This window comes from Streptomyces ureilyticus (assembly GCF_011045025.1).
In the GTDB taxonomy this organism is placed as follows: Bacteria; Actinomycetota; Actinomycetes; order Streptomycetales; family Streptomycetaceae; genus Streptomyces; species Streptomyces ureilyticus.
Window position 1 is genome coordinate 1 of record NZ_JAAKZX010000037.1, and the last position, 55159, is coordinate 55159.

58 protein-coding genes and 1 pseudogene (1 of these 59 cut by a window edge) are annotated in these 55159 nt (G+C 69.1%); 25 read left to right on the top strand and 34 right to left on the bottom strand.

The features are described 5' to 3' along the window. The first annotated feature begins 265 nt into the window (after positions 1–265). From G6048_RS49505 to G6048_RS14435, 4 genes are all read left to right on the top strand, one after another. A complete protein-coding gene (locus G6048_RS49505; protein ID WP_235989800.1) occupies positions 266–535 on the top strand; it encodes a helix-turn-helix domain-containing protein in 270 nt (89 codons plus the stop codon). A 72-nt stretch (positions 536–607) separates the two neighbouring features. Beyond that, on the top strand, positions 608–1480 hold the full coding sequence (locus G6048_RS14425; RefSeq protein ID WP_235989801.1) for an XRE family transcriptional regulator: 873 nt from the start codon (positions 608–610) through the stop codon (positions 1478–1480). 158 nt (positions 1481–1638) lie between these two features. Then, on the top strand, positions 1639–1977 hold the full coding sequence (locus G6048_RS14430; RefSeq protein WP_165339922.1) for a hypothetical protein: 339 nt from the start codon (positions 1639–1641) through the stop codon (positions 1975–1977). Beyond that, positions 1977–2405 carry a hypothetical protein gene (locus G6048_RS14435; RefSeq protein WP_408056136.1) on the top strand — a complete coding sequence of 143 codons (429 nt, stop codon included), beginning with the start codon at positions 1977–1979 and terminating at the stop codon, positions 2403–2405. The genes G6048_RS14430 and G6048_RS14435 overlap by 1 nt, the downstream gene beginning before the upstream one ends. On the opposite strand, the gene G6048_RS14440 is transcribed toward G6048_RS14435, so the two are convergent. Further along, positions 2402–3205, bottom strand: a complete 804-nt coding sequence (locus tag G6048_RS14440) for a class I SAM-dependent methyltransferase (RefSeq protein WP_165339923.1) — start codon at positions 3203–3205, stop codon at positions 2402–2404. The genes G6048_RS14435 and G6048_RS14440 overlap by 4 nt on opposite strands. 523 nt (positions 3206–3728) lie before the next feature. Here G6048_RS14440 and G6048_RS14445 point away from each other — a divergent pair. Continuing rightward, positions 3729–4124, top strand: coding sequence for a hypothetical protein (locus G6048_RS14445; RefSeq protein ID WP_165339924.1), 396 nt, complete (start codon positions 3729–3731; stop codon positions 4122–4124). Between the two features lie 53 nt (positions 4125–4177). Here the strand turns inward: G6048_RS14445 and G6048_RS14450 are convergent, their stop codons facing one another. Continuing rightward, positions 4178–4639, bottom strand: coding sequence for a DUF2000 domain-containing protein (locus G6048_RS14450; protein WP_165339925.1), 462 nt, complete (start codon positions 4637–4639; stop codon positions 4178–4180). Between the two features lie 49 nt (positions 4640–4688). On the opposite strand from G6048_RS14450, the gene G6048_RS14455 reads away from it, so the two are divergent. Then, complete coding sequence (locus tag G6048_RS14455; RefSeq protein ID WP_165339926.1) at positions 4689–5528, top strand: helix-turn-helix transcriptional regulator; 840 nt, start codon at positions 4689–4691, stop codon at positions 5526–5528. Here the strand turns inward: G6048_RS14455 and G6048_RS14460 are convergent. After that, positions 5506–6006 (bottom strand): type III secretion system chaperone family protein, encoded by a 501-nt coding sequence (locus tag G6048_RS14460; RefSeq protein ID WP_165339927.1) that lies wholly within the window; start codon positions 6004–6006, stop codon positions 5506–5508. The two genes, G6048_RS14455 and G6048_RS14460, sit on opposite strands and share 23 nt — an antisense overlap. Then, positions 5999–7336, bottom strand: coding sequence for a D-inositol-3-phosphate glycosyltransferase (mshA, locus tag G6048_RS14465; RefSeq protein WP_165339928.1), 1338 nt, complete (start codon positions 7334–7336; stop codon positions 5999–6001). Before mshA ends, G6048_RS14460 begins: the two co-directional genes overlap by 8 nt. Positions 7337–7601: 265 nt before the next feature. On the opposite strand from mshA, the gene G6048_RS14470 reads away from it, so the two are divergent. The 3 genes from G6048_RS14470 to G6048_RS14480 all read left to right on the top strand — a co-directional run bounded on the left by G6048_RS14470 (position 7602) and on the right by G6048_RS14480 (position 11562). After that, the gene (locus G6048_RS14470) at positions 7602–8414 is read left to right on the top strand and encodes a class I SAM-dependent methyltransferase (RefSeq protein ID WP_165339929.1); all 813 of its coding nucleotides are present in this window, start codon (positions 7602–7604) and stop codon (positions 8412–8414) included. Between the two features lie 359 nt (positions 8415–8773). Further along, positions 8774–9853 carry a C40 family peptidase gene (locus G6048_RS14475; RefSeq protein ID WP_165339930.1) on the top strand — a complete coding sequence of 360 codons (1080 nt, stop codon included), beginning with the start codon at positions 8774–8776 and terminating at the stop codon, positions 9851–9853. 368 nt (positions 9854–10221) lie between these two features. Further along, complete coding sequence (locus G6048_RS14480) at positions 10222–11562, top strand: PP2C family protein-serine/threonine phosphatase (RefSeq protein WP_165339931.1); 1341 nt, start codon at positions 10222–10224, stop codon at positions 11560–11562. Positions 11563–11686: 124 nt separating this feature from the next. Here G6048_RS14480 and G6048_RS14485 read toward each other — a convergent pair whose 3' ends face one another. The 3 genes from G6048_RS14485 to G6048_RS49510 all read right to left on the bottom strand — a co-directional run bounded on the left by G6048_RS14485 (position 11687) and on the right by G6048_RS49510 (position 13482). Next, on the bottom strand, positions 11687–12019 hold the full coding sequence (locus G6048_RS14485; RefSeq protein WP_206341594.1) for a DUF2516 family protein: 333 nt from the start codon (positions 12017–12019) through the stop codon (positions 11687–11689). Positions 12020–12159: 140 nt separating this feature from the next. Beyond that, positions 12160–12768 (bottom strand): hypothetical protein, encoded by a 609-nt coding sequence (locus G6048_RS14490; protein WP_165339932.1) that lies wholly within the window; start codon positions 12766–12768, stop codon positions 12160–12162. A gap of 99 nt (positions 12769–12867) precedes the next feature. After that, a complete protein-coding gene (locus G6048_RS49510; RefSeq protein WP_235989803.1) occupies positions 12868–13482 on the bottom strand; it encodes a helix-turn-helix domain-containing protein in 615 nt (204 codons plus the stop codon). Between the two features lie 208 nt (positions 13483–13690). On the opposite strand from G6048_RS49510, the gene G6048_RS14500 reads away from it, so the two are divergent. Continuing rightward, positions 13691–14272, top strand: coding sequence for a dihydrofolate reductase family protein (locus tag G6048_RS14500; protein ID WP_165339933.1), 582 nt, complete (start codon positions 13691–13693; stop codon positions 14270–14272). A gap of 216 nt (positions 14273–14488) precedes the next feature. Here the strand turns inward: G6048_RS14500 and G6048_RS14505 are convergent, their stop codons facing one another. Next, positions 14489–15364 carry a GNAT family N-acetyltransferase gene (locus G6048_RS14505; protein ID WP_165339934.1) on the bottom strand — a complete coding sequence of 292 codons (876 nt, stop codon included), beginning with the start codon at positions 15362–15364 and terminating at the stop codon, positions 14489–14491. Between the two features lie 188 nt (positions 15365–15552). Here G6048_RS14505 and G6048_RS14510 point away from each other — a divergent pair, with 188 nt between their 5' ends. From G6048_RS14510 to G6048_RS14525, 4 genes and pseudogenes are all read left to right on the top strand, one after another. Beyond that, positions 15553–16707, top strand: a complete 1155-nt coding sequence (locus tag G6048_RS14510) for a serine hydrolase domain-containing protein (protein WP_165339935.1) — start codon at positions 15553–15555, stop codon at positions 16705–16707. Positions 16708–16826: 119 nt separating this feature from the next. Then, the gene (locus tag G6048_RS14515; protein ID WP_165339936.1) at positions 16827–17735 is read left to right on the top strand and encodes a class I SAM-dependent methyltransferase; all 909 of its coding nucleotides are present in this window, start codon (positions 16827–16829) and stop codon (positions 17733–17735) included. 276 nt (positions 17736–18011) lie between these two features. Beyond that, positions 18012–18215 (top strand): annotated as a pseudogene (locus tag G6048_RS14520) (acyltransferase family protein); the annotation flags it as partial. A gap of 103 nt (positions 18216–18318) precedes the next feature. Beyond that, on the top strand, positions 18319–19221 hold the full coding sequence (locus G6048_RS14525) for a LysR family transcriptional regulator (RefSeq protein ID WP_165339937.1): 903 nt from the start codon (positions 18319–18321) through the stop codon (positions 19219–19221). Between the two features lie 86 nt (positions 19222–19307). On the opposite strand, the gene G6048_RS14530 is transcribed toward G6048_RS14525, so the two are convergent. Next, complete coding sequence (locus G6048_RS14530) at positions 19308–20087, bottom strand: SDR family oxidoreductase (protein ID WP_165339938.1); 780 nt, start codon at positions 20085–20087, stop codon at positions 19308–19310. A gap of 324 nt (positions 20088–20411) precedes the next feature. Between G6048_RS14530 and G6048_RS14535 the strand changes: the two genes are divergently transcribed. Further along, a complete protein-coding gene (locus G6048_RS14535) occupies positions 20412–21149 on the top strand; it encodes a hypothetical protein (RefSeq protein WP_165339939.1) in 738 nt (245 codons plus the stop codon). A gap of 437 nt (positions 21150–21586) precedes the next feature. Then, a complete protein-coding gene (locus G6048_RS14540; protein ID WP_165339940.1) occupies positions 21587–22507 on the top strand; it encodes a nitroreductase/quinone reductase family protein in 921 nt (306 codons plus the stop codon). Between the two features lie 36 nt (positions 22508–22543). Here the strand turns inward: G6048_RS14540 and G6048_RS14545 are convergent, their stop codons facing one another. The 8 genes from G6048_RS14545 to G6048_RS14580 all read right to left on the bottom strand — a co-directional run bounded on the left by G6048_RS14545 (position 22544) and on the right by G6048_RS14580 (position 31117). Then, positions 22544–22792 carry a hypothetical protein gene (locus tag G6048_RS14545; protein ID WP_165339941.1) on the bottom strand — a complete coding sequence of 83 codons (249 nt, stop codon included), beginning with the start codon at positions 22790–22792 and terminating at the stop codon, positions 22544–22546. Then, positions 22789–24123, bottom strand: coding sequence for a S8 family peptidase (locus G6048_RS14550; protein WP_165339942.1), 1335 nt, complete (start codon positions 24121–24123; stop codon positions 22789–22791). The genes G6048_RS14545 and G6048_RS14550 overlap by 4 nt, the downstream gene beginning before the upstream one ends. Positions 24124–24403: 280 nt before the next feature. Then, positions 24404–26506: a HelD family protein gene (locus tag G6048_RS14555; RefSeq protein ID WP_165339943.1), complete on the bottom strand. Its 2103-nt coding sequence runs from the start codon at positions 26504–26506 to the stop codon at positions 24404–24406. Positions 26507–26602: 96 nt separating this feature from the next. Continuing rightward, positions 26603–27223: a TetR family transcriptional regulator gene (locus G6048_RS14560; protein ID WP_165339944.1), complete on the bottom strand. Its 621-nt coding sequence runs from the start codon at positions 27221–27223 to the stop codon at positions 26603–26605. Further along, positions 27220–28275, bottom strand: coding sequence for a phosphotransferase (locus G6048_RS14565; RefSeq protein ID WP_328825958.1), 1056 nt, complete (start codon positions 28273–28275; stop codon positions 27220–27222). Before G6048_RS14565 ends, G6048_RS14560 begins: the two co-directional genes overlap by 4 nt. 4 nt (positions 28276–28279) lie before the next feature. Beyond that, on the bottom strand, positions 28280–28993 hold the full coding sequence (locus G6048_RS14570; protein WP_165339945.1) for an HAD family hydrolase: 714 nt from the start codon (positions 28991–28993) through the stop codon (positions 28280–28282). Next, the gene (locus G6048_RS14575) at positions 28983–30110 is read right to left on the bottom strand and encodes a phosphotransferase family protein (RefSeq protein ID WP_235989804.1); all 1128 of its coding nucleotides are present in this window, start codon (positions 30108–30110) and stop codon (positions 28983–28985) included. The genes G6048_RS14570 and G6048_RS14575 overlap by 11 nt, the downstream gene beginning before the upstream one ends. 74 nt (positions 30111–30184) lie before the next feature. Next, entirely contained in the window at positions 30185–31117 is a 933-nt protein-coding gene (locus G6048_RS14580; protein ID WP_165339946.1) for a GntR family transcriptional regulator, read from the bottom strand. Between the two features lie 179 nt (positions 31118–31296). Here G6048_RS14580 and G6048_RS14585 point away from each other — a divergent pair, with 179 nt between their 5' ends. Then, a complete protein-coding gene (locus tag G6048_RS14585) occupies positions 31297–31470 on the top strand; it encodes a hypothetical protein (RefSeq protein WP_235989806.1) in 174 nt (57 codons plus the stop codon). Between the two features lie 9 nt (positions 31471–31479). On the opposite strand, the gene G6048_RS14590 is transcribed toward G6048_RS14585, so the two are convergent. The 5 genes from G6048_RS14590 to G6048_RS14610 all read right to left on the bottom strand — a co-directional run bounded on the left by G6048_RS14590 (position 31480) and on the right by G6048_RS14610 (position 35817). Next, on the bottom strand, positions 31480–32223 hold the full coding sequence (locus G6048_RS14590) for an HAD family hydrolase (protein WP_328825961.1): 744 nt from the start codon (positions 32221–32223) through the stop codon (positions 31480–31482). Further along, positions 32223–33107 (bottom strand): FadR/GntR family transcriptional regulator, encoded by an 885-nt coding sequence (locus G6048_RS49515; protein ID WP_328825963.1) that lies wholly within the window; start codon positions 33105–33107, stop codon positions 32223–32225. Before G6048_RS49515 ends, G6048_RS14590 begins: the two co-directional genes overlap by 1 nt. Positions 33108–33260: 153 nt before the next feature. Then, positions 33261–34202: a winged helix-turn-helix domain-containing protein gene (locus G6048_RS14600; protein WP_328825965.1), complete on the bottom strand. Its 942-nt coding sequence runs from the start codon at positions 34200–34202 to the stop codon at positions 33261–33263. Further along, on the bottom strand, positions 34199–34909 hold the full coding sequence (locus G6048_RS14605) for an HAD family hydrolase (protein WP_165339948.1): 711 nt from the start codon (positions 34907–34909) through the stop codon (positions 34199–34201). The genes G6048_RS14600 and G6048_RS14605 overlap by 4 nt, the downstream gene beginning before the upstream one ends. A gap of 29 nt (positions 34910–34938) precedes the next feature. After that, positions 34939–35817: a GntR family transcriptional regulator gene (locus tag G6048_RS14610; RefSeq protein WP_165339949.1), complete on the bottom strand. Its 879-nt coding sequence runs from the start codon at positions 35815–35817 to the stop codon at positions 34939–34941. A gap of 232 nt (positions 35818–36049) precedes the next feature. On the opposite strand from G6048_RS14610, the gene G6048_RS14615 reads away from it, so the two are divergent. Next, positions 36050–36238 (top strand): hypothetical protein, encoded by a 189-nt coding sequence (locus G6048_RS14615; protein WP_165339950.1) that lies wholly within the window; start codon positions 36050–36052, stop codon positions 36236–36238. Between the two features lie 81 nt (positions 36239–36319). Here G6048_RS14615 and G6048_RS14620 read toward each other — a convergent pair whose 3' ends face one another. Further along, a complete protein-coding gene (locus G6048_RS14620) occupies positions 36320–37237 on the bottom strand; it encodes a winged helix-turn-helix domain-containing protein (RefSeq protein ID WP_165339951.1) in 918 nt (305 codons plus the stop codon). A 202-nt stretch (positions 37238–37439) separates the two neighbouring features. Here G6048_RS14620 and G6048_RS14625 point away from each other — a divergent pair, with 202 nt between their 5' ends. Next, complete coding sequence (locus G6048_RS14625) at positions 37440–37628, top strand: hypothetical protein (protein ID WP_165339952.1); 189 nt, start codon at positions 37440–37442, stop codon at positions 37626–37628. 111 nt (positions 37629–37739) lie between these two features. Here the strand turns inward: G6048_RS14625 and G6048_RS14630 are convergent, their stop codons facing one another. After that, positions 37740–39020 carry a GNAT family N-acetyltransferase gene (locus G6048_RS14630; RefSeq protein WP_165339953.1) on the bottom strand — a complete coding sequence of 427 codons (1281 nt, stop codon included), beginning with the start codon at positions 39018–39020 and terminating at the stop codon, positions 37740–37742. A gap of 285 nt (positions 39021–39305) precedes the next feature. Here G6048_RS14630 and G6048_RS14635 point away from each other — a divergent pair, with 285 nt between their 5' ends. Next, a complete protein-coding gene (locus tag G6048_RS14635; protein ID WP_165339954.1) occupies positions 39306–41285 on the top strand; it encodes an NAD-binding protein in 1980 nt (659 codons plus the stop codon). A gap of 16 nt (positions 41286–41301) precedes the next feature. Here the strand turns inward: G6048_RS14635 and G6048_RS14640 are convergent, their stop codons facing one another. Then, the gene (locus G6048_RS14640; protein ID WP_165339955.1) at positions 41302–41712 is read right to left on the bottom strand and encodes a nuclear transport factor 2 family protein; all 411 of its coding nucleotides are present in this window, start codon (positions 41710–41712) and stop codon (positions 41302–41304) included. A 125-nt stretch (positions 41713–41837) separates the two neighbouring features. Here G6048_RS14640 and G6048_RS14645 point away from each other — a divergent pair, with 125 nt between their 5' ends. Further along, positions 41838–43709 carry a S9 family peptidase gene (locus G6048_RS14645; RefSeq protein WP_165339956.1) on the top strand — a complete coding sequence of 624 codons (1872 nt, stop codon included), beginning with the start codon at positions 41838–41840 and terminating at the stop codon, positions 43707–43709. A gap of 84 nt (positions 43710–43793) precedes the next feature. Then, positions 43794–44648, top strand: a complete 855-nt coding sequence (locus G6048_RS14650) for an SURF1 family protein (protein ID WP_328825971.1) — start codon at positions 43794–43796, stop codon at positions 44646–44648. 289 nt (positions 44649–44937) lie between these two features. Here G6048_RS14650 and G6048_RS14655 read toward each other — a convergent pair whose 3' ends face one another. The 4 genes from G6048_RS14655 to G6048_RS14670 form a co-directional block, all read right to left on the bottom strand. Next, on the bottom strand, positions 44938–46020 hold the full coding sequence (locus tag G6048_RS14655; protein WP_328825972.1) for a hypothetical protein: 1083 nt from the start codon (positions 46018–46020) through the stop codon (positions 44938–44940). A 254-nt stretch (positions 46021–46274) separates the two neighbouring features. Continuing rightward, a complete protein-coding gene (locus G6048_RS14660) occupies positions 46275–46850 on the bottom strand; it encodes a SigE family RNA polymerase sigma factor (protein WP_165339958.1) in 576 nt (191 codons plus the stop codon). Positions 46851–47302: 452 nt separating this feature from the next. Beyond that, the gene (locus G6048_RS14665; RefSeq protein WP_165339959.1) at positions 47303–48397 is read right to left on the bottom strand and encodes an aspartate-semialdehyde dehydrogenase; all 1095 of its coding nucleotides are present in this window, start codon (positions 48395–48397) and stop codon (positions 47303–47305) included. Between the two features lie 46 nt (positions 48398–48443). Further along, entirely contained in the window at positions 48444–49721 is a 1278-nt protein-coding gene (locus G6048_RS14670) for an aspartate kinase (RefSeq protein ID WP_165339960.1), read from the bottom strand. Positions 49722–49999: 278 nt separating this feature from the next. Here G6048_RS14670 and G6048_RS14675 point away from each other — a divergent pair, with 278 nt between their 5' ends. Then, a complete protein-coding gene (locus tag G6048_RS14675; RefSeq protein WP_328825975.1) occupies positions 50000–50779 on the top strand; it encodes a response regulator transcription factor in 780 nt (259 codons plus the stop codon). Further along, positions 50776–52164: a HAMP domain-containing sensor histidine kinase gene (locus G6048_RS14680; protein WP_165339962.1), complete on the top strand. Its 1389-nt coding sequence runs from the start codon at positions 50776–50778 to the stop codon at positions 52162–52164. The genes G6048_RS14675 and G6048_RS14680 overlap by 4 nt, the downstream gene beginning before the upstream one ends. Here the strand turns inward: G6048_RS14680 and G6048_RS14685 are convergent. Next, complete coding sequence (locus G6048_RS14685) at positions 52130–52627, bottom strand: SgcJ/EcaC family oxidoreductase (RefSeq protein WP_165339963.1); 498 nt, start codon at positions 52625–52627, stop codon at positions 52130–52132. The two genes, G6048_RS14680 and G6048_RS14685, sit on opposite strands and share 35 nt — an antisense overlap. A 147-nt stretch (positions 52628–52774) precedes the next feature. On the opposite strand from G6048_RS14685, the gene G6048_RS14690 reads away from it, so the two are divergent. Continuing rightward, complete coding sequence (locus G6048_RS14690) at positions 52775–53509, top strand: sulfite exporter TauE/SafE family protein (RefSeq protein WP_206341597.1); 735 nt, start codon at positions 52775–52777, stop codon at positions 53507–53509. A 25-nt stretch (positions 53510–53534) separates the two neighbouring features. On the opposite strand, the gene G6048_RS14695 is transcribed toward G6048_RS14690, so the two are convergent. The 4 genes from G6048_RS14695 to G6048_RS14710 all read right to left on the bottom strand — a co-directional run. Continuing rightward, complete coding sequence (locus G6048_RS14695; protein ID WP_165339964.1) at positions 53535–53924, bottom strand: twitching motility protein PilT; 390 nt, start codon at positions 53922–53924, stop codon at positions 53535–53537. Further along, positions 53921–54325, bottom strand: a complete 405-nt coding sequence (locus tag G6048_RS14700; RefSeq protein ID WP_165339921.1) for a hypothetical protein — start codon at positions 54323–54325, stop codon at positions 53921–53923. Before G6048_RS14700 ends, G6048_RS14695 begins: the two co-directional genes overlap by 4 nt. Before the next feature lie 318 nt (positions 54326–54643). Further along, positions 54644–54940: a helix-turn-helix domain-containing protein gene (locus G6048_RS14705; RefSeq protein WP_165339965.1), complete on the bottom strand. Its 297-nt coding sequence runs from the start codon at positions 54938–54940 to the stop codon at positions 54644–54646. 188 nt (positions 54941–55128) lie between these two features. Beyond that, positions 55129–55159, bottom strand: partial view of a DUF5063 domain-containing protein gene (locus G6048_RS14710; protein WP_165339966.1) — the 3' end only. 629 nt of this gene lie beyond the right edge of the window; 31 of the gene's 660 nt are visible here — the last part of the coding sequence; the start codon falls outside the window, past its right edge; it ends in the stop codon at positions 55129–55131.

Genomic DNA, 55159 nt, shown 5'->3' on the forward strand with positions numbered 1-55159 from the left:
GTGCGGTGGTGGGGACGGTGGCGGGGGTCGGGTACGGGGTGCTGATGCGCCGGTTGCCGGAGGAGGAGCCCTCCGCTCGGCGGTCGGAGGGCGGGGCGTCGAAGCCCCTGCCCGAGCAGGCGGCATGACCTCATCGGTCCGGTAGGCGCGTACGTGATCACGATCAGCGGGGAAGTTCCCGGATGAGGTGAACGATCCGCTGCTCTCGGACCTTCGCGGCGCATCCCGCGTAGCGTGGTTACAGGACTTTCTCGCGGGGGTGACCATGCAGTCCCACGAAGAACCCGGCATCGGAGACCGGATCGCCCGGCTGCGCATGCGACGGAAACTGACGCAGGAAGGGCTCGCCGAACGTGCGGGACTCTCCGTCGATGTCGTCCGCAAGCTGGAACAGGGAGTTCGGCAGACCGCCCGCCTCACCACACTCAACGCGCTGGCGCGCGCTCTGGACGTGGAACCGTCCACGCTCGTCGGGCAGCCCGCCACCTTCGAGGTGCGCGATGAAGAAGATCAGCCCTCTGTCCTCGCTCTGTGACAGGCCGTCTCTCCCGTATCCGATCTGCTCGGCGAAGAGGCAGACCCCGAGGATCCTCCCTCGATCGAAGGGTTGCAGGCCTCGCTGCAGTCCACCGAGCGCATTCGGCGCGAGGGACGCATGGGGGAAATCGGTTCTCTGCTGCCGCAGTTGATCCGAGATGCGAAAGCCGCAGCTCGAACTCACGGCGGCAGTCAGGCTGCTGCGGCTCAATCCGTCCTTGCTGAGGCCTATCAGGTCGCCGCCACCACTCTGACAGCGCTCGGCAAGGAAGACGCCGCCTTCACTGCCCTCGAGCGTTCAATGGAGGCCGCTCGGCATGGAGATGACCCACATCTCGAAACGGTGGGATTCTCCAGCCTCGCCTGGGTCCTCACCAAGCAAGGCCGTCTGGCGGACGCCGAGCGCGTCGCGACTACAGCGGCCGAGCGCATCGAACCCAAATTCCGGTCTCAGCCCATCGAACTCGCGCTCTGGGGAATCCTCTTGCTCCGCGCCGCGACCGCAGCCGTACGGCTGGAACGGCGGGACACGGTCCGAGATCTTCTGAACATGGCCAGTGCGGCGGCTGCCCGGATCGGCACAGACCGGATCGACTACGCCACACCGTTCGGCCCGACCAACGCCGGTGTGGCCAAGGTCAACTTCCTTGTGGAGATGGGAGAGGGCTCGGACGCGCTACGCGTAGCCCGAGCCGTACCTGATCTGGCGTCACTGCCGCCGACATGGCGCGCGCGGTTCCATGTCGACCGGGCGCTTGCATACGCCGACCTGAACAAGGACGACGGTGCGTGCCAGGCATTGCTCACTGCCGAGCACACCGCTCCCGAGTGGATGCGCTACCACTCCACGAGTCGTCGCTTGGTTGCCGAACTACGCAACCGGGAGCGTCACCGTACCTCCCCCATCACGGAACTTGCGGACCGCTTGGACCTCGACCAGTAGGACGCCCTGTCCTAGCGGCCCCTCACAGTGACACGACTCGTCACTGTCCGTACCAGCTCGCTCTCTCCAGCGTTACAGCGCCGTCAGACATGGCGGACCCCCGCAACCGCGCTGCATGCGGTCCGGGGGCAAGGCCCACCTGAAGAAAGCAGGCAGACATGCCGCACTTTATCGCCGTCCTCTGCACGCAGTTGCTGAGACTGCTGTTGCCCGCGCACGGCCGACACCGCGCGGTCCCACGCCCTGTCGACGACCCGCCCGAGGTGTCCCATGCGCCCCGGAGCGGATGCGCACCCGTACGCCACTGGCCTCATCGCCCCCGCTGCACCCTCCTCCGGGGCGAGGGCTCCCCCCTCGTACGCCCCTACGTCCTCTCCCTCGACGAGTGGCGGCACGAAAGGCGGCAGCAACGCCAGCGCCGTCGCACCCTCTGGCTCGCCGTGCACGGCATCGACATCGGCCCACGCCGGATCCACGGAGTGAAGGTGGCCGCGTAATGGACAACCTCGCGCGCACCACCACCCGCCTCCTCCCCTGGTCCGGCGCAGACGGGAAACCCTGCTATCTCCTCTCCGACGGCAGCGGCAGCGGCTACCTCTCCCGGATCGCCGACGACATCGAGTCCGTTCAGCTCGGCATGGGTAATGAACTGCTCGGCCACGCCCAGGAGTTGATCAAAGACCCGAAGGTAGGGCCCGCAGAACTCCGGTACCTCTCCGCCCGGCTGACCGAGTCCCTGCACGACGTCCTCCGCGTCGCCGAGAGCCGTGGCGCCCGACTGCCGGCACCCGACAACTGCGACGCCGGGCGGCTCCTGCCAGCCCGGCCGACCGCCTCACCTTCGACGCGGCCATCATCGAAACCGGACGTGGTCTCCTACCGCCTCGCCCAGACCCGGGCACGAGCCGGTGCGACAGCTGCCTAAGAGTCCAAGTCCCCAACCTGTCCCACGAGCATGGAAACCCTCACATGCTCAGTGAACCGCTCGTCCGCGGGAAGTGCTTGCCGGATACGTTCGGCGAAGACGACGCGGTCGTCCGGTCCGGGCAACTGATCCTCGGGGATTGCCGAACACACTCCGCCGAACAGCTGATCGAAGCTCAGCTCACCGCTGTATTCGACCGCCAGTTCCCGCACATCGACGAAACCCGCGCACTTCAGAGCCTGGGCGTATCTCAGCCTGTCGTGGCTGCTGGTGCCGCAGGACGCTTCCAGCGTGGTGCCGAACCACCCTTCCAGACACCCGCGCAGGGCACGGGACCATGCGGTGTCCTGGAGCCACAGCGGCGTTCCGTTCGAAATCACCGCGATGCCTCCACCTCTGCGGAGCATCGGGGTCACAGCGCGGAAGAGTTCGTCGTGCTGCATCCAGTGAAGCGCCTGTCCGATGACCGTCAGCGCCAGCGACCGCTCTCCCATCAGCGCCCTCAGTGCCGGAACGTCGGTGTCGGCACCGAGCATCCAGGTCGCGTTCCGGATCCCCTGGTCATCGGCTGCGTCCCGGGCCAGCCGCAGCATGTCCGGCTCGGGGTCCATTCCCACCACGGAACGAACCCGGGAAGCGAAGGGAAGGGCGAGCTGGCCAGTGCCACACCCCACGTCGAGCACGACATCGGCTTCCGACAACTCGAAGGCTTCTTGCAAGGCATCGAAAACCTGGGAGGGGTACCCACGCCGGAACTCTGCGTAGTACTCGGCCACAGCGCCACTGAATCCCACCGTCATGCCCCCCCACCCTGCGGGGCTTCCGCCACACCGGAAAGCTCTCGCACCGGATGATCGCTATCCGCTGAACCTGAGACCGAGCCCCCGACGACCTGGTGCCCGCATGCCTTCCCCGCCCAGCCCGCAGACCGAGTGACATCGAAACTCGCCGATATTCAGAGGTTTACAGGCTCTCGGGATGACATCCGAACTCATCGGCAAGCGACATTCGTTGTCCCGACGGACCTGGGCTTTCGGCCCGTTGCCCCTGTTCGCCACGCACGGCTCGGGTATGCGCATTTGGCGCACCCCGCAGCACACCCGGTTCGACTCCCTCAGATGTACGGCGCCACGCCCCGCGAATGGCGGCAGCTCGCTCACCATCGGGCCGCTCCCCCGGCCCCCGACGAGCCCTAGGCGCGGCCCCGGACGCCCGGCGCCCGGGACCCCTCCCCGCCTCAACGCCCCATAGTTCAGGCGCTGCTGGATGGCGGCTTGCGCCGGGGTGTCGGCGCTTACGGGAAAACGGGAAGGGTGAGGGCCCATGGTCACTGGAGCGCCGGCGCGTATGCCGGTCAATGTCAAGTTCGCCGTGGCGGGGGTGTGGATTCAGGCCTTCTTCAATGGCTTCGCCGGGTACTTCATCCTGTCCGAGGTGAACGACCGGCTCGACCACGGCCAGGACGTCGACGGTCTGATGCGGCCGCTGGCATACATCTCCATCGCCGTGGCGCTCGTACTGGCCACCTGTGCCGCCCTGGCGCCGAAGCGGTACGGCTGGGTGCGTAACACCGTGCTCGTCATCGAGGTGTTCGCGGTGCTCAGCGGCCTGATCGGGCTGGCCGCCACCGCCACCCCCTCCTACGCCGTCGGCATGGCCCTCGCCCTCGGGATCGCGGCCGGGTTCAGCGGCGAGGGAGGGAAGTGGTTCGAGCGCTGAGGGCCGGGGCCAGGGCCAGGGTTAGAGCCGGCAACGGGACCAGGTCCAGGACTTCAGGGGTGCATTCGCGCTCCCTTCACCACCTTGTCCACGCCGTTGCGCGGCCCGTACACCGCGAGGCCCACCAGGTCCAACTCCCCTGTGGGGACGGCCCGTACGGCCGCGCGGTTGTCCCGGTCGTTGCCCGTGGTGAACAGGTCCGACGTGAAGAGCGAGCGGGGCAGTGCGCGGGTGAGGGCGCGGCTGTGGGCCGCGGTCAGGGTCTCCTTGGAGCCCTCGAAGACCATCACGGGCTGGCGGAACATCCGGAGGTACGGGGTTCCGTCGGCGTCCTCGTACGGCTCACCGACCACCTCGGGCAGCTCGGTGCCCAGGCCGCTGACCAGGAAGGCGGTCACATTCAGGCGCTGCCAGGACTCCAGGTCGTCCCGCAGGAGCACGGCGATCTTGGTCTCGGTGGGGGTCCCCCCGCTCGAGCGAAGCCGAGAGTGGGGGAGGATTGGTTCGTTGTTCATGGGACGAGACTGACGGCCGCCGTACGCCACGGTCTTGTACGTTTCTTGCATGGTGTCCCGGCAGGAAGTGTCCGCCTGGCGCCCGCGTGTCCCGGGTGTCGTGGAGGTGTTCCACGCCCACTTCACGGAGTACGCGTATCCCATGCACGTACACGACGCGTGGACCCTCCTGATCGTCGACGACGGCGCCGTACGCTACGACCTCGACCGGCACGAGCACGGCACCCCGCACGACACGGTCACCCTGCTCCCGCCGCACGTGCCGCACAACGGCTCCCCCGCGACGCCGCACGGCTTCCGCAAGCGCGTCCTCTACCTGGACGCGACCCAGCTCGACGAGAGCTTCATCGGCCCGGCGGTGGACGGCCCCGACCTTGCGGATCCCGTACTGCGCACGCGAGTCGGGCAACTGCACTCGGCCCTGCGGCATCCCGGTGACGAGCTGGAGGCCGCGAGCCGGCTCGCGCTCATCGGCGAGCGGCTGCGCGGGCATCTGCGGCCCCGGCTGACCGGTCCGACCGGGGAACGGCCGTCGCCTGACCACGGCGTCGCGCACACGCTGCGCGAGCTCCTCGACGCCCGCCTCGTCCCGGGTATCGCCCTGGACGAGGCCGCGCGGCTGGTGCATGCCCATCCGGCCCATCTGGTACGGGCGTTCAGCGCGGCCTTCGGTATCGCCCCGCACCAGTACCTGATGTCACGCCGGGTCGACCGCGCCCGCCGACTGCTCCTCGGTGGTCACCCGCCGAGCGAGGTGGCCACGGCGACCGGCTTCTACGACCAGTCCCATCTGACGCGTCATTTCAAGCGGCTGGTGGGTGTGACTCCGGGCCGGTACGCCCGCGTCGACCGACGTGGACCAGGAGTCAGTCGCCGCGCGGCTTCGTGAGGTGCGCGAACGCGTCCAGGTTGCGCGTCGATTCGCCGCGCGACACCCGCCAGGCGTACTCCTTGCGGATCGCGGACGCGAAACCGAGCTCAAGGAGGGTGTTGAAACCGCCGTCGGCTGCTTCCAGGACCGAGCCGAGCAGCCGGTCGATCTCCTCGGATGTGACGGCGGCCAGGGGGAGTTTGCCGGTCACGTAGACGTCGCCGAGCGGGTCGACGGCGTAACTGACGCCATAGAGCTTGAGGTTGCGCTCCAGGAGCCAGCGGTGGACGCCGGACTCGTTCTCGTCGGGGTGCCGGATCACGAAGGCGTTGAGGGACAGGGAGTGCCTGCCGACGATCAGTGAGACGGTCGTGGACAGTTTGCGGGTGCCGGGGAGCTTCACTACGTAGGTGCCGGGTTCGGGGCTCTCCCACTCGAGTTCGGCGTCCTTGAGGAAGCCCTCGACGACCTGTGCGGCCTGCCGTTCGTCAGCCATGGTGGGAGCGTACGCGACGGCGGTGCTCGTGGACCGCGGCCGTGTAGACGTCCGCGGTGGCCGAGGCCGCGGTGTTCCAGCCGAAGGACTTGGCGTGCCAGGCGGCGGCCTCGCCCATCCGCTCCGGGAGCGCGGGGTTGTCGGCGAAATCACGCAGCACGCGCGCGTAGTCGACGGGATCGTGCCCGGGGACCAAAAAGCCGGTCTCCTTGTCGCGTACGGCGACGGGGAGCCCACCCACCGCGGCCGCGAGTACGGGGGTCCCGGTCGCCTGCGCCTCTACGGCGACGAGCCCGAACGACTCGTTGTAGGAGGGCATGACGAGGACGGAGGCGGCCCGGAACCAGTCCGCGAGCTTGTCCTGGCCGACGGGCGGGCGGAACCAGACGACGTCGGCGATGCCCAGGCGGGCGGCGAGTTTCTGCAGGCCTTCAGGCTTGGCGAGTCCGCTGCCGCTCGGACCGCCCACTACAGGGACGACGATTTTCGAGCGGAGCTCAGGGCGCTCCTGAAGGAGGACGGCTACGGCGCGCAGCAGTACGTCGGGGGCCTTCAGGGGCTGGATACGGCCCGCGAAGAGGGGGATCAGGGCGTCCTGCGGGAGCCCGAGGCGGGCACGGGCGGCGGCGCGGCCGTCGGCGGGGCGGAAGCGGTCGAGGTTCACGCCGGGGTGGACGACCGCGACCTTGCCGGGTTCGGCGTCGTAGTGGCGTACGAGTTCGTCGGCCTCTTCGGAGGTGTTGGCGATGAGGCGGTCGGCGGCGCGGACGATCTGGGTCTCGCCGATGACGCGGGCTGCGGGTTCGGGGGTGTCGCCCTCGGCCAGGGCGGCGTTCTTGACCTTCGCCATGGTGTGCATGGCGTGCACCAGGGGGGCGCCCCAGCGTTCGGCGGCCAGCCAGCCGACGTGGCCGGAGAGCCAGTAGTGCGAGTGCACCAGGTCGTAGTAGCCGGGGCGGTGACCGGCCCAGGCCTGCATCACGCCGTGCGTGAAGGCGCACAGCTGGGCGGGCAGGTCCTCCTTGGCGAGGCCTTCGAACGGGCCGGCGTCGACGTGGCGTACGAGGACGCCGGGCGCAAGTTCCACCTTGGGCGGCAGGCCGCCTGTGGTCGCGCGGGTGAAGATCTCGACCTCGATGTTGATCGCGGCGAGGCGCTGGGCCAGCTCCACGATGTAGACGTTCATGCCGCCGGCGTCGCCCGTGCCGGGCTGGTGCAGTGGCGAGGTGTGCACGGAGAGCATCGCGACGCGGCGTGGCCTGCGGTGCAGCCTGAGCCTCGGGGGCGTCGCCGCGGAGCGGCGCCCGAGCCTGCTCACGTACTGGCTCACGTGGCGTTCCTCCTTGCTGCGGGCATGCCGGACTGGAAGACCTGGAGTGCCCTCCAAAGCCGGAACGCCGGAGCACCCCGTTCCATTTCCTCTTTACCGAATCATTGCCGAATCTCGCTCAACCGTTCGAGGTTGCCGTGCGTACAGGTGTTGGGTAGAGGCGGTAGCCGCCCCCCGGTGCACCGACCCCACTGCACCCAGGCCCGCCGTGTCTGGCCGCTACGCCCAGACCCCGTTGTCAGAGCCGCGCCCTACCCTCGTACGCATGACATCCCGCGCAGCGCCCGCCCCCGTGGGAACGGTGACGCGCGGGACCACCAACCCCAACCGGCTGCGGCGCATGGACCGCTGGATCGCCGCCGCCCACGGCGCCGAGCTGCGCCGGGCCGGCGACGCGGTGGCGGTCGACCTCGGTTACGGAGCCGCGCACTGGACCCCGGCGGAACTCCTCCAGCGGCTGCGCACCGTCGCTCCACGCACGCGCGTGGTCGGTGTCGAGATCGATCCGGCCCGGGTCGCGGCGGCGCGGCCGTACGAACGCGAGGGGCTCGCCTTCCGGCACGGCGGCTTCGAGATCCCGCTTCCGGAGCGGCCCTCACTGATCCGCGCGGCGAACGTACTGCGCCAGTACGAGGAGGCGGAGGTCGCCGACGTCTGGGCGCGACTGTGCGCCCGCCTCGCGCCGGCGTCCGCCAACTCGCGCGGGGGGCTCCTCGTCGAGGGCACCTGCGACGAGATCGGCCGACGGCACGTCTGGGTCGCCCTCGGCGCCGAGGGCCCGCGCACCGTCACGTTCGCCACCCGCCTCGGCTCCCTGGACCACCCCTCCGACCTGGCCGAACGCCTCCCCAAGGCACTCATCCACCGCAACGTCCCCGGCGAACCGGTGCACGCCTTCCTGCGCGACTTCGACCACGCCTGGGCGGCAGCGGCGCCCTACGCCTCGTACGGCGTCCGCCAGCGCTGGATACGGGCCGTACGCGATCTGTCGGCCGACTGGCCGGTGACGGATGGCGTGACGCGCTGGCGGCAGGGCGAAGTGACCGTGCGGTGGGGGGCGTTGGCGCCTCGCGGGTAGTCCCGGCCGCCACCCTCCGCGCCTTTCTCGTGAGCCCGCGCCCCTGAACCGGCGTGCGGTGTTGCGTCGTTGCGTCGTTGCGTCGTTGCGTCGTTGCGTCGTTGCGTCGGGAAGGATCTCCGAGAGTGACGGGAACGATCTCCGTGAGTCGTTCGTCACATGAGCGGGGAGATCATCGTCGAGTGGGCAGGCCCCGGGGGGAGTTGCCGAGTGGGCGGCGACCCGAGGGGAGTCGAGAGAGGCGACCTGAGGGGAGTTGGGGGAGTTCGCGTCTGCCTCTGTCGGATTGCGGGGCGCCATGCCACCATCCCCCGAGGCACCCGTAAGTTACTGACGGTAAATCAGCTTGGGAGCGGAGTATGGGAGCGGGCAAGCGGAGCCTGACCACGGTGACCATGGCCCTGGCCTGCGCGGCGGCCATCTTGGCCGCGCCCGGGGTGGCGTACGCGGAGCCGACACCGGGCCCGACACCACCACGGACACCGTCCTCAACACCCGCGAGCACCAAGGACCTTGAGGCGATCCGCAAGAAGCTGGACAAGCTCTACCACGACGCGGCGGTCGCCACGGACGCGTACAACGCGGCGGAGGAGAAGACCGACAAGCAGTCCGCCCAGATCGTCGAGCTGGCCCGCGCGATCGTCCAGGGCCAGGCAAAGCTGGACAAGTTGAAGGACCGGGCGGGTGCGGCGGCCCGCGCCCAGTACCGCAGCGGCGGACTGCCGCCCGAGGCGCAGCTGATGCTCAGCGGCGACCCTCAGGAGTACCTGGACGGAGCGGGCCGGGTGCGCCAGGGCGAGCGGGCGACCAAGGGCATGCTCGCCGAACTGGCCCGTACGCAGAAGGACTTGAAGCAGTACGCGAAGGACGCCTCCGCCCAGTGGCAGAAGCTGGAGGCCAACCGCAAGGCCAAGGCCGAGGCCAAGAAGAAGGTCACGAAGCAGATCGCCGCCGCCGAGAAGCTCGAGTCAGAGCTGGAGAAGGACGAGAAGGATCGGCTCGCCGAACTGGAGCGGGAGGCCGCGGCCAAGGCTCAGACGGCCTGGCTGGATTCCGGCGTACTCGAGGACATCAAGGGCGAGGCGACGGCGGCGGGCAAGAAGGCCGTGGAGTACGCGACGGAGCAGATGGGCAAACCGTACGAATGGGGCGCCGAGGGCCCGAAGACGTACGACTGCTCCGGTCTGACCTCGCAGGCGTGGGCGGCGGCCGGCCAGGCGATCCCGCGTACATCGCAGGAGCAGTGGAAGCAGCTCGACCGCGTCGACATCAAGGACATGCGCCCGGGCGACCTCATCATCTACAACTCCGACGCCAGCCATGTGGCGATGTACATAGGCGACGGCGCGATGATCCACGCCCCCCGGCCGGGGCGGACTGTGACGATGGCGGGGGCTGGGTCCATGCCGATCCTGGGGGTTGTGCGTCCGGCTGCGTGAGGGACGTGTCTGCATGAGTGACGTGGCTGCGTGAGGGACGTGAGGGAGTCCGGACGATGACCTGCCCTGACCACCATCCCCCTGCCGCAGTTTCCAACCCCTCACGCAACCCCTGACAAGTGACGCGCCCCACGTGACGTGCAGCACGTTCCGGGACCCCGATCAACCCCGGCGACGTGACGTTCGTCATCATCTGGAGAGCCGCCCGATGTCCAAATCCGTTAGGGGATGCGGCATATGACGGGGGCCGTTTTACGTACCGATCGCTTTACGCCATTCCTTTGTGGCCACAGCTGACGCTATGGTCCCCGTCGGTGGGCTAGACCTTGTCCCACCGTGCCCTCGGGGGGAGGGAAGGAACGAAGACGATGCCCGTACCCGTACCGCGGCAGAGAGCGATCCCGGCCGTGGAAGGTGGTCAGGCTCGCGCCGCCTCCAGAATCGGCGCCACGGCCGGCACCGCGTCCGCACCGGGCGCCTCGGCCGCTCAGGCGCCGTCCTCGGCCACGCGTAACGCCGGCGATCCGGTCGGCAGCACCTCGCTGACGCTGCTCGTGATCGAGGACGACCCGGCCGGTTCGCTGAGCGTGCCCGAGCTGCTCGACTCGGCCGGCAAGCCGATCCGGGTCCGTACCGCCCGCAACCTCACCGAGGCCGAGCGGCTGCTCACCGACGACGTCCACTGCATCCTGCTCGACCTCGCGCTGCCGGCGCCCGGCCGGGCCGTCGACGGCGACGACGAGCTGGCCCCGCTCCAGCACGTACTGCGGCTCGCGCCCCGGCACGCCGTCCTCGCGCTCACCGCGTCCGGGGACGCCGAACGCGGCGCTGAGGCGGTGCGCGTCGGCGCCCAGGACTACCTCTTCCGCGATGAGCTGGACGGCCGGCTGCTCAGCCGCGCGATCCGGTACGCGGTGGAACGCAAGCGGTCGGACACCGCCGAGCGGAAGCTCGCCGAGGGCCGGGTGCGCGCCCAGGAGAACCGCCGGCTGCATCGCGGCCTGCTACCCACGCCGCTCCTGGAGGGCTCCTCACTGCGGTTCGCCGCGCGCTACCGGCCCGGCCGCTCGCGCGCACTGCTCGGCGGCGACTTCTACGACACCGTGCGCACCCCGGACGGCACCGTGCACGCCATGATCGGCGACGTCTGCGGGCACGGCCCCGACGAGGCGGCGCTCGGCGTGGAGCTGCGCATCGCCTGGCGCGCGCTCACGCTGGCCGGCCTGTGCGGCGACGAACTGCTCGGCACGCTCCAGCAGGTCCTGGAGCACGAGCGCGACAGCGACGAGATCTTCGCGACGCTCTGCACGGTGGACATCGCACCGGACGGCCGCCGCGCCGGCCTGTGCCTGGCCGGACACCCCACCCCGCTGATCGCCCGCTCCGGCCACGTCGCCGAACTGCTCCCGTACGAGAGCGGCGGCCCGGCCCTCGGCCTGCTGCCGAACGCCCGCTGGCCGCGCCGGCAGGTGGAGTTGGGCGGCGCATGGAGCCTGATGCTCTATACGGACGGCCTGATAGAGGGCCGGATCGGCGCGGGCAAGGAACGACTCGGCCAAGAGGGAATGGTCGACATGGTCCGCCGCCAACTGGCCAAGAACCTGAGCGGCGAGGAACTCCTGACAGCGGCCGTGAACGAGGTCCGCGACCTCAACGGCGGGGAGCTGACGGACGACGTGGCGGTGCTGCTGCTGGAACGCCGACCGTAAGTCGCGTACAGCCTGGGTCGGCGCCAGCTGTGAGCCGCGTACGCGTGTCTCTGCGTCCGCCGTTATATAGCTCGTCGCGCGCACGCCTCAACGGCCGCCGCTATAGGGCCCGTGTACGCGCGCCTCAGCGTCCGCCGTTATAAGGCCCGTACGGACCATCGCTGCTGCTGCCCCCGCGACGGCCGCCGCCACCGCCCAAGACCTGCTTGAGCGCGGGGCGTACGTCCACGAAGAAGACGATCGTGGCGATGAGCCCGGCGATCTGCAGGAACAGGATCGGGACCAGCAGGTTCACGGCCACCGTGACGCCGAGGATGATCATCCAGAACATCTTGTTCTGCTTGTCCGCGGCGCGGTACGCGTCATCGCGGGCCATCGCCGCCAGCACAAGCGCCGCAACGGCGAGCACCAGCATGGCGAGGAAGAGCAGCGACATGAAGCCGCCGAATGCCGTCATCAGCACTGTGCCCACCACCCGATCGAGTCGTCTCTACGCCGTCACCGTACCCGGAGAACGCGTCGGGGACTCCGATAGTGCCCGGAGTCCCCGACGGTTCTTGCTCTGGTGAATCTCTGTTTACGCCCTACACGCCGCGCTTACTTGCTGGGCGGCGTCGTCTTCTTGGCCGTGGTCTTGCGGGCGGCCGGGGCCTTCTTGGCCGGGGCCGTCTTCTGCGCCGCGGCGGGCTCGGTCTTGGCCTCGGCGGGCTTCTCGTCCTTGACCTCCGCAGCCGCGGGCGCAGCCGGCTCGGGCTTCGGCTCGACCGCGACCGCGATCTCCTCGATCCCCTCGGCGGTCTCGCCGCGCCAGGTCTTCACGGTCTGCTCACCGTGCTCGGCGACCTTCTCGTAGGTCTCGCGCGCCTTCACGGCGTACTCGGCGGCCACGCCGACGCTGCGGAGGGCGAAGTCCTGAGCGGTCTCACCGATCTTCTTCAGGTCGGTGTCGAGCGTGCCGATGAACTCCGTGACCTTGCCCTGAAGGGTCTCCTGCGCCTCCTTGGCGCGGGTGGTGGCCTTCTCCTGGACGGAGTTCGGGTCGATGTGCCGGACGGCCTCGATCTTGGACGGGGCCTCGGTACGGATCTGCTCAACGATGCTGGGCACCTTCTTGGCCTGCTGGAAGGCCAGGTCGGCGGTGCCGGCGGCGAAGTAGAGCGGGGTCGGGTCGCTGAAGGTCTTGCGCAGGTCGTCGGTGATGGCCATGGCGATGGTCCTCCGGAAAGCTGTGAGTGAGGGTTTTATGTGGCGGTTTGTACGACGGCGTACGACCGCTACCGCGCGGTGGGGCTGCGTCGCCCCCGGTCAGCTCGCGGACTGCCGACCGTGCGGTGCACCGCGATCGTTCTTGCCGTGCTTGTCGTTCTTGCCGTTCTTGTTGTTCTTGTCGCTCTGGTGATCGTTGTTCTTCGTGTTCTCGTGCAGGCTGTCCTCGTCGTACGGGTCGTTCTGCTCGGCCTCGCTGCCGTCGGCCGTGCGGGCCCTGTCAACGGCGGTGACCCGACCTTCCGTTACGCCCTGAGGGTCCAGATCATCCTGAACGCCCGGAATTTCCTCGACATCCTTGATCTCGAAGCCGTTCTCCTTGCGGAACGACTCGTAGATCTGGAGCAGCACCTGCTTCTGCCGCTCACTGAGCGTCGGGTCGGCGATGATGACGGCTCGCGTCTCCACCTCGTCCCGGTCCCGCTCGGCGTCGAGGATCCCGGCCCGCACATACAGCGTCTCGGCGGAGATCCGCAGGGCCTTGGCGACCTGCTGCAAGACCTCCGCGCTCGGCTTGCGCAGCCCGCGCTCGATCTGACTCAGATACGGATTGGACACCCCGGCGGCCTCGGCAAGCTGCCGCAGGCTCAGCTGCGCATTGCGCCGCTGCTCCCGCAGATACTCACCAAGATTGCCGACGTTGAGCGTTGCCATGCCCCCACCTTGCCGCACCCCCGCTAACTATTGCAAGCACGCGCTTGCAATAGTGCGCTACGCCACTGTGCCGGGTCGGCGGGGCCCGGCCCCGCCTGCGCCCGGAAGCCGTATGCGCGGAAACCCTGACCCCGCCCCGAGCGATGTCGAGAACTCCCACGCGGCTCCGACGTCACCTCAGGAAGGCACCCAGCGGAGGGATGAGGTCATGAGCAAGATCGTTTCAGGTATCTCGATGTCGCTGGACGGGTTCGTCGCCGGTCCGAACGTCTCCCGCGAACAGCAACTGGGCGACGGCGGCCTGCCGCTGCACCAGTGGCTGCACCAGCCGGACCCGCGCGACATCGACCTGCTGGACGAGATGCGCGCAGGGCTGGGGTCGATCCTGATGGGCCGGGTGTCGTACGACCTGGCGGAGGGCGACGGCGGCTGGGGCGACGGCGGGCCCGCCGGACCGACGCCGTGCTTCGTGCTCACCCACAAGGCACCCGGCCTGGAGACGGTACGGGCGCCGTCGGTCTTCACCTTCGTCACCGACGGCATCCACAGCGCGGTGGCCCAGGCGAAGGCGGCGGCGGGCGGCAAGGCGGTCGCCGTGCACGGCGCGAGCGCCGCTCAGCAGTGCCTCGCGGCCGGGCTGCTGGACGAGATCCAGATCCATCTGGCCCCGGTCCTGCTCGGCGGCGGCACTCGGCTGTTCGAGCACCTGGGCGGGCAGTATCGGCTGGAGCGTACGAAGGTGGTCGAGACGCCGAACGCCACCCATCTGCGGTTCAGCGTGATCCGCTGACCGGCTCCGTGTCTGCAGCGAGTGCTGCGAGCGACCGCGAGGTGCTACCGGGTTTCACTCCGGCCCCTTGAAGGGCGATTCAGCACGGTGAGGTTCCCGACGAAGCGGCCCCCAGTGTTCAGGTCGAGTGAGACGGACCGCCCCAGCCCGTCTCACTCAACCTGAACCACCACAAGTCACAGCTTCACGCTGGTCCACCTTCACTGAGACAGGTCATCAGCCGGTCGGTGTGCCGGCGTAGGTGTGGGTGCGGGTGTACGCGGTGAAGCCCATGGACTCGTAGAGCCGCTTGGGGACGGGATAGGCGGCGTCGCCGCGCGAGTAGACGATGGCGCGGTGGCCGCCGGCGTCGGCGAAGGCGTGCAGCACCGCGGTGCAGACGGCGTGGGCGAGGCCGAGGCGGCGCTGGTCGGGGTGGGTGCCGACGGGTTCGAACTCGCCGATTCCGTTGGCGGGGTCGTACCAGCCTTGGCAGTAGGCGACGACTTCCCCGGTGGGCGAGGTCACGATGAGGTCGTGTTCGGGCCGGTAGGGCCAGGTGTCCCTCATGCGGGCGTGCCGTTCGGTGGTGATCCGGGTCGATCCGAAGGCGGCGCGGTGTGCTGCCGCCCGGCCTGCCACGTCGGCATGGTCGCGCTGGGGGCGGATCGAGTAACCGTCCGGCAGGAGCGGGATGTCCGGCAGGTCGGTGAGGGGGCGGCCCAGGCAGGTCATGAACGGGCCGTCGGTGGTCTGTGTGTATCCGCGCTGTTCCAGGGCCTTGACCAGGTGGGGTTCGGTCTCGGTGACGTCGATGGTCAGCGGGCCTGATGCCGTGTGTTCGGCCCAGGCGAGGACCTCGTGAGCCAGTTCCGGGTGCTCCGGGTCGACCTGGAGCATCAAGGTGTCGGGCAGTTCCAACCAGCCCCAGGCCAGCGTCTGTTCGTCCTGGCTCCAGACGGCTGTCGGGCACTGGTCGGCGCGGTCGAGGGCCAGGCACCAGTTCCATGTGAGGTCGCCGATGTGGTGGTAGCCGGCTGCCGGAAAGGTGCGGGTGGCCAGGCTCTGCATGGCGCGCAGTGCCTCGGGCCCGGCGTGCTCATGTCGTCGCATGGCGCCATGCTGTCCAACCCGTTTTTGATCAAGCAACGGAGTATCGGTGCCAAGGCCCGTGGTCGCAGGTCACTCACCGAGGACGCGTCGGGTACAGCGACTTCCCTCTAGTCCGACCGGTCGGTATGTTCAGGGAAGCCGGGGCCGCCCTTCCGCGCCCGGTGTTCCCGGCGGACGACGGAGGACCCATGTCCCAGGTTCAGGGCCACTGCGAGACCCGTTTCGAGGCGGTGCGCGTCGCGTTCGAGGAGAACTTCCGGGACCGCGACGAGCTGGGCGCGGCCGTGACCGTCACGGTGGGCGGCGAGACCGTGGTTGACCTGTGGGGCGGCTGGGCGGATGCGGCGCGGACGCGTGCCTGGGAGCGGGACACGCTGGTCAACGTGTGGTCGACCACGAAGGGGCCGACGGCGCTGTGCGCGCACATCCTGGCCGACCGCGGGCTGCTCGACCTCGAAGCGCCGGTGGCCGCGTACTGGCCGGAGTTCGCGGCGGCGGGCAAGGAGTCGGTGCTCGTAGGGCATCTGCTGTCGCACCGGGCGGGCCTCGCCGGGCTGCGTGAGCCGCACTCGCTGGAGCAGCTCTACGACTGGGAGCTGACCACGAAGCGCCTTGCGGCGACGGAGCCATGGTGGGAGCCGGGCACGGTCTCGGGTTATCACGCGCTGACGTACGGCTTCCTGGTCGGTGAAGTGGTGCGGCGCGTCTCGGGGCTGCTGCCGGGCGCGTTCCTGGAGCGGGAGGTGACCGGTCCGCTCGCCATCGACTTCAGCGTGGGACTGCCGGAGAAGGAGGCCGGGCGCACGGCCGAGCTGGTGCATCCGCCGGCCGCCTCGTCGAGTGAACAGGCGGCGATCTTCAGCCAGTTGGCGCCCGTGGCGCTGGCCGCACTGGCCAATCCCCTGGCGGGCGCGACCGAGGCCAATACGGCGGCGTGGCGGGCCGCCGAGATCCCGGCCGCCAACGGGCACGGCACGGCACGGGCGGTCGCCGCGCTGTACGGAATCTTCGCCGGGCGGGGGGCGTACGGTTCGCATCGCGTCCTCTCGCCGGAGGCTGCTGAGCGGGTCCGTGAAGGACAGGGCGTCTGCCGCGATCTGGTGCTCGGTGCCGGCTTCGAAAGCGAGACGGAGATCGGCCTCGGCCTCTGGCTCAGTGGCGCCAACAACTCCTACGGTCCGAATCCGAGGGCTTTCGGGCACGACGGATTCGGCGGCTCCTGCGGTCTCGCTGATCCGGAGGCAGGCGTCTCGCTGGGCTACGTCATGAACCGCATGGGGCCGCACATCGCCGACGACCCTCGGAAGATGGCGCTCATCGACGCCCTCTACAGCGTGCTCTGAGCGGCAGGGACACGCCGGCTGCGGGGTGGCGGGTCACGCGGCCCCATGACGGTGGTTGCCGAGGCGACAAGCCCAAAACCGGTGGAGCCGTCGGAGCATGTGTCCGTACCGTCCGTGGAGTGACCTTTTTGAGCCCCCTGGGATATCTGCTGGGCATCGAGGGTGCCGCTTTGCTGCGCGGCTTCAGGGAAGGAAGCGCCGACCGGGAGTTCGTCGAGGCCCGGATCGCGGAGATCCGGGCCCTGCTGGACACGCCCGCCCTCGCGCATGCCGAGGGAGTCAGGGCCACTCCGGGCACGATCAGCGCGGCCGACGTCTACCAATCCTGGGCGCCGCACTATGACGCCCCTGGCAACCAAATGATCGACATTGAGCAGCCCGTTGTCCGACGCATGCTGGACGGCCTACCCGTCGGCACGGCGCTGGACGCGGCCTGCGGCACCGGCCGTCACACCTCCTACTTGCATGAACTCGGCCACCATGTGACCGGCGTCGACGCCTCACCGGACATGCTCGCCCAGGCCCGCAAGCGCCTGCCAGACGTCGACTTCCACGAGGCCGACCTGCACCGGCTGCCGCTTCCCGACAACGCGGTCGACACCGTCGTCTGCGCGCTCGCCCTGACACACGTCCCCGACCTGGCCCCCGTACTGGCCGAGTTCGCGCGCGTCCTGCGCCCTGGCGGAAACCTCGTGATCTCGGATGCCCACCTGCTGGTGTCCTACCTCCGGCCGACCCTGGCCCGCCGTCCCGGCCCGGACGGCAGCCCGTCCCTCCTCGCCGAATACCACCGCCCGCTCAGCGCCTACCTCACAGCAGCCCTCCCACTGGGCTTCCAGGTCCGGCACTGCGAGGAACCCCACCGCCCGCGTCACTCCCTCGACCCCGACACCGCCCCGGACCCACTCCCCGCCCATGTGTCCTGGGACCTGTTGCACTGGTGCCCGGAAGCGTCGGCCGCGGCCCTGGACGACTCCCCGATCGCGGTCATCTGGCACTTCCAACTCGACGCCACCCGGAAGGGCTGAGCAACCGGACCAGATCAACTGAGCCCCAGCGCCCGGCATCCAACTCGTCCAGGACCAAACCGCCCGAGATTCCCAGCCCCCCAGGTCTCAACTGCACTGGTCGCCGCAGATCACAGGCCTGCCCCAGGGCCAGTTAGTTTGAGGCGGGACAACCCGGAACCCGTGCGCATCCTCCCCTTCCCCGGCGTCTCCGTCGGGCTCTGCTCATGGTCCGGCGCTCGCATTGCGCGGTGATGCAGTGAGGTCTTGTCGCGCGGCCGGCTGGCAGCCGGTTTCGGGAGCTACTCGGTCTATCTGGTGCATCCCGTGCTGCTGGCGGTGATCGACAGCACGATCGGCCGACGGCGACAGGACAGTCTCGCGCTCGAAGTGGCGTTCTTCGCCGTGCTGTTGCCGCTGTGCGTGCTGACCCACCGTTGCATCGAAGCGCCGAGCCAGGCCTGGGGCCGCAGATTGGCACGCCGCGTGCAGCCACCGTGACGAGCGCCCGTGCGGGAATCTCCGCCCGCGCAGCCGAGTTGCTTGCTGTTACAGCGATGACAACCGGGGACCGCGGTCCCCCGCGGGGAGGTGGCGGGAGCCGATGAGCCTTCGTCAGTACGAGTACGCCCTGGCCGTTGCCGCGGAGGGCTCGGTGACGGCGGCGGCGGAGGTGCTGCGCGTCGCTCAGCCGTCGGTGTCCCAGCAGATCCGCGGGCTGGAGCGGGAACTCGGCGTGGAGCTGTTCGCCCGTACACCGAGCGGACTGGTGCCCACCGCGGTCGGCCGTGCGTTTTTGCGCGAGGCGGAGGTCGCGGTGAGCGCGTCGCGGCGGGCGAGGGCTACGGCGCGGGCTGGTGCCGACGAGCTGGTGGGCGAGCTCGTGGTCGCGGTGCAAATGGGCTTCGGCACGCGGCAGTTGCCGGGCGCGCTCGGCGCGCTGCGTCGCCGCTTTCCGCGGCTTGAGGTCACCGTCTTCGAGGAGCCGAGCTCCGCCGAGCTGGAGCGGCTGTGCCGCCGGGGCGTGCTGGACCTCGCCCTGATGGCGGCGTGCGAGCGGACTCCCGCCGACGCCCACCACCTCGGCGACGAGGAGTTTGTCGTGGTGCTGGGCGCCGGGCACCGGCAGCTCACCGCGGACCGGGTCGAGCTGCGCGAGCTGGAGGGGGAGCCGTGGGTGAGGTTCGACCGCGACAGCGCGCTCGACGGCGTACTGCTGAACGTGCTGCGCGACAACGGTCTGACCCCGACCACGGCCGCCCGCGTGTCCCAGTCGGCGACGGCCGTGCGCTGGGCCGCCCACAGGCTGGGGGCCACCCTCGTCCCGGCCTCCGCGGTGCCCCACGGTTACGAGCACCTCGTACGCCCGGTGTTCCCGGTCGTGTCCCAGCCCGTCATCGCCGTGGTCCGGCCCGCTTCTGGCCCGGCGGGGACGGCCCTGCTCGAATTCCTGCGTCAGGAGACCTGGCCCGAATCCGATTTCGCTTCTTACTCGCCGGTGCCCTGACGGCCGCTAGTACTACAATACCAGAAGGAAGCGGGTGTCGCGGAATTCTTTTCGACGAAGCCGGCGTTTCGGAATTTCCGTCGGCGTCAGCCCCTGGGGAATTCACCGCCGTCCACGACGAGATTGCTCGCGGTCAGCCAGCTCGTCCGGTCGGAGACGAGGAACAGCACCGCTTGGGCGATGTCGTCGGGCTGACCCTCGCGCCCCAGCGGAGGGGTGTTGGTGGCCCCCGGGTCCTGGCCGGGCCCCTCGTACAGGCGCGCCCACTGTTCCCGCGTGGCTTCGCCTCCGGGGGTGGCGGTCCTGCCGGGAGACACGGTGTTGACCCGGATCCCGAACGGAGCGAGCTCCGCGGCCAGCCCCCGGCTGTAGTTCTCCAGCGCCGCCTTCGCCGCCGTGTAGTGCAGGAACGGTGGCGGCGTGGGCGGTACCGCCGCCGAGGAGACGTGCACGATCGCCCCCGAACCCCGTTCCCGCATCCCCGGTGCCAACAGCGAGTCCAACCGCACCGACGACAGGAAGTTCAGGTCCAGCGCGTCCTGCCACACCTCTTCGGGGATGGCGAAAGCTCCCTTGTACGGTTGCGCCCCACCCACGTTGTGGACTAGGACGTCCACCCCGCCGAGCACCTCCTGCGCGGCCGCGGCGAGCGCCTCCGCGCCGGCCCGTGTCCGTACGTCGGCCTCGACGAAGGTGGCCCCCTCCGGCACCGCGCTCGTCGCGGACCTGGCGGTGGTGAGCACCTCGGCGCCCGCGTCCAGGAGCTGGCGCACGACGGCCGCTCCGATTCCGCGAGAACCACCCGTGACCAGGGCCCGCTTTCCCGCGAGTTCTCGCGTTATCGATCCGTTCTCGATCGTGGTCATGCCACCGGTCCTCTCGATCGCGTAATTGTCCGCTCGACGGAATATGAGTCGATCGACGTGCGCAGGGCGCGAAAATTCGGAGAAATCGCGGTGAGCACCTCGTCGAGCTGTTTCACGGTACGTAGAGAAAAGAACGAGAGGCAAAGACGAAATTTCAGCACGCCCTATAGGGGATTCCTATGGCGTCTGGCATCTGGCATCCCCGTTCGGCTTCGGGTGGTCGGTCCCCACGGCGACGCCGTCGGGCGGTCAGTCAGTCAGTCAGCGGAAGACCGGCGGAAACCCAGTCGACGGGCCGGGCCGAAGTCGTCATGATCCGCACTCGTGACGACTTCCAAGCAGGCCCTGGTCCGCGCCGCCGCCCGCAACAACGCCGAGTGGTGCGCGGCGATGAGCCGATCGCACGGCTTGGCGGGCGAGTTCGGGGCACAGGCCTGGACCGCTCCGTCCCGTACGCCGCTGTACTACCCCGACGCGGTCACGCTGGTGCCGGGCGCCGACCCGGCCGCGCTGGTGGCCGGGATCGACACCACCGCGGCCGGCGCCTCCGTCAAGGACAGCTTCGCCGACCTCGACCTGACCGCGGCCGGCTTCCAGGTGCTGTTCGAGGCGCAGTGGATCCACCGCCCGGCGAGTGTGCCGGCCCCCGCGTCGGATCTCGCCTGGGACGTGGCGGGCGACCCGGGCACGCTGCGCGACTGGGCGCTCGCCTGGGACGACGGGGGCGGCCACGCGGACCTCTTCCGGCCCGAACTGCTCAACGACGCCGCCACCTTCGTACTCGCCGGACGGTCCGCCGACGGCCGAGTGGTCACCGGCGCGGTGGCGAGCCGCAGCGACAGCGACCAAGTGGTCGGGATCTCCAATGTCTTCGCGCTGGACGGCGACCCGGACACGGCCTGGCCGGTCGTACTGAACGCGATGAACCGCCTGTTCCCCACCCTGCCCCTGGTCGGCTACGAGCAGGGCGACGACCTCGTGGCAGCCCTCCGCCATGGCTTCGAACCGGTCGGTCCGCTCCGGGTCTGGCTGCATGGTGAGCCCTCAGCGAGCCCGCTATGAGCCCTCATCCCTCTTGGCGGCGTGAGTACTCACTCCGAAGCTTGACCCGGCGAGCAATGGGCAATGAGCAATACGGCATTGCCCAACCGTCCGTATTCCATTAGCGTCTTCCTCGTGACTGCCGGGTCGGCCATGGGCCACAAGCGAGTTGGGTTCCCGGCCTCCGCGTGAGGCCGGGGTGGGCCAGGGGCCCGCCTTTTTCTGAGTCCGCGTATTGAGCGCGCGTTCCGCCGCGCCGTGCGCCCTCCACCCTCTTCGTCACCCCTCTTCGTCACCGCTCTTCATCACCGCTCTTCATCTCTCCTCTTCGTCACCTCCTTCACCACGGTCGCGTTTCGCGTTCGTATGCGCCCCGTGGCAATTCGCCCTGCCCGCACGCAGGAAAATCCCAGAAATCCACGACCTCTATCCACGTACCCCAGAGCAGAAAGAAAAGAATGCCCAACGACTTCAACCAGCAAGTCATCGAAGAGTTCCGCAGCAACGCCGGCCAGGTAGGCGGATATTTCGAAGGAGCCAGGCTGCTCCTGCTGACCACCACGGGAGCCCGTACCGGCACCCGGCACACCACCCCCGTGGGCTACCTCCCCGACGGCGACAGGGTCCTGGTCATCGCCTCGGCAGGCGGTGCGCCAAAGCATCCGGACTGGTTCCGCAACCTCCTCGTCCACCCCCAAGTCACCGTGGAGACGGGGGTGTTCACCTTCGAGGCGCGGGCCGTCGTGCTGGCGGACGAGGAACGCGACCAGCTCTTCGCGCGCGCCGTCGAGGCCGAGCCGGGCTGGGCGGAGTACGAGGCGAAGACGGACCGCGTGATCCCCGTGGTCGCCCTGCACGAGATCCCGAGCGACGGCCCGCCGAATCTGGCCGCCTCCTCGATGGGCGAGGCACTCAGGGCCATCCACGATGTCTTTCGACGCGAACTCGCCCTGATACGCAAGGAGTTCGCCGACGCGCAGCCGGGCACCACCGCCCTCGGCGCCCAGCTCCGCGTCAACTGCCTCACCGTCTGCCAGCACCTGCACGCCCACCACACCCACGAGGACGCCGGCATGTTCCCGGCCCTCGCCGCCCGCCACCCCGAACTCGCCCCGACCATCGAGCGGCTGAGCCAGGAGCACGAGCAGATCGCCGCGCTGGTGGAGGAGTTGAAGGCGGTCATCGACGCCGCGGGCCCGGGGAGCGAGGGCGACCCCACCCCCGTACGCACGGACCTCGCACGCACGGACCTCGCCCGCACAGAACTCGCGCGCAGGGAACTCGTACGCAAGGAAGTCGACCGCCTCACCGACGCGCTCGAAGCCCATCTGACTTATGAGGAGGAGCAGTTGATCCCCATACTCGACGCGCCGGCGTGACAGTCCCACCGTCCGGCGTGATCACCGGACGTCGGCTCACTGGATAGGCGAGTCGGGCGGCGGCAGTTGGATCGTGCGGTCCCGGTCGACGGAGTCGACGCCGTCGACCGCCTCCAGGGCCGGGATCCGGTCCTCCGCGACCGTGCCGGAGAGCGTGCCCAGGACCGGCTGCTCTCCGGTGACCGTCAGCCCGGCCTGCCGCAGGGCCTCGACCACCTCCGCGAACCGGTCGGGGTCGACCGCGAGGATGACCCCGACCGGCGCGGAACGGTGCGACTCGCTCACGGCGCCTGCAGCAGACCCGCGCCGACGTCCCTGATGGGCAGCATCAGCGGGAACGCTCCGGACTTCAGGGCCGCCACGAGGTCGTGCGCGGTGGCGTTGGGGTTCGCCTGGGCGAGCAGGGCGATGACACCCGCGACGTGCGGGGTGGCCATGCTGGTGCCGCTCATGGGCTGGTATCCGCCGCCGGGGGCGGCCGAGTGCACCTGCCAGCCGGGGGCGGCGATGTTGACCTCGCCGCCCTGGCCGTTGATGCCGCCGTTGGAGAAGAAGGCCGACATCATCCCCTTGGTCAGCGCGCCGACCGCGAGAATGGAGGGGCAGTTGGCGGGCCGGCCGACGGGCATGATGTCCGGGGGACGGTTACTCTCGTTGCCCGCGGCGGCGACGATCACCACCCCCCGCTCGAGCGCCCGCTTGGCCAGCTTCTCGTACGTCTGCGGGAACAGCTCACCCGGCCGAACCGGCGCGCCCAGCGACATGGAGATCACCCGCGCACCGCGGGCGACGGCCCAGGCCATGCCCGCCAGGATCTGGCCGTCGGTGCCGCTGCCCCCGTTGCTGAGCACCTTCGCCGCCAGGATCCGGGCGTCGCAGGCCACGCCGTACCGGGGCCCCTTCTGGGGGCTGGCCGGACCGCAGGCGGTGCCGATGCAGTGCGTGCCGTGCCCGTTGCCGTCCTCGACGGTCTCGCCGGGTACGAAGGAGGCCGTCGCCTCGATGCGTCCGGCGAAGTCGGGGTGATCGGTGTCGACGCCGGTGTCCAGGACGGCGACCTTCACATCGCGTCCGGTCAGGCTGGACAGGTGCGCGTGGATCGCCTGAATGCCCCAGGTCCACCGCTGCTCGTCCCACGCCGGGCCCTGGGCAGCGGCCATCTCGGCCCGGGTGTGGCGCGCGACCACGTCCTCGTCGCTGCGGAAGGCCGGGTAGAACTCGGTCGGCGCCTGCTGCGGAGTGATGACCGGCGATGCGTAGACCATGCGCTCCGGCTCCGCCGCGATGATCGCGGACTCCGCCTCGGCCGTGGTCACCAGCGCGTGCCGCTGCTCGGGCCGTACCTCGACGACGGCGGCGCCGAGTTCCTCGAAGTGCACCGATACGTCGGGGCGCTCGAGGAGTTCGGCGACATTGCCGGCCTCGCTTCCCCGGACACGTTCGACGGACGCGATGTCGGCGGAGGAACGCAGCGCGTTCAGTCCGCTTTCCTGGTTGCTCGGGTCGAGCAGGATCACGTACCGGCCGGTGTACTCCGTGCCCTGTCCCATCCCCGGCGCACCCTGCCGGTTGGGCTGTTCGCCGAAGGCGCGCCTGTCCATGGGTCCGTTCGCCATGTGGTTTTTCCCGCTTTCTGTGCGCTCCCCCTGTTTCGTGGACGCGCGTCGGCGCACGGGCTGTCAGGCGCCTCGGATCGCGGGGCGCGGTTCAGTCGTGGATCGACGCGTACTGCCGTTGACCTGCAAGGTGTCCATGGCCAGGCCGTCGGCGTTGCCCCCCGTTCACGGTGGCACCGGGCACGGAGACCGGCAACTCAGGACCGCCGACGGAGTCGCGGGACCCCGATCGCAGGGACCGAGCGGCCTCGGTCGACCAGCCGACCAGCCGATCAGCCGATCAGCCGAACGGCAGCGCCCGGCTGTGCACCACATCGAGCCGGGACACGGCCCGGGTCAGCACGACATACAACCGACGCAGCCCCCGCGCACTCATCCCCGTCGCGCCTGCCGCCTCACCCTCGTCCCCCGTGTCTCCCCACACCTCCGCGATCGCCGCCGGTTCCACGACCACGACATGGTCGTACTCGAGGCCCTTGGCGACCCCGGCTCCCAACACCGCGACCCGCGCGCCCAGTTCGTCCGGCCCCGCCGACTCGATCCCCGCGGCCTCGAGCGCCTCCCGCACCCGTACGACATCGGAGTCGGCCGTGATGACCCCGATGGACCCTTCGCGGGCGAGCGCGTACCGCACGGCCGCGACGGTCTCACCGGCAACGTCCGCGGCCTTCCGCATCCTCAACTCGCCGTCGCTCCGCAGCGATCGGGCCGCGGGCACCCGCACATCAAGCCGGGCCAGCAGCCGGTTGGTCAGCTCGACCACCGCCCCCGGCACCCGGAACCCGGTCGTCAACGGCACCACCGCGGCCTCCGGCTTCCCCAACTGCCCGAGCAGTACCGGCCAGTCGCGCGCGGCCCACGGAGTGGTCCCCTGCGCGAGATCACCGAGTACCGTCACCGAGCCGAAGGCCGCCCGCCGCCCGATCGCCCGGCACTCCATCGGCGACAGATCCTGCGCCTCATCGACCACCAAATGCCCGTAACCCTCCGGGTGTTGAACCAGCCCCGCCACCTCGTCGAGCAGCACGAGATCGGCCGCCGACCACCGCGCCGACTTGTACGACCGAGGCGGCCGGGCCCACAGAATCGCCTTCTGCTCGTCGGCGTCCAGCACCCCGTCCGCCGCCGCGGCCAGCGCGTCCGGATCGGCGAGCAGTTCCGCGAGGACCTCCTCCGGCCGCACCGCGGGCCACACGGTGTCGACGTACTCGCTGACCGCCCGCGCCCGCTCGATCTTCCGCACCCATGCGTTCGGCACCGGCCCCGCCCGCCGCTCGGCCTGCCGCTGAATGTGCCGTACGACCCGCGTCCGTACGCGCTCCCGCCCGACCGCGTACGGCGGCTCTTCGTCCCGTACGCCCGCCACGATCCGCGCCAACTCCCCACCCGGCACCCGCCAGCGGTACGCACCGTCCGGCACCGCGAGGTCGCCCGGGCCCTCCGTCCCGACGCGGGCGTACAGCGCCCGGCGCAGCACCTCGGCCATCCGCACGTCGTGCTTCACGACGGCCGCCGCTTCCGCGTCCGTGGCCGTCACGGGATGGCGGGCGATCTCGTCCGCGAGGGTCGACTGCCGTACGCCCGTCTCCCCGAGCGCGGGCAGCACCTGGGAGATGTACGAGAGGAAGGTGCGGTTGGGTCCGAGGATCAGTAGGCCGGAGCGCTGGATGCGCTGCGGGTACGTATAGAGGAGGTACGCGGCGCGGTGCAGACCGACCGCGGTCTTGCCGGTGCCCGGAGCGCCCTGCACACAGACGGAGGTCGCGAGGTCGCCGCGTACGAGATCGTCCTGTTCGGGCTGGATGGTCGCGGCGATGTCGCGCATGGGGCCGACGCGCGGGCGCTCGATCTCGCCCGCGAGGATGCGGCTCTGCCCACGGCCCTGCTGCCGCGCCTCCCCCGCACCGGGCTCCTCCCCGAGGTGCTCGTCCTCCAGACCGGTGAGGCCGGCGGACTCGCCCCGGCTGCCCGGCGCCCAGCCGAACCGCCGGCGCACTCGGACGCCCTGCGGGTCGCGGGCACTCGCCTGGTAGAAGGCGCGTGAGACAGGGGCGCGCCAGTCGACGACGAGGGGTGGGGCGGCGGGGTGTTCGCTGATCCTCAGCCGCCCGACGTGATAGCTCTGCCCGGCGTGTTCGCCACCGTCGAAGTCCAACCGCCCGAAGAACAAGGGCCCTTCGGGCAGTTCCTTCAACTCCTTTGCTTTGCTGCGCAGTTGATAGCCGAGCACTTCGGCGTCGGCTCCGGAGGCGGAGACGTCCTCGCCGGTGACGACGTGCTCCTGGGCGCCGTCGATCATCGCGGCGAGGGCGGCTCGACAGGTTTCGTGATGGGCACGTTCTTGGGTGAGGGCGTGCTGGAGGGAGGGCTCAGGGGACGTCATTCCAGCAAGGGTAACGCCAAAACGTTACTTGGTTAAATTTATTATCGAGTCTCATCTCGTGCGAGAGGTCGGTGGCGCTACGGACCGAACCACGTCTCAGGCGAACCGCTTCAACCCCGCACCCAACTGCCGAAAGGCCAGCTCGGCCGCGGCAACGGCATCCGCCCGGACCTCCTCCGCGCGCTCCCCAGCAGCCATCCGCCGTACGTTCTCCATCGCGAGGATCCGCCGCACGGCCACCATCTGCCCGGCGGCGAGCCGCGCCTCGAGGTCCCCGCCGAGGGCCCGGGCGAGCGCCTCCTCGGACCGCTCCAGAAACCCGGACAGCCGGGCCACGAGCGAGGGGGTCCCGTAGAGCAGCCGGTGATAGGCGAGCACGGGCTCGGCATCATTGAGCCCGGTGACGGGATCACACCGCTCCAGCCCGTCAAGGAAGTGCACCCGCAACGCATCGAGCGGCGACTGCCCCTCGCTCCGCTCGTCAACGACCCGCGCGGCCTCCTGCTCATGATCGGCGAACCGGTGCAGGACCAGGTCCTCCTTCGCCGGGAAGTACCGGAAGAGGGTCGGCTTGGAGATCTCGGCGGCGGCGGCGATCTCGGCTACGGAGACGGCGTCGAACCCCTTCTGCAGGAAGAGCCCGATCGCGACGTCGGAGACCGCCTGGTACATACGTTGCTTTTTGCGCTCCCGCAGACCCGTCTCGCTGGTGCTCATGCGTCTTGAGCGTACTGCCGCTTCCACCACAGCAGAGCTGCCGCTGTCTGCCGCCGGGTCGGTACCGTGTCCAGGCCCAGCGGTTCGGCTCCGGCCTCGAGGACTTTCCGCACCTGCTGAACCGCGCGCGGGAGTGTGAGGCCACTCTGAAGGGCGGTCACTGCACGGATGACGTCCGTGCAGACGGACTGCGCCCATTTGAAAGTGACCAGACGGACCAGATCCGCAGTGCATCCCCGCGACGCGCCCGGTCTCACGTTCTCGACCGCTTCCGCCCAGCGTGCCGTCACCTCATGTGCCTGCCGGTGCGGATAGCGCATCAGATACAGATGGGTGGCGAGGTCGTACAGCGGATCGCCGAACATGGCCAGTTCCCAGTCGATGACCCACAGTCGATCCTGCGGATCGACGATGAGGTTCTCACGGTGCAGATCACCGTGGAGCAGGTGGAAGGGCCGTTCCTGGAGCCCCGACACATGCTTGCGCAGACATCCGAAGCAGTCCTGGTCGAGGCCGAGGCTCCGGAAGAGGGAACCGAAGGCCCAGAGGTTCCGCTTGTACACGTTCTCCTCGGAGAAAACCACGAGTCGCTCCAGGAACCCCGACGAGTCGCCGTCGGCTGCCCGATCCAGGGGATTGCACCGACGCCGAACGAGCAGGCTTTCGGGGTCGATCGCAGTCAGATCCCTGAACACGCCCATGAGCTGCCCGAGGTGGTGCGGGGGTATCGCGCGCCCCGCCTGGAACCGGGAGCCGAGGGTCTCGCCCTCCACGAATCTCTGCAGGGGGATCGACTCGACCTGAATCACCTCCGGAACAGACCGCACCCGCCCGGCGAGGGCCATCAATAACTGCTCCTCACCGGCAAAGCATTTCCGGTCGAACCAGTCTCGGCTCGGCTGCGGCTCGCGGATCTTCCATCGGGCCGGGTCCCCGCTCTCCGGATACGGCAGGGGGAAGACGTACGTCTCATGGTGGTGGCCGCGCAGCGGGCCCTCGACCACGCCCTCGGAACCGGCGATTTCCGCCGCCCGGTGTCCGGCACCTGCCACAGGGCTACGCCCCGTCGAGCAATGGCCCGTACGAACTGAGCACCAGCGACGCCCCTGCTCCCCGCAACCCTGATTCCTTGCGGGCGTTGCGGCCGTAGCCGATGAACGGGACGCCCGCGCGGTCCGCCGCCTCCACGTCGGTCGCCGTGTCGCCGATCATCACCGCGTCCTCAGGGGCGAGGTCCAGGCTCCGCAGCGCGCGGGTGAGGACATGGGGGTGCGGCTTCATCAGGCCCGGGTCGTTGGTGCGGCCGTGGATGGTCTCGAAGCAGCCGCACAGCCCCTTGTCCTCCAGATATGCGGACGCCGCACGCGGGGAGTTGTTGGTGACCACGGCCAGGCGCCGACCCTGCTCGAACAGAGTGCGGATCAGGTCCTCCGCCCCCGGCGTGCCCCACGCCGACGGGACGGCGGCCAGCTCCCCGTCTGTCACGCGCTTCTCCAGTTCCGCGACGAGGCCCCGCAGGCCGCGGTCCCGCTGCGCCGCCCGGTGCACCGCGCGCAGCACCACATGCGGGTCAATGTCCGTGCGCTCCCGCGCCGCGAGCACGTTCCCGGCGCCGAAGTCGTCGACAGTACGCCGGAGTTCGTCCGCCACATGCACGGACACCCCTTCGGGGAAGAGCCGGCAGATTGGACCGTCGAAGTCGAAGAGGACCCCGCGCGCCGCCGCGAGCCGTTCGCGAGCCTCCGTGAGACCTGCCAGGTCAACCACCATGCTGCAGCTCCATCCGCCCTGCTCGATCCGCCGCATGCCAGGCCCGCAGCGCTTCCTCCGCCGTGTGCTCGTCCACGGGTGCGTCTTCCATCATCAGCAGCTTCCAGGCCCGGGTCATCGCACGGCACACACTGCGAGCAGCCCGTGCGAAGTCCTCGTGTCCCGGCTCCGCGGGGAGGCCGAGCGCGGCGCGCATCACGTCAGGAAAGACCGACTGCACGTATTCGAAGTCGATGTAGACCGGCAGGTCACGCTCCATATCCTCGGTCATCTCGGCATGGCCCGACCTGCACATGGCTTCCTTCCACAAGTGGATCATCTCTGCGTACTCGTCCACGTCGTAGTCCATCCGGATCAGGTGGGTGGCGAGATCGTGCAGGGGGTCGCCGTACATCGCGAGTTCCCAGTCGATGACGGACAGATACTCGTTATCGGCCTGCCGAGTCACCACCACGTTGGCACGGTGGACGTCGGTGTGCAGGAGGGCGAACGGCCGCTCGGCCAGGTCCGGGACGGAGTCCATGAAGCGCCCGACGGCGTCGGACGGCACCCCAACCGCGTCGAACAGTTCCCCGAAGCGGGCCAGGTTCCTGTGGTGCACGCCATCCGCGAAGTCGGCCAGCCAGCGCAGGAAGCCCGCACTGTCCCCGTCTTCGGGCCAGTTGTCCGGGCGACGCGGCAGCTCGCTCTCCGGGATGTCCGCCACGCGGGCGAAGAACTCCGCGAACGCGGCCAGCCGCTCGGTGCCGACGGGCTCGCCGACCGGTGCCTCCTCGGCGAGGGAGCACCCCTCCAGGAAGGCGTGCACCGACCACGTGCCGAAGTCGTGGATGCACCGCGGGACGTCGCTCAAGCGGTTACTCACCGCCCGCAGCACCTCTGACTCGCTCCGCCAGATCCGGGGCACCACTTCCACCGTCTCGTAGGGGAACCGGAACTTGGCGCGAACCTGCCCCGACTCCTCCCCCAGCAACCACGCCAGCGGCGTGCCCAGGGCAACGATGTAATTGAGATTGTGGTGGCCGGTGACCATGGCCACTCCGGGCCGACGGCGGCGCACCTCTACGAGCAGGCGGACCAGTGGCCTGAGAGCTCGGTGTGGCTGAGGTGGCGCCATGAGCGGTCAGCGTAGCCCGTCTCATGATCAACCTCATGATGTGTCAGCATGTGGACCAGCGTGGCTACTCAGCGTCACTGTGATGGCCCCTTCGGGTCCGCGGCGGGCCGGTCGGCGGTCGTGTCCGACGCTTCCTGGGCCATCAGGTTCCAGTGGGACTCGAAAAACCCCCGCATGCTGCTGACGAACAGGGAGTCGTTCGATTCGGTGTTGCTCTTGTCCTCCCTGAAGTAGGTGAACGTGGTGCTCCAGCCCAGCACGTCCAGGCCCGTGACCACGCTGCCGTCCCGGAGGTGGACCGGGCGCTCGACCACCTCGTACGGCGCGAAGAGGACCTCGGACCCGTTGACCACGTAGAGCTTGAACTCCGGAGTCAACGGCGTCCGGCGCACCTGGACCCTGGCCTCGCGCATTCCCCAATCACGGACCAGGTCGTCCAGGGTTGTGCGCACACCGTCCTCGTGGGTCTGGGACATCTGCCACCAGCGGTCGGTCAGCCGGGTGTCGGCCGGGTCCCCCTTCACGCAGGGGTAGCGCGGCGGCGGCTCCAGAGTGGGCAGGAGCATGCGGATCGCGACCCTCTCAGGAGCCTTGGCCTTGCCCGCTGAGATGTGGTCCGCCTGGGTCTGGATGTGCCGGGCCAGGGTCTCGGACGTGAGGCTGTAGACGTCCAGGACCACTTCGGGCCGCGCGAAGGCCTCCCGTATCAGCTCTCCGAGCAGCACGCCCTTGCGCGGTCCGGGACGCGGTGCCGGCATCTGCCCCTCGGGCCTCTCGCGCACAAACGTCCCGCTGCCCTGGCGCGCGATGATCCACCCTTCCTCCGCCAGTTCCTTCAGGACCCGCTGCACAGTGTCGCGTGAGACCCCGTACTCGGCCGCCAGGTCCCGCTGCCGGGGCAGCGGGTCCCCCTCCCTCAGGGCGCCGCCGGTCAGCATGTCGCGCAGGGCGTTCGCGACGCGGCGGAACTGCCGGCCCTTGTTCTCGTCGCTCTGTGACGTGGCCACCCGCCGAACCTACCTCTTCCACCCGCCCACCACACCACTTCCCGACAAATTCGCCTCAAGATTGGACTGTTGGTTACTGGATCTATCAAGCAGGGGATAGCCCAACCAAGAGAATCCAGTCCAATTGGCCGGAATATTGACGGCCTAGACGACGGAAATGGGTGGGGATCATGAGGTTCATGCAGCTCATACCGGCTGTGGCAGTGGTGGGCTTCCAGGAAGCGATGCAGTGGAAGTTCGGTCCACTCGGCATCGCCTGCCTGGTTCTCCTGGGGATTGGACTGAAAGCACGTAGCACCACCTGCACAACAGTGGGCGCGGTGGTGCTGGTCCTGCTGATGACCCAGGCGTGATCCACTACGTCAGGAGCGGCCGCGCACCACGTGCAGCAGACGGTCGAGCGACTCCACGACGTACTGCGGTGCGACGCCCGCCTCCAACAGGCCCTTCCCCACTTCCTCGTTACGCGCGTAGCCAATGAACGCCATGCCCATCTCCCGGGCGGCTGCGTAGTCGGTCGGGGAGTCGCCGATCATCACAGACGAATCGGGAGCCGCCCCCATGGCGTTCAGTGCGCGCTGCAGCGTGTGCGGGTGCGGCTTGAGGAGACTCAGGTCCTGTGTACGGCCGTAGATGTGGGGAGCGAAGCAGTCTGTGAGCTCCCGGTCCGCGAGGTACTTCCTCACCGCGCGGGACGAGTTGTTGGTGGCTATGGCCATCCGCGCTCCCACGGCCACCCAGGTGCGAATAAGGGGATACGCATACGGCGTGGGCCACGCTCTCGGCACCTTTCTCAGCTCCTGCTGGGTGAGCAGTTCCTCGAGCTCAGCCACCAGGTCGCTGCCAGGATGACGGCCAGCCACCGCGCTGAGGACCAGATGCGGATCCGGATGATCGCGTTCCTGCTCGGTGAGCAGTCCGGACAGCCCTCGCTCCTCCAGCCAGTTCACCTGATCTCTGGCGACGCGTTCCGCCGAGTCTCCGGGAAACAGGAGGCATATGGGGCCGTCGAAGTCGAAGACGACATGCCGCACCCGCGCGACCAGGTCTCCGAGCGCCCCGTTCGTTTCCGTCACCAACTCGGCCTCTGTAGTTTCAGAATCCACTAGCTGAGTGTCAGGTCCGCGGCGATCGTTTCCCAGAGGGCGTCGAACCAGTTCTGCGACTCCTGCACAAACGCCTGCTGTCCTGCCCCCGCGCTGAAGGAGAAGAGTAGCGACCCCGTACCCCAGGCATCGTGCAGCTCCCGCGCGGTCCCGTCGATCTCCTCTGTCGTCTCCGTGACGATGTAGTGGGCGACCAGAACCTCGCGGCCGTTGAGCAGATAGACCTTCTGGAACGGGGTGCTGTCCACGGTGCGGAAGCTGACCTGGACGTCGATGTTGTGGGTTTGGCGCAGCGTGTTCAAGTTGTGCTCGACGACCCGCTGCTGATTGTTCCGCTGCTTGAGAGAGCGCTGGTGGATGCTGTCCGACAGATCCGCGTCGTGATCCCATCCCTTACGCGGAGAGGGATAGAGCAAGTGGTGCTTCATGCTCGGCACCAGAATACGGACCTTGATCGACTCCGGGCGGACTCGGCCTTCGTGGATGAGGCGAACGGGCTCCGCGAGCGCCAGCATCAGCGACTCCGAGCTCAAGGACACGGCGTCGATCCGTACATGCGGTACGGCAAATGCTTCCGCCAAGCGTGGTGCCAGGGCCACGATCGTCGCCTGGGGCGGGTCTTCGGCTCCGGTGGGATCGGGCGAGGCGATACGCGGCGGGCTCCCCTTGCTCACGTTGGTGAGCAATCCGTCCCTCTGGAGCATCCGCAGCGCCTGCCGTATCGCGCCGCGCTCCACGCCGAACTGCCCGGCCAGCTCGGCCTGCGTCGGCAGCCGGTCGTCTGCCTTGAGTTCACCCACGCGTATGCGCTCGCGCAAGACGTCGGCGATCTCCCTGGGCGAGAGTTTGCTGCTGCCGTTCACCGCTACGTTCTCCTGGATCACCGCGACACGCTACAACTCTTGCCCTGTCAGAAGATCCACTGTCCTCCTGTTCAGGATGTCGGCCAAACACCGGCACTTGGCTCGAAGTTGGTTACCAACTGCCCACTGGCTTGGCTCAGCAAACGCAATGGGACTGCCGCGTATGCGGGCCGCCTACGTCGAGAGCAGGTTCCAGACGGAGTCGAACCAGGACTGCATGCTGGCGACGGAGACCGACCCCTGTGAATTCGGGTCGTCGTCCTTGACATAGTGAGTGAGGGTGGCACCGAAGCCGAGAACATCGAGCGCTTCGATCTCATCGCCGCTGTCCAGCTCGATGCGGCGCTCGATCACCTCGTACGGACCCTGCAGTACTTCGGCACCGTTGAACAGGTAGAGCTTGAACGTCGGGGCCAGCGGCGCATGCCGGATCTCGATGTCAACGGTGTGGATCAGGCCATCGGTTCGCAGTTCCCGTAGGGCGCCTTGCAGCGACATCGTGTGCAGGCGGGTGATGCCCAGCAGGCGCTGACGCATGGGCTCGTTGTAGGCGGGGTCCTTGGGCCGCGGATAGGGCAACTCCAGTTCCTCGGACGGCAGGAGCATGCGCAGGGCAATGCGCTGCGGCGCTATCTCTCCCGCGCGGATTCGTTCGGCCTGCACCCTGACATGGGCGTCGAGGGACTCGGAGGTCAGTGTGTAAACGTCCAGGGTGATCTCGGGCTGCTCGAACGCCTCGCTGATGAGGCTGCCCAACATCACAGCGCGGCCCGGCTGCGCAGCTTTCGTCGTCGGGAACTGGATCAGCTGGGTCATGATCACGCGGGTGCCGCTGCCCTGACGGGACTCGATCCAGCCCTCCCCGGCCAACGCCTTCAGAACGCGCTGCACAGTGTCCCGGGAAACGCTGAAGTGATTGGCGAGATCTCGCTGCGTCGGCAGACGGTCGCCGATCTCGTACGTGCCGTTGGTCAGGCGAGCCCGCAGCGCGTTCAGTACAAGCTCGAAGCCCCTGCCGCCACTGTCGCCAACCCAATACCCATTCACAGAGCGACCGTACCTCCGCCAACCAACAAGCAAACCAGCCCAATTGGACGCACAGTCGTTCGCGCTCACCGCCTCCGGCCGCGAAGCATCTCCAGAATGGGCTCGAAGGACTCCACGACCACTTCAGCTCCGGCCTTCCGCAGCACCTCCTCCTTGCGTTCGTTACGCGCGTAGCCCATGAAGCGAACCCCGGCGCTCTCGGCCGCCCGGAAGTCCGTTGCCGCGTCGCCGATCATGAGCGTTTCGGAGGGTTCGGCGCCCAGGGCGCTCAGGGCGCGGTTCAGGCAGTGGGGATGCGGCTTGAGGAGCGAGAGGTCCTGGGTGCGGCCGTAGATGTGGGGGGCGAAGCACTCTGCCAGATCTCGCTTGGTCAGGTAACGGGCTGCCGCCAGGGGGGAGTTGTTGGTCGCGACGGCCAGGCGGGCACCTACCGCATGCCAAGTCCGGATCAGCGGATCCACGTGGGCCGTGGGGTACGCCGATTCCACGGCCCTCAGCTCCTGCAGGGTGAGACGTCTCTCCAGCTCGATCACCAGATCACCGGCAGGATGCCGGCGATCGACGGCGCGGAGTACGGCCTGTGGATCGGGTTCGGCTCGCTCCTCATCCGTGAGGAGCCCACTCAGGCCTCTCTCCTCGAGCCACCGCACCTGGTCCTTGGCCACCCGCTCCGCCGTGTGCCCCGCGAACAACCGGCATATCGGGCCATCGAAGTCGAAGAGCACGAAGCGTGCTTCGGTGATCAGTTCCCGCAGTTTCTTGGTCTCTGCTGTCACCAGGTCAGTCTGCGCCGTTTCAGAGGTCACTAGGAGAGTGTCAGGTCAGTGGTGATGGTTTCCCAGAGGGCGTCGAACCACTTCTGGGATTGTTCGACGAAGGCCGCGTCCCGCTCGCCGGCGCCCTTCTCAAAGGAGAAGAGGAGGGACGTGGAGCCCAAGGTGTCGTACATGTCCAGGGTTCCGCTCTCCCACTCCTCCTCGCGTCGCGTCAGCATGTAGTACGCGATCAGGGCCTCGACGCCGTTGAGCAGGTACAGCTTCACCGGCGGGGTGAAGGGGAGCGCGCGGAACGTCACGTGGACGTCGATGCCGTGGGAGGCGCGCAGGGACTGGAGGTTGTGGCTCAGGACGTGGCCCTGAGCGTTGCGCTGCTCCAGCCAGCGCCGGTGGATGTGGTCGTCGTCGCTGCGGCCGTCCACCCGGACAGGGAAGGCCAGGTTGATGTCCCGGGACGGCAGCAGGATGCGTACGTCGATGGATTCTGGGCGGATGCGGCCCTCGTGGATGTGGCGCACCGGTTCGCTCAGGGCCGTGAGCAGGGTCTCGGCGGTGAGGCAGGCCGCGTCGATGCGTACGTGCTTGGCCGAGAAGGCCTCCGTGAGCTGCGAGGCCAGGCCCACCATCGTCGGCTGGGGTTTGTCGGTGGACGGGGACACCTCGGCGATCCGCGGCGGGCTGCCCTTGCTGACGTTGCTGAGCAGGCCGTCTTCCTGGAGGGCGCGGAGGGCCTGGCGGACCGTGCCGCGCTCCACGCCGAACTCCTCGGCGAGTTCGGCCTGCGTGGGCAGGCGGTCGCCCGCCTTGAGCTCGCCGCCGCGGATGCGGTCCCTGAGGATGTCGGCGATCTCCTGGGGCGAGAGCCTTCTGCTGCCGTTCACTGCGACGTTCTCCTGGGTCACAACCAAACGCTACAACTTTGCTCCATCTTAGGCGAGTTGTTCGGGAGTTGTTGGTTAGCGCCAACCAACTCCGGGTAAGTTATTCAATGTTGGCAACCAACTAAGCCAAGATGGCGGAACCGCCCCCTCCTTTCGCAACCACTTGGCAGATACGCAGTACGCGCCCGAAAGCACCCGCTCTGCCCGCAGTGCCCGCCCTGCCCCTGGAAGCCCGCCACTCCCCGAAGGAGGCTCCACCATGCCCGCCATCGCCTTCATCTCCGCAGTATTCGTCGTCGGTTTCGAGGAGCTCGTCGAGTGGCAGTACGGTCCCGTCGGCATCCTGGGCCTGCTTCTGCTCAGCATCGGGATCAAGGCCAAGAGCCCCGCCTGCAGCTCGATCGGGGCGGTACTGCTCGCCATACTCGTCTCGGGTCCGGCCCTGTGAGCTGGGAAGACCCCGCCCCGAAAGAGTCACCGCCCGAAGACCCTCCGCTCGAACCGCTCGAAGATCCACCTGCGGGAGACCTCAGTTCGTGAGCTCAAGCTCCAGACTGATGGTCTCCCACAGTGCGTTGAACCACAGATGCGACTGTTCCACGAAGGTGGTGTCCCGCAGCGCGGGCCCCTGCTCGAAGGGGAACAGCATGGACCGCGTGCCTTGGGCGTCGTACACATCCAGTCGCTCGTGGTCGATCTGCTCGCCGCGCCTTGTGAGCGTGTAGTACGCGAACAGCGCCTCCGCCCCGTTGAGCAGGTACAGCTTCACCGGCGGCGTGAACGGCAGCGCGCGGAACGTGACATGGACGTCGATGCCATGGGTGGCCCGTAGAGCCAGCAGGTTGTGGCGGAGCACCTGGCCCTGGGCGTTGCGCTGGGCCAGCCAGCGCTCGTGCACCAGGTCGTCATCGCTGCCGCCGTCCACCGGGACAGGGAAGGCGAGGTCGATGTCGCGGCTCGGCAGCAGGACCCGGACGTCGACCTTGGCCGGTTTCATACGGCCCTCGTGAATGAGCCGGAGGGGTTCACCCATGGCGAGCGTGAGTGAGACCGCCGTCAGGCACAGGGCGTCGATCTCCACATGCGGGGCCTCGAAGGCGGCCGCTATCCGCGCCGCCAGCGCCACCATGGTGGGCTGCGGTGTCTCGGGCCCGGGCAGGGCTTTGTCCACGTCCTCGGCGACGGTCGCAGGACGCCCTTTGGACACGTTGGACAGCAGGTGCTCCGACTGCAGGATGCGCAGCGCCTGGCGTACGGCACCGCGCTCGACGCCGAACTCGTCGGCCAGCTTGGCCTGCGTGGGCATGCGCTGTCCCGGCTGCAGCTCTCCGGACCTGATCCGGCTGCGCAGCGCCTCAGCGACCTCTCGGTGTGACCGCTGGGGCCGCTGTGACCGTTGAGACCGATTCCGCCCATTGACGGCGGCGCGTTCCGCGTCCACAACCAAACACTACAACTTCGCGCCATCTTTGGGCAGTTACCGGGAAGGTGGTTATGAGACGCGTCCAAGCGGAGATAAGCCATGTGGAGTTGGTCACCAACTTCAGCAACATGGCCAGACTTTCGGAGAAGTTGGTCACCACCGGTGACTGGATCGGCTAGTTGGTCACCGCCGGTCACCGCGTCCCCGTCCCGAAGGAGGGACCGAAATGCCGCTCATCGCCACCCTCGCCATCGCTGGCCTCATCATCGGCTTCGAGCAGTTCGTCCAGCTGAAGTTCGGGGCGATGGGCCTCATCGCATTCGTTGCCCTCTCCGTCGGCATCAAGGCCAAGAACACATACATCAGTGGTATCGGAGCAGTGATCCTCGTGCTGCTGCTCACCCAGACCGGCTGACCGGGCGCCACCGTCCGTCAGTCCGGCTGGCCGGGCTCCCTCCTGGAGGGGAGCCGGGAGCTCGGTCAGTCCGTTCCCATCACGCTACGGAGGAGAGGAGGTGACAGGACGTCAGAAGACGTCCGGGCACCAAGGGCGCCTGGACATACGCAACAGGGCGTCGGCGGTGGTCGCGGCACCCGCCCGCGACTCGGCCACCCGGCCGAGCGCGGCGAGCCGCACCGCCGACTCGTCCCCGAGCCAGAGCGCCGCCAACTCACCTGCGCCCAGCGTGAGTTCGGCGGCGTCGTTGGTTCGCGAGCAGCTCGCGCCGTCCGGTGACGCGTCCAGCCGGTACCGCCCGGCCGACAAACCATCCCCGTCCGTGACCTCCAGCACGAGCGTCCCGGTACCCGTGTACGTACGCGCCTCAAGAGCCCGTACGACATCCAGGATCCGTACCCACAGCCAGTCGGCCTGCGTGGTGAGCCGCGCGGCCCGCGGGTCCGGCAGCAGATGCGGCAGCAGGTCGTCCGGAGCGCGGTAGCCCGTCTTCACCACCGTGACCCAGTCCACCGAGCAGACGTGCCACCACAGCGCGCGCTCGGCGGCCGGCGACACCGCGATCATGCCCCTCACCTTCGCCGTGTTCAGCGGCTGCTTGGCGTCGTCCCACTCGCCGTCCGAGATGTAGGGGAGCAGGCCCTCGACCTCGCCGTCAGCGTTCCGGTACACGGCGTAGAAGGGCTCGGTCCACGAGGACCGGTCCAGCGTCAGCACTCCGGTGCCGACCTGCCACCACCGCTCATCCCGGTCGACCACCCCCGGCTGCACGCGCCTGAGCCGCTCGTGCAGCTCCGGCCCCAGCTTGCGTACATCCTCGCCGTCCACGAGATCGATCCGCCCGCCGTCGTCCGGGCCCGCCCACCGGGGATCCAGCCCCGCCCGCGGCACGTCGATCGTCCACTCGGTGGCGGTGGTGGCAGGCCCGAAGCCGTACCGCCCGTAGATCGGGTACTCGGCCGCGATCAACGTCGCCACCACGTCGCCCCGTTCCTTCGCGGCGGACAGGTCCCGCGCCATCATCCGCGTGAGCAGCCCACGCCGCCGGTGGGTCGAGGTGACGCTCACATTCGTGATGGCATCGGCGGGTACGACGCTCCCGCCCACCACCGTGAGCTCCTGCGTGAACGACCGGAACGTCGCCACGCACCGCCCGCCGTCGAAGGCCCCCAGTGTGCGCTCCGGCACGAGGTACGAACTCCGGTCCGCGATCTCCGCCTCCGAGATGGCGGGCGGTCGCAGAAACCCGGTATTCAGCGCGCGGATCCAGTCCGGGATCTCGGTCTCGGTGATCGGGCGTACGTCGATGTCCCGCACGCCCGGGCCCTGTATGTCCTGGTGACGGCTCATGGTTCTCACCCTAGGCAGGTCGGTCGGGACGCCCCAGGGGTTTTCCCCTGGCAGGATCACGGCGGACGGCGGGACAGCGGATGGCGGGGCAGCCGGATGGCTGGACGGCCCGGCGCACCCAACTCCCGGGCGGTGAGCGGGAGATAGGTCAGAGACACGACGGAGGTACGGCAGCGTTTCATCAAGGGCCGTGGTGGAACCACCCGTGCTGGTGAGGCACTCTGTGCAGTTGTGGGGAGCTTTCCAAATCAGAGCGGGTCCAGGTCCAGGGACGATGCCGCGCACATGGTGGTGTGCGGGGACGACGCGCTGGCGCACCGGCTGGCGGCGGAGTTGCGCGGGGTCTACGGGGAGCAGGTGACGCTGGTCATACCGTCCGCCGTGCGCACCGTACGGCCACCGGTCGTCGGCCGGGCGTCCGCGCTGCTCGACCGGGTGTCGGCGGCGGTGACCCGGGCGGCGGGCAACGGCGGGGGCGGGGCTTCCTCGGACCGGGCCGCCGGTGCAGGGTCGCCCACCGAACCCTTGGAGGCCGCCGAGCTGACCGAGGCCGTGCTCGCCGAGGCGGGCGTCGAGCGGGCGGACGCGCTGGCGCTCGTGTACGACGACGACGAGACGAACATCCGCGCCGCCCTCACCGCCCGCCGTCTCAACCCCCGGCTGCGCCTGGTCATCCGGCTCTACAACCGCCGCCTGGGCCAGCACCTCGAGGCCCTGCTGGACCAGGCCTCGGCCCTGGCCATGGCGGGAACCGGAACGGGGGACGGAGCAGGAGCCGGTGCCGGTGCTGGTGATTCCCAGGGGCCCGGTCGGGAGCACGGTGTCGTCGACGCCTCCACCACCGTCCTCTCCGACGCCGACACCGCCGCTCCCGCCCTGGCAGCGACCGCGGTGGCCGGGACCAGCAAGGTCGTGCAGACGGAGGGGCTGATGCTGCGGGCCATGGAACGACCGCCGCCCGGCCCCGGCCAGATCGCCGATCCCGGTCTGTGCACTCTGGCCCTGCTCTCGGCGACGACCAACGACCCGGCCGGCGCGGACGGTTCCGACAGCAGCGGTGAGCACGGCCCTCAACTCCTGCCCGACGAACGCTCCGTGGCCGCCGCGACCGGCCGCGGCACCGTCGTCCTGGAAACGGTGTCGTACTCCGGCCCCACCGCCCCTACTGGCCGTGGCGTCGTGCCCGCCCTGCCCTTCGCCGCCCTGTTCTCCCGGCGCCTGCGCTGGTCGCTCGCAGGCCTGGTGGGCTGTGTGTTCGCGCTCGTGATCGCTTCGTTGGTGATGACGGACGACCATCCGCTGCACGCCACGTATCTGACGCTGCTCGATCTCTTCGCCATCAACGAGCCCGCGCTCAACCAGGACCAAGGCCGCCAAATTCTCCAACTCCTCACCAGTCTCGTCGGGTTGCTGCTTCTTCCCGTACTGCTCGCCGCGGTCCTCGAGGCCCTCGGCACCTTCCGCAGCGGTTCCGCGCTGCGCCGACCGCCCCGCGGGCTCTCCGGCCATGTCGTCCTGCTCGGGCTCGGCAAGATCGGTACGCGCGTCCTTACGCGGTTGCGCGAACTCGACACCCCGGTGGTGTGCGTCGAGGCCGACCCCGAGGCGCGCGGGATCGCGACCGCGCGGCGCCTGCGCGTGCCCGTCGTCCTCGGCGACGTCACCCAGGAAGGCGTCCTGGAAGCCGCCAAGATCCACCGGGCTCACACGCTGCTGGCCCTGACCAGCGCGGACACCACCAACCTCGAGGCCGCCCTGTACGCCAGGACGGTGCGCCCCGATCTGCGCGTCGTCCTGCGGTTGTACGACGACGACTTCGCCACCGCCGTGTACCGCACCCTCCGCTCGGCCCACCCCTACGCGCTCACCCGCAGCCGCAGCGTCACCTACCTCGCCGCGCCCGCCTTCGCCGGAGCGATGATGGGCCGCCAAATCCTGGGCGCCATACCCGTCGAACGCCGCGTGCTGCTCTTCGCGGCCCTGGACGTCGCCGGGCACCCACAACTGGAGGGGCGGACGGTCGCCGAGGCCTTCCGCCCCGGAGCGTGGCGAGTCGTCGCCCTGGACACGACGGCCCCGGACGAGCGCAGCCCCGACCTGGCCACCGACCCCGCCCCGGACGCCCCCACACGGACACCGGGCCTGGTCTGGGACCTGCCGCCCGGCTACGTCATGGGCGCCCGCGACCGCGTGGTCCTGGCCGCCACCCGCCGCGGCCTCGCGGAACTACTGGGGCGCCGGCGCCGGGACCGTACGAACCCTTAAGCGGCCGAGCCACGCCTCAGTAGCGCTCAACCAAGTGCTCGCGCCCCGCCGGAGGTTCGTACGGCTCGGGCCAGAAGTCCGTCATCGATATGACGCGGCCCTGGTCGTCCCCCGTGAAGAACGCGATGCCGTACATCTCCTCCAGGCCCACCGTGAAGTGGATCCAGGTGACGACCTGCCCGGGCTCGGCGACTATGCGCTCGATCCGCAGGTGCCAGTCGCCGGGATACTCCCGGTTGAACTGGACGAACTTCTCGCGCCCGCGAATGCGCTCGCGCGTCTGGGGCAAGGTGTAGACGACGTCCTCCGCGAGGGTCTCCGCGAAGGCCGCCCAGTCGCGGGCCTCAGCTGTGGCCCAGAAGGTCTCAACTGTCTTGCGCAGATCGGTCAGTTCGCTCGGATCAGCTGATTCGGTCGATGGGGTCATACCGCGATACTGCACCACGCCACTGACAATCGCCCTGACCTGCGAAAGTCCAGAAAGGCCACGAGTTATCCACAGGCTGAGGGCCTCGGCAGCGGATTGTCGGTGGGAGCGGGCAGTATGGGGTCATGACTGAGAGCAACGGGGCCAACCCGGACGAGGGGACCATCTCGCAGCACGCGGCGATGCCGCACGACGAGGCCATGCCGGACTGGGAGAAGCGCTTCCGGGCGCCCCGGGTGTCCTTGCCGGACTGGGCGCAGGACGCACCGCACCGTTCGCTGTTCGTGTCGAATGCGACGGGGACATACGAGTTGTACGCGTGGGATCGCGAGACGGGTGCCCAGCACCAGGTCACGGACCGGCCCAACGGTACGACGGACGGGGTGCTGACGCCCGACGGCGAGTGGATCTGGTGGTTCGACGACAAGGACGGGGACGAGTTCGGGGTCTGGCGGCGTCAGCCGTTCGACAGAGACGAGAGCGCCCCGTCCGGCCCCGACGAGGCGGCGGCCCCCGGCCTCGACCCGTCGTATCCCGCCGGGCTCGCGCTCGCACGCGACGGACGTACGGCGGTCGTCGGCAGGTCGACCGATGAGGACGGCTCGACGATCTACGTCACCCGGGCCGGTGAAGACCCGGTGGAGATCTACCGCCACCGGGAGTCGGCGGGCGTCGGCGACCTCTCGCACGACGGCTCACTGATCGCGATCGAGCACACCGAGCACGGCGACGCGATGCACTCGGCGCTGCGGGTGCTGCGGCTGGACGGTTCGGCGGTCGCGGAGCTGGACGACACCAAGGGCGGCACGGTCGAGCTGGGCCTTGAGGTGCTGGGCTTCGCCCCGGTCGACGGCGACACCCGGCTGTTGGTCGGGCATCAGCGGCGCGGGCGCTGGGAGCCGATGCTGTGGGACGTGGCGTCCGGCGAGGAGACCGACCTGGCGCTGACCGGGCGGCTGGACGGCGACCTGAGCGCCGAGTGGTACCCGGACGGTTCCGCACTGCTGGTCGTGCACAGCTACGAGGCACGCAGCGAGCTGTGGCGGTACGACCTGGCGTCCCGCCGGCTCGAGCGGATCCCGACGCCGAAGGGCACGGTGTCGGGGGCGACGGCCCGCCCGGACGGCAGCGTGGAGTATCTGTGGTCGTCGGCTGCCGAGCCGCCGGTGGTCCGCTCGACGTCCGGCGAGGTGGTCCTGGATCCTCCCGGGATGAAGTCTCCGGGATCGGTGCTCGTTCAGGACGTATGGGTGGACGGTCCGGGCGGGCGCATCCACGCCCTCGTGCAGCGGCCCGCGGGAGTGGCGGGCCCCCTGCCCACCGTCTTCGACATCCACGGCGGCCCGACGTGGCACGACAGCGACTCCTTCGCGGCGGGACCGGCGGCGTGGGTGGACCACGGGTACATGGTGATCCGGATCAACTACCGCGGCTCGACCGGCTACGGGCGGGAGTGGACGGACGCGCTCAAACACCGGGTCGGCCTGATCGAGCTGGAGGACGTGGCGGCCGTCCGGGAGTGGGCGGTGACCTCCGGCCTCGCCGACCCCGACCGGCTGATCCTCACGGGCGGCTCCTGGGGCGGGTACCTCACACTCCTGGGCCTCGGCACCGAGCCGGACGCGTGGGCCCTCGGCATCGCGGCGGTACCGGTCGCGGACTACGTCACGGCGTACCACGACGAGATGGAGGCCCTGAAGGCGATGGACCGCACCCTTCTCGGCGGCACACCGGAGGAGGTCCCCGAGCGCTTCGAGGCCTCGTCCCCTCTGACGTACGTCGACGCGGTCAAGGCCCCCGTCTACATCTCCGCAGGCGTGAACGACCCCCGCTGCCCCATCCGCCAGGTGGAGAACTACGTCACCCGCCTCGCCGCCCGCGACGCCGTCCACGAGGTGTACCGCTACGACGCGGGCCACGGCTCCCTGGTGGTCGACGAACGCATCAAGCAGGTCCGCCTGGAACTGGACTTCGCGGAGCGGCACCTGGGGAGGTGAGAGCAGAGGGCTCACTTGCCGGGGCCGCAGCGAGGGGCCACCCCTCACCCGGGCTTCGGGCAGGGGCCCCGTAACGTGGAGGGCGTGTACCGGTTCCTGCTGACCACCCCCCGCTGGTGGGCGATCAACGTCTTCGTACTGCTGGCCATCCCCTTCTGCGTGTTCATGGGGTCATGGCAGTTGGGGCGGTTCGAGGACCGCGTCGAGAGCCACCGCACGGCCGAGGAGAAGGTGTCCGAGGACCAGCGGGAAGCGGCCAGGCCCCTCGCCGAGTTGCTGCCCGTGGACAAGGAGACGTCCGGCCGGCAGGCCACGGCGACCGGCCGGTACGGGAAGCAGTTGCTCGTGCCGGACCGGGAGCTGGACGGCAAGCGCGGTTACTACGTCCTGACGATGCTGCGTACCGACGACGGCAAGGCCCTGCCCGTGGTCCGGGGCTGGCAGCCCGGTGACGCCGACGCCGCGAAGGCCCCGGCCGCCCCGACCGGCGAGGTCACCGTGACCGGCGCGCTCCAGGCGTCCGAGAGCCCCGGCTCGGACGGCGTGAGCGCGGCCGGTGGTCTGCCCGCCGGTCAGACGGGCGCGATCAGCGCGGCATCGTTGGTGAACGTGGTGCCGTACGACGTGTACGACGCCTGGGTCACGCTCGCCGAGGCCGACGCGGGGATGACGGCGGTGCCCGCGAAGGCGCCGCAGGACACGGGACTGGACCTGAAGGCGTTCCAGAACCTCGGCTACACCGGCGAGTGGTTCGTCTTCGCGGGCTTCGTGGTCTTCATGTGGTACCGACTGCTGCGCAGGGAGGTGGAGTTCGCACAGGACGCGGAGCTGGGGCTCGCCGCGGAGCCGACGAGCGGTCCCGCCGAATCCGCCGAGTCGGCCGAACCCGCCGACGAGGCGCGCGACGAGCCGAAGGCGTCGGCCTCGCCTACGGCCTGACGCACGGCATCAGCCTCGCGTACGGCCTGATGCCAGGAGCCCGCTAAGCGCTGGCTCCGCCGGATTGGTTCGACGCTGCGGGTCCGTCGTGGCTGGTCGCTCCTCCACTCTCGGCTTCTCCCCCACTCTCGGCTTCGCTAGCGGGGGGACCCCCATGAGCGGGCCCTCCATGAGCGGGGGACCCCCCATCCCGGCGGAGCCGCACATTGATGCAGCCCCGCGCCCCTAACGGGCCTGCGGCCCTCTCGGGGGCGCGGTGCTGAGCGAACCTTGGCAGGTCAGCCCGGCGTCAGGACGCCGCCAGCACCCCAGTCCGGTACACCGTTCCCGCACAGGCGTCGGGCACGGTCGCTGACGCTGTCGGGGCGCCGTCCTCCGCCGTGTTGGACACCACGACGCTGCCGTCCTGGACGCCTTCCTCCGGGGCGAGCTGCGTGGTTGTGCCGTCGCCGGTGCCGCCCTCCGAACCCGAGGTCGTACCACCGCTGTCGCCACCGGTGGTGGTGCCGTCCGTGGGCGTCGGCTCGTCGGGTGGCGTGGGGTCGTCGTCGGGAACGGTCGGGCAGGTCTCCGAGGGCACGAAGGCGAACTTCACCTCGTATGCCGCCCCCGGTTGCAGTACCAGCGTGCTGACCTCGGCCGACGGGTCGGGCAGCCCGGTCGCCTCGCCGCCCGAAGTATGGGAGACCACCTGGATCTTGGACGCGTCCGCCGCGCCCTGCGGGAGGGCTGAGACGGTGCCGGAGCCGGTGACCGTGCAGGTGGCGGCGGAGACGTTGGCGATCTGGAAGGTGCCGTAGACGGCGCCGGCGGCGTCCGGGGAGCCGACGTTCGAGGTGGCGTTGCCGAGCTGCGTGGACGTACAGGCGGGTGCGTCGGCGGCCGAGAGCGTCGGTTCCGCTCCGCCGGTGGATGCGCCGCCGCTCTCCTCCTTGTCCTCGCCCGGCGTCTCCTTCTTGTCTTCCTTGTCCTTCTCTTTGTCCTTGCCCGGAGAGCTGCCGGGGCCGCTTGCGTCGCTGTCCTGGGAGGAGCCGCCCTGGCTGGACCCGCCCTGGGTCTGCGAGGTCTTGTGGCCGGCGATGGACGGGTCGGCGTCGGAGCCGGTGGAGTTCGAGACGTGCACGAGGGCCGGGATGGCCGTGCCGACGAAGAGCGCGGCGGCGGCCATGCCGACCACGGCCTGGCGCTTGCGGGCCCGCCGGACCGGTACCGCGCGCCGCAGATGCTGCAGCACGGCGTCGTCGTCGGCGGGCTCGAGCTCCTGCACGGCCTGGTGCAGCATCCTGCGCAGGGCCAGCTCGTCGGAGGCCAGGCCTTCCAGACCGGCGCCCTCCGCACTTCCTGAACCGATGCCACCCGAGACATCCGGCACTCCGAAGCCCCCTGCCGAACCCGGCGCACTCGACGCGCTAGACCCGCCAGGCGCCCCAGGCGCCTCAGATCCGCCAGGCGCCCCAGGCCCGCTCGACTCCCCCGGCCCGCTCGACTTCCGCGGGCCCGGATTCTCCGAGTGGCCGTGATTCACAGTTCCGTTCCCAGTGCCGTTTCCAGCGTGCCGTTCATGATCGTGCTCGTACCCATGCTCGTACTCGTTGTCGTCGCGAGCCCGGTCGCGATCGTGGTCGCTCATGCCGAAGCCTCCATGGCGACGCGCAGGGCCGCGATGCCGCGCGAGCCGTACGCCTTCACCGAGCCCAGCGAAATGCCCAGCGTCTCGGCGACCTGCACCTCGGTCATGTCCGCGAAGTAGCGAAGGACGAGGACCTCGCGCTGCCGGCGCTGGAGTCCCTTCATGGCCTTGATCAGGTCGTCGCGCTCCAGCAGGTCGTACGCGCCCTCCTCGGCGCTCGCCATGTCGGGCATCGGCTTGGTCAGCAGCTTCAGGCCGAGGATGCGGCGGCGCAGCGCGGAGCGCGACAGGTTCACGACGGTCTGGCGCAGATACGCGAGGGTCTTCTCCGGGTCGCGCACGCGTTTGCGCGCCGAGTGCACCCGGATGAAGGCCTCCTGGACGACGTCCTCGCAGGAGGCGGTGTCGTCGAGGAGGAGCGCCGCGAGGCCCAGGAGAGAGCGGTAGTGGGCGCGGTAGGTCTCGGTGAGATGGTCGACGGTGGTGCCCGCGGCCATCGCGTCGTCAGCGCCCTCGCGCTGATCCGGGATGCGTGCGGGCCGAGCTGCGGGCATGGGCGCGATCACCGGCATGCCGCCGGGCCCACCGGACAAGCGGGGCCGACGGGGCGGGCGCAGGGCTGTGCCGCGCGCAGCTGGGAATTCGAGTACCTCTGCCACGCATGTTGGACACGTTTACCCCTGTCGGGGTTGTACGCGACAGGCATCACATTTGCGTCAGACCGCGCGCCCCCCGGCGCGACCGGCAACGCGCCTGTCAACGCGTTGTATGCCCTCATGCGTACCAGCTCTTCCTCTATGCCCATGTGATCGCGGCGTCCGGACACCCCTCAAGGGCGACCCCAAAGACGCTCCCCGCCCTCCGCACGGTTGCGGAGGGCGGGGAGGAAAATCTTCGGACGCCGAAGGCCTCGGTTCTAGGTCCGGACCAATGGGCGAACCATCAAACTCTCACAGATTCTACAAACGTTTCAGCCCAGGACCACACGATCATCGGCAAACCGGCCCGCACTCAGGACAGTTACTCATGCCTCGGCCCTGTTCCCGGCCCCCTTCATCTCCCCCGCCACCAGCTCAGCGATCTGCGCCGTGTTCAGCGCGGACCCCTTCCGCAAGTTGTCCCCGCACACGAAAAGTTCGAGCGCCGTCGGATCGTCAAGAGCCCGCCGTACGCGCCCCACCCAGGTGGGATCCGTGCCCACTACGTCAGCCGGTGTCGGGAACTCCCCGGCGGCCGGATCGTCGAAAAGCACCACCCCGGGCGCTGTGGCGATGATCTCGCGGGCCTGGTCGACGGTGACCTCGTGCTCGAAGCAGGCGTGGACGGTCAGCGAGTGCGTGGTGACGACGGGCACGCGTACGCAGGTGACGGCGACGCGGAGGTCCGGCAGCCCGAGTATCTTGCGGGACTCGTCCCGTACCTTCATCTCCTCCGAGGACCACCCGTCCTCCCGCGGAGTCCCGGCCCACGGCACCACATTGAGCGCCACCGGCTCGGGGAACGGCCCGGTGTTGTCCCCCACGGCGCGGCGTACGTCACCGGGGGTCGTCCCCAGCTCCGTACCCGCGACGAGCGACAGCTGCTGTCGCAGGGTGTCGACGCCCCGGCGTCCGGCACCGCTCACCGCCTGGTACGAGGACACCACCAGCTCACGCAGCGAGAAGTGCGCATGCAGTGCGCCGAGGGCCACGATCATGGACAGCGTCGTGCAGTTGGGGTTGGAAACGATGCCGCGCGGCCTCAGGCGCGCGGCATGCGGATTGACCTCCGGGACCACCAGCGGCACATCCGGGTCCATCCGGAAGGCGCCGGAGTTGTCGACCACGACCACGCCCTTGGACGCGGCGATGGGCGCCCACCGCTCAGCCACTTCGTCCGGTACGTCGAACATGGCGACGTCGACGCCGTCGAAGGCGGCCTCGGTGAGTGCCACGACCTCGACCTCCTCGCCGCGCAGGGCCAGCTTGCGGCCGGCCGAGCGCGGCGAGGCGATCAGACGGATCTCGCCCCAGATGTCCGCGCGCTGGGACAGGATCTGAAGCATGACCGTACCGACGGCTCCGGTCGCTCCCACGACCGCGAGCGTCGGCTTTCCGGCCCGCCCCGCAACCGCGGTCATCGGCGGCCGGTGCCTCCGTACGAGAGGCCTCCGTAGGAGAGGACGGTCATCGCCCGGTGCCTCCGTAGACGACGGCTTCGTCGCTGTCGGAGTCGAGACCGAAGGCGGTGTGCACGGCACGGACGGCTTCGTTGACGTCGTCGGCGCGGGTGACCACCGAGATGCGGATCTCGGAGGTCGAGATCAGCTCGATGTTCACGCCCGCGCCGGACAGCGCCTCGAAGAAGCCCGCCGTGACGCCCGGGTTGGTCTTCATACCGGCACCGACCAGGGAGATCTTGCCGATCTGGTCGTCGTAACGCAGCGACTCGAAGCCGATCGCCGTCTTCGCCCGCTCCAGCGCGTCGATGGCCTTGCGGCCCTCGGTCTTGGGGAGCGTGAAGGAGATGTCCGTCAGGCCGGTGGAGGCGGCGGACACGTTCTGCACGACCATGTCGATGTTGATCTCGGCATCGGCGATGGCGCGGAAGATGACGGCGGCCTCGCCCGGCTTGTCCGGGACACCGACGACCGTGACCTTGGCCTCGGAGGTGTCGTGTGCGACACCGGAGATGATGGCCTGCTCCACCTTCTGGTCCCCTTGCTCAATCGGCTCGTTGCTGACCCAGGTGCCCTTGAGTCCGCTGAAGGACGAGCGCACATGGATCGGGATGTTGTAGCGGCGGGCGTACTCCACACAGCGGTGGAGCAGCACCTTGGACCCGGAGGACGCCAGTTCCAGCATGTCCTCGAAGGAGATCCAGTCGATCTTCCGGGCCTTCTTCACCACGCGCGGGTCGGCGGTGAACACACCGTCGACGTCGGTGTAGATCTCGCAGACGTCGGCGTCGAGGGCCGCGGCCAGCGCGACCGCCGTGGTGTCGGATCCGCCCCGGCCGAGGGTCGTGATGTCCTTCTTGTCCTGGCTGACGCCCTGGAACCCGGCGACGATGGCGATGTTGCCCTCGTCGACCGACGTCCGGATCCGGCCCGGTGTGACATCGATGATCCGCGCTTTGTTGTGGACCGAGTCGGTGATCACACCTGCCTGGCTGCCGGTGAAGCTCTGGGCCTCGTGGCCCAGGTTTTTGATCGCCATCGCCAGCAGGGCCATGGAGATCCGCTCTCCGGCGGTCAGCAGCATGTCGAACTCCCGCCCGGCAGGAATCGGGGATACCTGCTCGGCGAGATCGATCAACTCATCCGTCGTGTCACCCATCGCCGACACCACGACGACCACCTGGTGGCCGTTCTTCTTGGCGTCGACGATCCGCTTGGCGACTCGCTTGATGCCTTCGGCATCCGCTACGGAGGAGCCTCCGTACTTCTGCACGACAAGGCCCACGTGCGCTCCTCGCTCATTCCGTCTCGTACCGCACACTGCGGTCGGCTCAGTCTAACGAGCGGCCGAACACCACCCGGGTGTTATCGCATCGTGAGATGTCCCGCTCACGACGTGATCACTCGGCCCTGTCGCCGAGTGCTGCCAACGGCCCCGGCGGCCCGGCCGCTCCAGGACCGCACATGCCCCCTCAGTCAGGGCCCACTCGGAAAAGTGCGCCGAAAGTGCGCCGAGTCACACCCGGCGATGAGCCTGAGTTTTCAAGCATTAAGGTTCCGGCTGTGCGCGTACTCCTGGTGGAAGACGACGAACCGATCGCCCAGTCGCTCCGACGCGGCCTGACGCGATACGGCTTCGAGGTGGAATGGGTCACCACGGGCCGCGATGCCCTGGCTCATCAAGGGCCGTACGACGTCGTCCTCCTCGACCTCGGACTGCCCGACACCGACGGCCTCGACGTCTGCAAGGCCCTGCGGGAACGCGGCAACGTGCCGATCATCGTGATCAGTGCGCGCAGCGACGAGACGGACCGGGTGGTGGGCCTGGAGCTGGGCGCCGACGACTACGTCTCCAAGCCCTTCGGCGTACGGGAGGTCATCGCGCGCATCCGGGCGGTGATGCGGCGGATGCAGCCGCGCGCCACCGAAGCGTCGGCGGACACCGGCCCCGACCGGTACGGGCCGCGCCTGACCATCGACCGCAAGGCCGCCCGCGTACGACTGGACGACGAGGAACTGGCCCTCGCGCCCAAGGAGTACGACCTGCTCGCGTTCCTCACCCAGGAGCCCGGCGCGCTGATGTCGCGCGAACAGATCATGGAAGCGGTCTGGGACGCGAACTGGTTCGGGCCGACCAAGACGCTGGACGTCCATGTGGCGGCGCTGCGGCGGAAACTCGCGGACGCGATCACGATCGAGGCGGTACGGGGTGTCGGCTTCCGTCTGATCGTCCACGAGGACGGCGATCCGGGCGAGGGCGCGGGGAACGGCGGAAGCGGAAACGGCAGGAACCGCGGCGTCGGCGGGAACGGCGGCGGCAAGGGCGGCGGCAGCACCTCATGATCCGCCAGCTCATCCGCAGTTACGTCCTTCTCGTCGCCGTCGCGATCGCCTTGTTCACCGTGCCGGTGGCCTTCACGCTCACCGACCAGTTGCGGGACGACACCAAGCTGTCTGTCGAGCGCGAGGCCAGGACCATGGCGCTCCTGTTGGGCAACGGCAGCCAAGCCTCATGCCAGGCCCTGGAGGAGATGGGCACGGCGTACAGCCTTAAGACGCCCGACGATGTCCAGGTCCTCTCCGAGGAGGAGCCCTGCGCGGGGGAGCTGCCCCAGCCGGACCAGGACGCGGCCCTCACCAAGGCTCTGGACGAAGGCAAGCCCACCAGCGACTGGGGCTCCTCCTTCATCTGGGGTCCGCACCTGGTGGTCACCGTTCCCGCCCACACGAATCAGGGTGCGGACGATGCGAAGGGCCCGGTAGTCGGAGCCGTACGCATCGAGTACTCGACCGAGGACCTCACCGGACGGCTGTGGAGCATCTGGGGCTTCCGGGCGATCCTCGCCGGGCTCGTGCTGGCCGTGGCCGCCGTGATCGGCGCCGTGGTGGCCCGCCGGCTGACCCGCCCGCTGCGCCAACTCAACGACATGGCAAGCAAGTTCAGCGACGGTGACCTGACGGCCCGTTCTCCCGCGACGGGCCCCCAGGAGACACAGACCCTGGCTCGTACGCTCAACCAGGGCGCCGAACGCCTCGACACCCTCATGTCCGCGCAGCGCATCTTCGTCGCGGACGCCTCCCACCAGCTCCGTACGCCTCTGACGGCGCTGCGCCTGTCGCTGGACAACATCGCCGACGGTGTGGACGACGAGTTCGTCAAGGAGGACGTGGAGCAGGCGACGGCGGAGGTGGTCCGGATGAGCCGCCTGGTCAACGACCTGCTGGTACTGGCACGGGCCGAGGCCAAGGTGACTGCCGCGGAACCGCTGCCGCTCGGTGACGTACTGGAGGAGCGGCTGGCGGTGTGGCGGCCGGCCGCCGACGAGCGCGGAGTGTCGATCGCGCTCAGGGGGAGTGCCGACGGCCGGCTTCTTGTGTTGGCCAGTCCCGGTCATCTGGACCAGGTCCTGGACAACGTGCTCTCCAACGCCCTGGAGGTCTCACCGGACGGCGCGACCATCACCGTCCATGCGGAGTCCAAGGGCGATCAGGTGGTGCTGAAGGTGATGGACCAGGGCCCCGGTATGTCGGAGGCCGAGAAGTCCCGTGCCTTCGACCGCTTCTGGCGCGGCCAGGGCCTCACCGGGCGCTCCGGCTCCGGCCTCGGACTCGCCGTCGTCAGGCAGTTGGTGACGGACGACGGCGGGACCGTTGCGCTGGAGGACGCTCCCGGGCGTGGTTTGTGCGTGTCGATCAGCCTGCGGGCAGCACCGAAGAGTGGTGGTTGACGATCTTCCACTCGCCGTTGCGCTTCTCGTACTCGTACGTGTAACGGGCCTCGGCAACCGACTTCTCGCCGGTCTCGGGGTCGGTGATGTGGAAGTTGTACAGGCCGGCGTCGATCGCGGAGTTGTGGTCGAGAACGTTGATGACGGTCTTGACCTTCTCGCCGCGCGGCTTGTTCTCGAGGAAGTGCTCCATGTAGTCGACGATGCCGGCGCGGTTCGTACGCACCTCGGGCGACAGGGTGGGCAGCAGCACCGCGTCCTTGGCGTAGAGGTCGGCCACCTTCTCCGGGTCGCCGGTCTGCAGGGTCGCGTTCCACGTGTCGAAGAGGGCGGCGACCTCCTTCTTCGAGGGCTTGCCGGCCTTCTCGGGCGAGGCCGCGCTGAGCCCCGCGGTCACCGTGGCGACGGAGACGAGGGCGGTGGCGGTGACAATCGCGGCGCGTATACGGGTCTTGCGGGTCATCGCAACTCCAGTGCGGTCTAGGTAAGTTGCTCCCTTCCGCTTTCTCTGCGGTGGGAGTGACTCAAGACTCGCGTGGCGCCGGTTAGGGCTGATCCAGCGGACGTGCAGGGGTCGGACAACATCTGTCCAAAGACGGAGGGTGACGCTTTGATCACGGGCGCATGGGCGGCGAACCTGCTGCTGGGCGGCATCATCCTGCTCGGTTCCTCCGTGCAGTGGCTGACCGGCATGGGCTTCGCACTGGTCGCCGTACCCGCGCTCGTGCTCCTGCTCGGCCCGGCCGAAGGCGTCGCACTGGCCAACTGCGCCGGCGGGGTCATCTGTCTCGTCGGGCTCGCGGGCGGCTGGCGGCAAGTTCGGCTGCGGGCGATGGTGCCGCTGTGCGCCGCGGCGGCGTGCACCGTACCGGCCGGGACATGGGTGGCCCGGCGACTGCCCGAGCCCGTCCTGCTCGCCTTCATGGGCTCGCTGGTGACGGTGGCCGTGCTGCTGGTCATGCGGGGCGTCAGGGTGCCGGCCCTGCGCGGCACCGGCGGTGCGGTGACCGCGGGAGCACTGGGCGGGTTCATGAACTCCGCCGCCGGGGTCGGCGGCCCGCCGATCTCCCTGTACGCGGTCAACGCGGGCTGGCCGGTACGAGAGTTCGTCCCGAACGCGTTCTTCTACGGAGTGCTCGTGAACGCGTTCTCCGTCGCCGCGAACGGGGTGCCCCAACTCCCTGCGCCCGTATGGCTGTTGGCCGCGACCGGCATGGCCGCCGGAGCCGCCGTGGGGCGGGCGCTGGCGCCTCGGGTTCCGGAGAAGCGGGCTCGGGGGTTGGTACTGCTGTTGGCTTTGGGGGGCGGGATCACCACCCTGGCCAAGGGGTTGTGGGGGTTGTGACCCCTTGGCCAGTAGTCGAACTCGTTCAGGGACGTTCGACGCGGATGCGCTTACGGTTCGCGCATTCGACCAGGTCGCGGATGTCACCCAGGTCATCGGTGACGATCGGTGCCTCGTCGTACGCGATCGACGCGAGGACGACACTCGCATCGACCACGTCCGAGGTCCCATTGCGACGGCAGAGCGCGCCCGCGGCCTTGGCGGCCATCTCCGTGAGCGGCAGAATTTCGCAGCCGTTCAGCACCCGATGCAGACGCGCCGCCGAAGCCCGCTCATCCCAGCACTGGGCAAGCACACCCGCAGGCACCAGCACCGAGACACCGGACGCCAGCGCCTCCCTGTGCCGCCACAGGAACCGCTGGTTGTTCTTGGCCGCAGCGATCAGCGCGCCGCTGTCGTAGACAACATGCTTCATGCGCTGCGCTGCTCCCGGTGCTCTTCCCCGAAGAGATCGTCAACCCATGCCCGAGCTTCTGCCTGCTCATCGGACGTGGGCCAGCCATGCTCGTCGAAGTACTCGTCCATCGCCCGCAACCCTTCACGGACGATGCGGCGCTTGTCGAGGTACTGCTCCAGTGCCCGGCTGATCACCGCCGAGATCTGCTCGTCCTCGGCAGCGGCGTATTGCCGCACTGCCGTTCCGAGCTCGGCATCAACACTCACGCTGAACTTCACCTTCTCTGCCATATTACGAATGTAATCCAGGAACTCCGCTGGGGCCACCGGCGCGCGGAGGCGCACGGGCGCGCCCGCATCGGCGTCTCGGAGGCACAGATGCGCGAAGTCCGCGTCCGCATGCGGGGATTCGTCACCCACGGCGCGCTTTCCGTAGCCCGTTTTAGCCATGAGGCGGGTGGGGCGCGGCAGGGCAGGGCTAGGCTGGGCGTAAGCCACGATCGAGTCCGTTCGATCCGTAGGGCCAGGCCCCGGAGCCGGTGTTGGCGCACCGACCGGGGCCGATCTTTTGCCGCGAACCTAGAGTGACTTTACGTTCAGATGCAGGCCGATCGCGGAACGTCACCCTTACTAGTTACGCGCCCTCAACCACGTACCGACTTGGCTGGTTGGGCTATCTCCGTACACGCGCTGTGGGGCGCAGGATGCCCGCCGCGCCCCACATTTCGCACGCCCAACTCATCGACATACGAAGGAGAATAGCCAGGCCGCCCCGACCGTCCGGTCCCCGTATTCGATGGTCACGGTGACTCTGGCTCCCAGCGCCTGCGCATACATACGCGTCGTCTCGAGGTTGTGGATCTCTCCCCGCTCGATCTGGGAAACCCGGCCCTGCGAGGTCCCGACCAACTCGGCTACCTGAGCCTGAGTCAGCCCCTGCTCCTCTCGGTTCTCCCGCAGGTGGTGGCCCACCACGTACGCCTCAGTCGCCGTACGGGCCGCCTGCTTGCGGGACTCCCATTCGGCATCGGACACCTCATCCCTGGACGTAGCTCCTTGAGGTTATGGGTGCGGCAGCCCGAAAGCCGGTCGACGAGCGGACGCCCCAGCGCGGGACCGCTCGCTGCCAGCATGTCGACGGCCTCTTCGACGAGGTCCGCCGGCACAGGATCCTCCTCTGCAAGCTTGAGCAGCACGACTCCACCGATGGGTGGAGGCCTTCGTTACTTGACCTCGCGCAACCCCAGCGGCCCC

What these genes read in the sequence shown, in the direction of transcription:
- G6048_RS49505 (WP_235989800.1), top strand. Translation starts at nt 266, where the DNA reads ATGCAGTCCCACGAAGAACCCGGCATCGGAGACCGGATCGCCCGGCTG.
- G6048_RS14430 (WP_165339922.1), top strand. Translation starts at nt 1,639, where the DNA reads ATGCCGCACTTTATCGCCGTCCTCTGCACGCAGTTGCTGAGACTGCTG.
- G6048_RS14435 (WP_408056136.1), top strand. Translation starts at nt 1,977, where the DNA reads ATGGACAACCTCGCGCGCACCACCACCCGCCTCCTCCCCTGGTCCGGC.
- G6048_RS14440 (WP_165339923.1), bottom strand. Translation starts at nt 3,205, where the DNA reads ATGACGGTGGGATTCAGTGGCGCTGTGGCCGAGTACTACGCAGAGTTC.
- G6048_RS14445 (WP_165339924.1), top strand. Translation starts at nt 3,729, where the DNA reads ATGGTCACTGGAGCGCCGGCGCGTATGCCGGTCAATGTCAAGTTCGCC.
- G6048_RS14450 (WP_165339925.1), bottom strand. Translation starts at nt 4,639, where the DNA reads ATGAACAACGAACCAATCCTCCCCCACTCTCGGCTTCGCTCGAGCGGG.
- G6048_RS14455 (WP_165339926.1), top strand. Translation starts at nt 4,689, where the DNA reads ATGGTGTCCCGGCAGGAAGTGTCCGCCTGGCGCCCGCGTGTCCCGGGT.
- G6048_RS14460 (WP_165339927.1), bottom strand. Translation starts at nt 6,006, where the DNA reads ATGGCTGACGAACGGCAGGCCGCACAGGTCGTCGAGGGCTTCCTCAAG.
- G6048_RS14470 (WP_165339929.1), top strand. Translation starts at nt 7,602, where the DNA reads ATGACATCCCGCGCAGCGCCCGCCCCCGTGGGAACGGTGACGCGCGGG.
- G6048_RS14475 (WP_165339930.1), top strand. Translation starts at nt 8,774, where the DNA reads ATGGGAGCGGGCAAGCGGAGCCTGACCACGGTGACCATGGCCCTGGCC.
- G6048_RS14480 (WP_165339931.1), top strand. Translation starts at nt 10,222, where the DNA reads ATGCCCGTACCCGTACCGCGGCAGAGAGCGATCCCGGCCGTGGAAGGT.
- G6048_RS14485 (WP_206341594.1), bottom strand. Translation starts at nt 12,019, where the DNA reads ATGACGGCATTCGGCGGCTTCATGTCGCTGCTCTTCCTCGCCATGCTG.
- G6048_RS14490 (WP_165339932.1), bottom strand. Translation starts at nt 12,768, where the DNA reads ATGGCCATCACCGACGACCTGCGCAAGACCTTCAGCGACCCGACCCCG.
- G6048_RS49510 (WP_235989803.1), bottom strand. Translation starts at nt 13,482, where the DNA reads ATGGCAACGCTCAACGTCGGCAATCTTGGTGAGTATCTGCGGGAGCAG.
- G6048_RS14500 (WP_165339933.1), top strand. Translation starts at nt 13,691, where the DNA reads ATGAGCAAGATCGTTTCAGGTATCTCGATGTCGCTGGACGGGTTCGTC.
- G6048_RS14505 (WP_165339934.1), bottom strand. Translation starts at nt 15,364, where the DNA reads ATGCGACGACATGAGCACGCCGGGCCCGAGGCACTGCGCGCCATGCAG.
- G6048_RS14510 (WP_165339935.1), top strand. Translation starts at nt 15,553, where the DNA reads ATGTCCCAGGTTCAGGGCCACTGCGAGACCCGTTTCGAGGCGGTGCGC.
- G6048_RS14525 (WP_165339937.1), top strand. Translation starts at nt 18,319, where the DNA reads ATGAGCCTTCGTCAGTACGAGTACGCCCTGGCCGTTGCCGCGGAGGGC.
- G6048_RS14530 (WP_165339938.1), bottom strand. Translation starts at nt 20,087, where the DNA reads ATGACCACGATCGAGAACGGATCGATAACGCGAGAACTCGCGGGAAAG.
- G6048_RS14540 (WP_165339940.1), top strand. Translation starts at nt 21,587, where the DNA reads ATGCCCAACGACTTCAACCAGCAAGTCATCGAAGAGTTCCGCAGCAAC.
- G6048_RS14550 (WP_165339942.1), bottom strand. Translation starts at nt 24,123, where the DNA reads ATGGCGAACGGACCCATGGACAGGCGCGCCTTCGGCGAACAGCCCAAC.
- G6048_RS14555 (WP_165339943.1), bottom strand. Translation starts at nt 26,506, where the DNA reads ATGACGTCCCCTGAGCCCTCCCTCCAGCACGCCCTCACCCAAGAACGT.
- G6048_RS14560 (WP_165339944.1), bottom strand. Translation starts at nt 27,223, where the DNA reads ATGAGCACCAGCGAGACGGGTCTGCGGGAGCGCAAAAAGCAACGTATG.
- G6048_RS14570 (WP_165339945.1), bottom strand. Translation starts at nt 28,993, where the DNA reads ATGGTGGTTGACCTGGCAGGTCTCACGGAGGCTCGCGAACGGCTCGCG.
- G6048_RS14575 (WP_235989804.1), bottom strand. Translation starts at nt 30,110, where the DNA reads ATGGCGCCACCTCAGCCACACCGAGCTCTCAGGCCACTGGTCCGCCTG.
- G6048_RS14585 (WP_235989806.1), top strand. Translation starts at nt 31,297, where the DNA reads ATGCAGCTCATACCGGCTGTGGCAGTGGTGGGCTTCCAGGAAGCGATG.
- G6048_RS14615 (WP_165339950.1), top strand. Translation starts at nt 36,050, where the DNA reads ATGCCCGCCATCGCCTTCATCTCCGCAGTATTCGTCGTCGGTTTCGAG.
- G6048_RS14625 (WP_165339952.1), top strand. Translation starts at nt 37,440, where the DNA reads ATGCCGCTCATCGCCACCCTCGCCATCGCTGGCCTCATCATCGGCTTC.
- G6048_RS14630 (WP_165339953.1), bottom strand. Translation starts at nt 39,020, where the DNA reads ATGAGCCGTCACCAGGACATACAGGGCCCGGGCGTGCGGGACATCGAC.
- G6048_RS14635 (WP_165339954.1), top strand. Translation starts at nt 39,306, where the DNA reads ATGGTGGTGTGCGGGGACGACGCGCTGGCGCACCGGCTGGCGGCGGAG.
- G6048_RS14640 (WP_165339955.1), bottom strand. Translation starts at nt 41,712, where the DNA reads ATGACCCCATCGACCGAATCAGCTGATCCGAGCGAACTGACCGATCTG.
- G6048_RS14645 (WP_165339956.1), top strand. Translation starts at nt 41,838, where the DNA reads ATGACTGAGAGCAACGGGGCCAACCCGGACGAGGGGACCATCTCGCAG.
- G6048_RS14660 (WP_165339958.1), bottom strand. Translation starts at nt 46,850, where the DNA reads ATGCCGGTGATCGCGCCCATGCCCGCAGCTCGGCCCGCACGCATCCCG.
- G6048_RS14665 (WP_165339959.1), bottom strand. Translation starts at nt 48,397, where the DNA reads ATGACCGCGGTTGCGGGGCGGGCCGGAAAGCCGACGCTCGCGGTCGTG.
- G6048_RS14680 (WP_165339962.1), top strand. Translation starts at nt 50,776, where the DNA reads ATGATCCGCCAGCTCATCCGCAGTTACGTCCTTCTCGTCGCCGTCGCG.
- G6048_RS14685 (WP_165339963.1), bottom strand. Translation starts at nt 52,627, where the DNA reads ATGACCCGCAAGACCCGTATACGCGCCGCGATTGTCACCGCCACCGCC.
- G6048_RS14695 (WP_165339964.1), bottom strand. Translation starts at nt 53,924, where the DNA reads ATGAAGCATGTTGTCTACGACAGCGGCGCGCTGATCGCTGCGGCCAAG.